The 57,671-nt window shown below is 36.5% G+C and carries 48 protein-coding genes, 1 tRNA gene and 2 riboswitches (1 of these 51 running past the window's edge); of the genes, 38 read left to right on the forward strand and 11 right to left on the reverse strand.

Annotated features, from left to right (window positions below):
- Positions 1 to 54: 54 nt before the first annotated feature.
- Positions 55 to 129, forward strand: a tRNA-Asn gene (locus AB8S09_RS10430).
- A gap of 99 nt (positions 130 to 228) precedes the next feature.
- Here the strand turns inward: AB8S09_RS10430 and AB8S09_RS10435 are convergent.
- Together AB8S09_RS10435 and AB8S09_RS10440 are read right to left on the reverse strand one after the other, a co-directional pair.
- Positions 229 to 1,095: a ComEC/Rec2 family competence protein gene (locus AB8S09_RS10435; RefSeq protein ID WP_294182949.1), complete on the reverse strand. Its 867-nt coding sequence runs from the start codon at positions 1,093 to 1,095 to the stop codon at positions 229 to 231.
- 24 nt (positions 1,096 to 1,119) lie between these two features.
- The gene (locus tag AB8S09_RS10440) at positions 1,120 to 1,842 is read right to left on the reverse strand and encodes a lysophospholipid acyltransferase family protein (RefSeq protein WP_294182951.1); all 723 of its coding nucleotides are present in this window, start codon (positions 1,840 to 1,842) and stop codon (positions 1,120 to 1,122) included.
- Positions 1,843 to 2,237: 395 nt separating this feature from the next.
- Here AB8S09_RS10440 and AB8S09_RS10445 point away from each other — a divergent pair, with 395 nt between their 5' ends.
- From AB8S09_RS10445 to AB8S09_RS10455, 3 genes are read left to right on the forward strand one after another with little or no spacing between them, the layout of a single operon-like run.
- Complete coding sequence (locus AB8S09_RS10445) at positions 2,238 to 3,608, forward strand: hydroxymethylglutaryl-CoA lyase-like TIM-barrel protein (protein WP_294182952.1); 1,371 nt, start codon at positions 2,238 to 2,240, stop codon at positions 3,606 to 3,608.
- Positions 3,609 to 3,643: 35 nt separating this feature from the next.
- Complete coding sequence (locus tag AB8S09_RS10450; protein ID WP_369869104.1) at positions 3,644 to 5,581, forward strand: aconitate hydratase; 1,938 nt, start codon at positions 3,644 to 3,646, stop codon at positions 5,579 to 5,581.
- Positions 5,582 to 5,605: 24 nt separating this feature from the next.
- Complete coding sequence (locus AB8S09_RS10455) at positions 5,606 to 6,610, forward strand: isocitrate/isopropylmalate dehydrogenase family protein (protein WP_294182956.1); 1,005 nt, start codon at positions 5,606 to 5,608, stop codon at positions 6,608 to 6,610.
- 81 nt (positions 6,611 to 6,691) lie between these two features.
- Here AB8S09_RS10455 and AB8S09_RS10460 read toward each other — a convergent pair whose 3' ends face one another.
- A complete protein-coding gene (locus tag AB8S09_RS10460) occupies positions 6,692 to 7,975 on the reverse strand; it encodes an O-acetylhomoserine aminocarboxypropyltransferase/cysteine synthase family protein (protein ID WP_294182958.1) in 1,284 nt (427 codons plus the stop codon).
- A gap of 116 nt (positions 7,976 to 8,091) precedes the next feature.
- Positions 8,092 to 8,213, reverse strand: a riboswitch (SAM riboswitch).
- A 120-nt stretch (positions 8,214 to 8,333) separates the two neighbouring features.
- A riboswitch (SAM riboswitch) is annotated at positions 8,334 to 8,439 on the forward strand.
- Between the two features lie 97 nt (positions 8,440 to 8,536).
- Here AB8S09_RS10460 and AB8S09_RS10465 point away from each other — a divergent pair.
- From AB8S09_RS10465 to argH, 7 genes are all read left to right on the forward strand, one after another.
- On the forward strand, positions 8,537 to 10,933 hold the full coding sequence (locus AB8S09_RS10465; RefSeq protein WP_294182960.1) for a homocysteine S-methyltransferase family protein: 2,397 nt from the start codon (positions 8,537 to 8,539) through the stop codon (positions 10,931 to 10,933).
- 125 nt (positions 10,934 to 11,058) lie between these two features.
- Positions 11,059 to 11,745 carry a beta/alpha barrel domain-containing protein gene (locus AB8S09_RS10470; RefSeq protein ID WP_294182962.1) on the forward strand — a complete coding sequence of 229 codons (687 nt, stop codon included), beginning with the start codon at positions 11,059 to 11,061 and terminating at the stop codon, positions 11,743 to 11,745.
- 193 nt (positions 11,746 to 11,938) lie between these two features.
- Positions 11,939 to 12,763 (forward strand): ABC transporter substrate-binding protein, encoded by an 825-nt coding sequence (locus AB8S09_RS10475; RefSeq protein WP_369869090.1) that lies wholly within the window; start codon positions 11,939 to 11,941, stop codon positions 12,761 to 12,763.
- A gap of 29 nt (positions 12,764 to 12,792) precedes the next feature.
- Positions 12,793 to 13,443 (forward strand): amino acid ABC transporter permease, encoded by a 651-nt coding sequence (locus tag AB8S09_RS10480; protein ID WP_369869091.1) that lies wholly within the window; start codon positions 12,793 to 12,795, stop codon positions 13,441 to 13,443.
- A 40-nt stretch (positions 13,444 to 13,483) separates the two neighbouring features.
- Positions 13,484 to 14,263, forward strand: a complete 780-nt coding sequence (locus tag AB8S09_RS10485) for an amino acid ABC transporter ATP-binding protein (RefSeq protein ID WP_369869092.1) — start codon at positions 13,484 to 13,486, stop codon at positions 14,261 to 14,263.
- A gap of 22 nt (positions 14,264 to 14,285) precedes the next feature.
- Positions 14,286 to 15,491, forward strand: a complete 1,206-nt coding sequence (locus tag AB8S09_RS10490) for an argininosuccinate synthase (protein WP_369869093.1) — start codon at positions 14,286 to 14,288, stop codon at positions 15,489 to 15,491.
- A gap of 2 nt (positions 15,492 to 15,493) precedes the next feature.
- Positions 15,494 to 16,813, forward strand: a complete 1,320-nt coding sequence (gene argH, locus AB8S09_RS10495; RefSeq protein ID WP_294182975.1) for an argininosuccinate lyase — start codon at positions 15,494 to 15,496, stop codon at positions 16,811 to 16,813.
- Positions 16,814 to 16,875: 62 nt separating this feature from the next.
- Here the strand turns inward: argH and AB8S09_RS10500 are convergent, their stop codons facing one another.
- Both AB8S09_RS10500 and AB8S09_RS10505 read right to left on the reverse strand, forming a co-directional pair.
- Positions 16,876 to 17,094 carry a DUF378 domain-containing protein gene (locus AB8S09_RS10500; RefSeq protein ID WP_294182977.1) on the reverse strand — a complete coding sequence of 73 codons (219 nt, stop codon included), beginning with the start codon at positions 17,092 to 17,094 and terminating at the stop codon, positions 16,876 to 16,878.
- A 229-nt stretch (positions 17,095 to 17,323) separates the two neighbouring features.
- Positions 17,324 to 17,821, reverse strand: a complete 498-nt coding sequence (locus tag AB8S09_RS10505) for an Lrp/AsnC ligand binding domain-containing protein (protein ID WP_294182979.1) — start codon at positions 17,819 to 17,821, stop codon at positions 17,324 to 17,326.
- Positions 17,822 to 18,103: 282 nt separating this feature from the next.
- On the opposite strand from AB8S09_RS10505, the gene AB8S09_RS10510 reads away from it, so the two are divergent.
- The 11 genes from AB8S09_RS10510 (at position 18,104) to AB8S09_RS10560 (ending at position 26,352) form a co-directional block, all read left to right on the forward strand.
- A complete protein-coding gene (locus AB8S09_RS10510) occupies positions 18,104 to 19,075 on the forward strand; it encodes an asparagine synthetase A (RefSeq protein ID WP_294182980.1) in 972 nt (323 codons plus the stop codon).
- 175 nt (positions 19,076 to 19,250) lie between these two features.
- On the forward strand, positions 19,251 to 19,640 hold the full coding sequence (locus AB8S09_RS10515) for a hypothetical protein (protein ID WP_294182982.1): 390 nt from the start codon (positions 19,251 to 19,253) through the stop codon (positions 19,638 to 19,640).
- Between the two features lie 214 nt (positions 19,641 to 19,854).
- Positions 19,855 to 21,021: a uroporphyrinogen decarboxylase/cobalamine-independent methonine synthase family protein gene (locus AB8S09_RS10520; RefSeq protein WP_294182983.1), complete on the forward strand. Its 1,167-nt coding sequence runs from the start codon at positions 19,855 to 19,857 to the stop codon at positions 21,019 to 21,021.
- A 15-nt stretch (positions 21,022 to 21,036) separates the two neighbouring features.
- Positions 21,037 to 21,192, forward strand: a complete 156-nt coding sequence (locus AB8S09_RS10525; RefSeq protein WP_294182985.1) for a hypothetical protein — start codon at positions 21,037 to 21,039, stop codon at positions 21,190 to 21,192.
- Positions 21,193 to 21,206: 14 nt separating this feature from the next.
- Positions 21,207 to 22,025 carry a methyltetrahydrofolate cobalamin methyltransferase gene (locus AB8S09_RS10530; RefSeq protein WP_294182986.1) on the forward strand — a complete coding sequence of 273 codons (819 nt, stop codon included), beginning with the start codon at positions 21,207 to 21,209 and terminating at the stop codon, positions 22,023 to 22,025.
- A gap of 58 nt (positions 22,026 to 22,083) precedes the next feature.
- Positions 22,084 to 22,719, forward strand: a complete 636-nt coding sequence (locus AB8S09_RS10535; RefSeq protein ID WP_294182988.1) for a cobalamin B12-binding domain-containing protein — start codon at positions 22,084 to 22,086, stop codon at positions 22,717 to 22,719.
- Positions 22,720 to 23,874, forward strand: coding sequence for a uroporphyrinogen decarboxylase family protein (locus AB8S09_RS10540; protein ID WP_294182991.1), 1,155 nt, complete (start codon positions 22,720 to 22,722; stop codon positions 23,872 to 23,874). It abuts the gene before it with no gap.
- 12 nt (positions 23,875 to 23,886) lie between these two features.
- Entirely contained in the window at positions 23,887 to 24,030 is a 144-nt protein-coding gene (locus AB8S09_RS10545) for a hypothetical protein (RefSeq protein WP_294182993.1), read from the forward strand.
- A 180-nt stretch (positions 24,031 to 24,210) separates the two neighbouring features.
- The gene (locus AB8S09_RS10550) at positions 24,211 to 24,888 is read left to right on the forward strand and encodes a cobalamin B12-binding domain-containing protein (RefSeq protein WP_369869094.1); all 678 of its coding nucleotides are present in this window, start codon (positions 24,211 to 24,213) and stop codon (positions 24,886 to 24,888) included.
- A gap of 6 nt (positions 24,889 to 24,894) precedes the next feature.
- Positions 24,895 to 25,605, forward strand: a complete 711-nt coding sequence (locus tag AB8S09_RS10555) for a GntR family transcriptional regulator (RefSeq protein ID WP_294182997.1) — start codon at positions 24,895 to 24,897, stop codon at positions 25,603 to 25,605.
- A gap of 36 nt (positions 25,606 to 25,641) precedes the next feature.
- Positions 25,642 to 26,352 carry a DUF1638 domain-containing protein gene (locus tag AB8S09_RS10560; protein ID WP_294182999.1) on the forward strand — a complete coding sequence of 237 codons (711 nt, stop codon included), beginning with the start codon at positions 25,642 to 25,644 and terminating at the stop codon, positions 26,350 to 26,352.
- Between the two features lie 180 nt (positions 26,353 to 26,532).
- Here the strand turns inward: AB8S09_RS10560 and AB8S09_RS10565 are convergent, their stop codons facing one another.
- Positions 26,533 to 29,574, reverse strand: a complete 3,042-nt coding sequence (locus AB8S09_RS10565) for a vitamin B12-dependent ribonucleotide reductase (protein ID WP_369869095.1) — start codon at positions 29,572 to 29,574, stop codon at positions 26,533 to 26,535.
- 266 nt (positions 29,575 to 29,840) lie between these two features.
- Here AB8S09_RS10565 and AB8S09_RS10570 point away from each other — a divergent pair, with 266 nt between their 5' ends.
- Complete coding sequence (locus AB8S09_RS10570; protein ID WP_294183003.1) at positions 29,841 to 30,356, forward strand: gamma carbonic anhydrase family protein; 516 nt, start codon at positions 29,841 to 29,843, stop codon at positions 30,354 to 30,356.
- A gap of 67 nt (positions 30,357 to 30,423) precedes the next feature.
- Positions 30,424 to 31,695: a M14 family metallopeptidase gene (locus tag AB8S09_RS10575; RefSeq protein ID WP_294183005.1), complete on the forward strand. Its 1,272-nt coding sequence runs from the start codon at positions 30,424 to 30,426 to the stop codon at positions 31,693 to 31,695.
- Positions 31,696 to 31,741: 46 nt separating this feature from the next.
- On the opposite strand, the gene AB8S09_RS10580 is transcribed toward AB8S09_RS10575, so the two are convergent.
- Entirely contained in the window at positions 31,742 to 32,164 is a 423-nt protein-coding gene (locus AB8S09_RS10580; RefSeq protein WP_294183007.1) for a YaaR family protein, read from the reverse strand.
- A 206-nt stretch (positions 32,165 to 32,370) separates the two neighbouring features.
- Here AB8S09_RS10580 and AB8S09_RS10585 point away from each other — a divergent pair, with 206 nt between their 5' ends.
- Complete coding sequence (locus tag AB8S09_RS10585) at positions 32,371 to 34,986, forward strand: calcium-translocating P-type ATPase, PMCA-type (RefSeq protein ID WP_294183009.1); 2,616 nt, start codon at positions 32,371 to 32,373, stop codon at positions 34,984 to 34,986.
- A gap of 69 nt (positions 34,987 to 35,055) precedes the next feature.
- On the opposite strand, the gene AB8S09_RS10590 is transcribed toward AB8S09_RS10585, so the two are convergent.
- Positions 35,056 to 36,027, reverse strand: coding sequence for a sigma-54 interaction domain-containing protein (locus tag AB8S09_RS10590; protein ID WP_294183011.1), 972 nt, complete (start codon positions 36,025 to 36,027; stop codon positions 35,056 to 35,058).
- A gap of 438 nt (positions 36,028 to 36,465) precedes the next feature.
- Here AB8S09_RS10590 and AB8S09_RS10595 point away from each other — a divergent pair, with 438 nt between their 5' ends.
- Positions 36,466 to 37,563, forward strand: coding sequence for a hypothetical protein (locus tag AB8S09_RS10595; protein ID WP_369869096.1), 1,098 nt, complete (start codon positions 36,466 to 36,468; stop codon positions 37,561 to 37,563).
- Positions 37,564 to 37,724: 161 nt separating this feature from the next.
- On the opposite strand, the gene AB8S09_RS10600 is transcribed toward AB8S09_RS10595, so the two are convergent.
- From AB8S09_RS10600 to AB8S09_RS10610, 3 genes are all read right to left on the reverse strand, one after another.
- Positions 37,725 to 38,579, reverse strand: coding sequence for a CvfB family protein (locus tag AB8S09_RS10600; protein ID WP_294183014.1), 855 nt, complete (start codon positions 38,577 to 38,579; stop codon positions 37,725 to 37,727).
- A 72-nt stretch (positions 38,580 to 38,651) separates the two neighbouring features.
- On the reverse strand, positions 38,652 to 39,764 hold the full coding sequence (locus tag AB8S09_RS10605) for a Ger(x)C family spore germination protein (protein ID WP_294183015.1): 1,113 nt from the start codon (positions 39,762 to 39,764) through the stop codon (positions 38,652 to 38,654).
- Positions 39,761 to 41,161, reverse strand: a complete 1,401-nt coding sequence (locus AB8S09_RS10610) for a spore germination protein (protein ID WP_294183016.1) — start codon at positions 41,159 to 41,161, stop codon at positions 39,761 to 39,763. Before AB8S09_RS10610 ends, AB8S09_RS10605 begins: the two co-directional genes overlap by 4 nt.
- 100 nt (positions 41,162 to 41,261) lie before the next feature.
- On the opposite strand from AB8S09_RS10610, the gene AB8S09_RS10615 reads away from it, so the two are divergent.
- From AB8S09_RS10615 to AB8S09_RS10675, 12 genes are all read left to right on the forward strand, one after another.
- A complete protein-coding gene (locus AB8S09_RS10615) occupies positions 41,262 to 42,347 on the forward strand; it encodes an endospore germination permease (protein WP_369869097.1) in 1,086 nt (361 codons plus the stop codon).
- Positions 42,348 to 42,351: 4 nt separating this feature from the next.
- Positions 42,352 to 44,022, forward strand: coding sequence for a spore germination protein (locus AB8S09_RS10620; protein ID WP_294183022.1), 1,671 nt, complete (start codon positions 42,352 to 42,354; stop codon positions 44,020 to 44,022).
- Between the two features lie 15 nt (positions 44,023 to 44,037).
- Complete coding sequence (locus AB8S09_RS10625) at positions 44,038 to 45,144, forward strand: GerAB/ArcD/ProY family transporter (protein WP_369869098.1); 1,107 nt, start codon at positions 44,038 to 44,040, stop codon at positions 45,142 to 45,144.
- On the forward strand, positions 45,128 to 46,393 hold the full coding sequence (locus tag AB8S09_RS10630) for a Ger(x)C family spore germination protein (RefSeq protein WP_294183027.1): 1,266 nt from the start codon (positions 45,128 to 45,130) through the stop codon (positions 46,391 to 46,393). The genes AB8S09_RS10625 and AB8S09_RS10630 overlap by 17 nt, the downstream gene beginning before the upstream one ends.
- Positions 46,390 to 46,557, forward strand: coding sequence for a hypothetical protein (locus AB8S09_RS10635; RefSeq protein ID WP_294183029.1), 168 nt, complete (start codon positions 46,390 to 46,392; stop codon positions 46,555 to 46,557). The genes AB8S09_RS10630 and AB8S09_RS10635 overlap by 4 nt, the downstream gene beginning before the upstream one ends.
- Before the next feature lie 84 nt (positions 46,558 to 46,641).
- Positions 46,642 to 48,564, forward strand: a complete 1,923-nt coding sequence (locus tag AB8S09_RS10640; protein WP_294183031.1) for an NAD(+) synthase — start codon at positions 46,642 to 46,644, stop codon at positions 48,562 to 48,564.
- 87 nt (positions 48,565 to 48,651) lie between these two features.
- Positions 48,652 to 49,077: an NfeD family protein gene (locus tag AB8S09_RS10645; protein ID WP_294183033.1), complete on the forward strand. Its 426-nt coding sequence runs from the start codon at positions 48,652 to 48,654 to the stop codon at positions 49,075 to 49,077.
- A gap of 3 nt (positions 49,078 to 49,080) precedes the next feature.
- Positions 49,081 to 50,016 (forward strand): SPFH domain-containing protein, encoded by a 936-nt coding sequence (locus AB8S09_RS10650; RefSeq protein ID WP_294183035.1) that lies wholly within the window; start codon positions 49,081 to 49,083, stop codon positions 50,014 to 50,016.
- Between the two features lie 83 nt (positions 50,017 to 50,099).
- Complete coding sequence (addB, locus tag AB8S09_RS10655; protein WP_369869099.1) at positions 50,100 to 53,579, forward strand: helicase-exonuclease AddAB subunit AddB; 3,480 nt, start codon at positions 50,100 to 50,102, stop codon at positions 53,577 to 53,579.
- A 3-nt stretch (positions 53,580 to 53,582) separates the two neighbouring features.
- The gene (gene surE, locus AB8S09_RS10660) at positions 53,583 to 54,290 is read left to right on the forward strand and encodes a 5'/3'-nucleotidase SurE (protein WP_294183040.1); all 708 of its coding nucleotides are present in this window, start codon (positions 53,583 to 53,585) and stop codon (positions 54,288 to 54,290) included.
- A gap of 423 nt (positions 54,291 to 54,713) precedes the next feature.
- Complete coding sequence (gene fdhF, locus AB8S09_RS10670; RefSeq protein ID WP_294183042.1) at positions 54,714 to 56,849, forward strand: formate dehydrogenase subunit alpha; 2,136 nt, start codon at positions 54,714 to 54,716, stop codon at positions 56,847 to 56,849.
- Positions 56,850 to 56,879: 30 nt separating this feature from the next.
- Positions 56,880 to 57,671 carry the 5' portion of a molybdopterin molybdotransferase MoeA gene (locus AB8S09_RS10675; protein WP_294183044.1) on the forward strand. 408 nt of this gene lie beyond the right edge of the window, so only the first 792 of its 1,200 coding nucleotides appear in the window; it begins with the start codon at positions 56,880 to 56,882; the stop codon falls past the right edge of the window.

The raw sequence follows: 57,671 nt of genomic DNA on the forward strand, positions 1-57,671 counted from the left end.
GGGAGGCCCTGTGGGAGAGCAGGTCGCTGCCGGATATATTTATATTTGATTTGTTCCGTGGTAGCTCAATGGTTGAGCATTCGGCTGTTAACCGAAGGGTTGGAGGTTCGAGCCCTCTCCACGGAGCCATTTTATTTTTTGAATTTATATTATATCAGGGAAGTTTTTCAGGCTTTTATGCAAGCCTGATTTTTTGTGCTATGGAATAAGAATAAGAACTATTACAGATTATTTTTTGTTGATTTTGCTGCCGTCACTTGTTAGCAGTACAGTTCCGTCTACGTCCGTTCTATAAATTTGTATATTTTTCTTTTTTAGTTTATTTACTGTATTTCTTGTTGGATGTCCGTATTTATTATTCCTTCCACAACTTATTACAGCTATCTTGGGATCAACTTTGTCTAAAAACTCTGTTGAAGTGGAAGACGAACTTCCATGGTGTCCAATTTTTAATACATCTGCTGAAAGATCATAATTTTTAGCTATTATTTCATCTTCACTTTTATTTTCGGCATCACCTGTGAATAGGAATTTAGTATTTCCATAGGTGATTTTCAAAACTATAGAATAGTTATTGGTATCTTCATATGCAGTATTGTTTGGAGCTAATATTTCAGCTCTGGTGTTTTTACCTAAATTTAAATCTGTGACTTGTGGAATTGGAACATTTATTTTCATATTTTTATGTTTCAATGCAGTTATCATATTCTCAAAAGTTATAGTATTGGCCGTCTTTTTAGGAGCATAAAATTTATATATGTCAAATTTTTTTATTATTGAACTCATTCCTCCTATGTGATCTTCGTCTGGATGAGTTGCAATTACATAGTCCAATTTTTTTATATCATATTTTTTCAGATAAGATATTAAATTATCTTTAGCTTCATTTGGACCTGCATCTATTAAAAGATTTTTGCCATTTACCTGAATGAGTTCGCTGTCACCCTGTCCTACATCTATGTAATGAATTATGATATGGGAAGATCTGACTTTTGAATTCAGTACATTGACAGCATTTTTAGTACAGCCGGAGAATATGAAGATTGCTATTAGGAGTATGCTTATTATATTTAGGTATTTTTTTATAAATTTCACATTGTAACAGCTCCTTTAACAGTATTAATATGGCAGTATTTTTTCGGATATCTTTTGCCTTATTATGTTGGATAGATTTGAAAGCTCTTCCTTTGAAAGATTATCGGTATATATCGGTTCACATATAGTTATTTTCACATCAGCTGGTTTTAATACACTGTGTTTGTTACCCTCCCTCAATTTGTAGCTGCCGTCTATGGCAATAGGGACTATAGGCACTTTGGATTTTAGAGCCAGTTTTAAACTTCCCTTCTTGAAATTACCCACTTTAGGCCCTTTACTTCTGGTTCCCTCGGGAAATATCACCATATTTTGGCCGCTTTTTAAAATTTGTATGCCTTTGTTTATTGATTTTACAGCTTCACGTATATTTTGCCTGTCGATAAAAACACAATTTATCTGTTCCATCCAATAAGTGAGCAGTCCTATCTTGGTAATTTCCTTTTTAGCTATAAATCCCACTGTTCTGTCAAGGACAGATATAATTATAGGTATGTCGAAAAATCCCTGGTGGTTGGAAACGAAGAGGCAGGGAACTTTCGGAAGATTCTCTTTACCTATTAATTTAATTCTGGCATTCATTAGATTTAGAATGAAATTTGCCCATTTTTTTACAGAAATATATATGTAATTTTCTGCTTTTTCTTTATTACCGGTACTTTTTATTTTTTCCAATTTTATTTTTTTGGCTATTGTACCTATCATGTATAGAATAAAAATAAAGTACAAGAAAATAGTTTTTAGCATAATTTGATTCCTCCTTGTAGAATCACTCGATGATTTCGCAAATATTACCTATATATTATATCATATCCAATTATCATATATATTGAATGAATAATTTAACTTTTGCTGGAGATATTCATTAAGCCAATTCATAAGATAAAAATCCTATTTATATAGTAATTGCATATAATAATAGACTTAATTCAATTATAATAAATAAAAAATATTTATTTGATAATATAAAATAAAAGTGTTACAATAATAATTAATTTGTTATTATATGAATTAAATAAGCTATGATTATTAAATGGATCTTTAAATTATATAGGGCTGTAGAAGATACATATGAAATAAATAGACAATAATGATTCAAAAATCCATTTAAAATTATAGATCCAATATTTTAAGCCAGGGGGATGATTTTCTTGAAAAAGAGTTCTGTCAATTACAGATTGGATAATGTAAGCAGTCCTAATCTCTATAAGGACATATTTCCTTATGATGAAATACCGAAAATAGCTTTTGATAATGTACATGTTCCTATGGATATTCCAGAAAAAATGTATATTACAGATACGACTTTTAGGGACGGACAGCAATCTATGCCACCCTATACAAGCGAGCAGATAATAAGAATTTTTGATTATCTTCATCAATTGGATAATAATTCTGGTATAATTAAACAGACAGAGTTTTTTTTATATACAGAAAAAGACAGAAAGGCAGCTGAGACATGTATTGAAAGAGGTTATAAATTTCCTGAAGTGACTTCATGGATAAGAGCCAATAAGGAAGATTTTAAACTTGTGAAGCAGATGGGGATTAAAGAAACTGGAATGCTTATGTCCTGTTCAGATTACCATATATTTAAAAAACTCAAGATGACGAGGCAGGAGGCTATGGATATGTATTTGGACATAGCTCGGGAAGTCTTGAACAGCGGAATTTATCTGAGATGTCATTTGGAGGACATTACCAGGGCTGATTTTTATGGATTTGTAGTCCCGCTTGTGACCAAGCTGATGGAACTGTCTCGAGAGGCGAACATCCCTGTAAAAGTAAGAGCTTGTGATACTTTGGGACTGGGAGTGCCCTATGGCGGAGTAGCTGTTCCGAGGAGTGTTCAGAAGATTATTTACGGACTTAGGACTATCTGTGGAGTTCCCTCTGATTTAATAGAATGGCATGGACATAATGATTTTTACAGTGTAGTAGATAATTCCGCGACGGCTTGGTTGTATGGAGCTTCTTCTGTAAATACTTCTTTGCTGGGAATAGGTGAAAGAACTGGCAACTGTCCACTGGAGGCAATGGTGTTTGAATATGCACAGCTGAAGGGCAACACGGGCAATATGGATTTACATGTCATAACGGAATTGGCCGAATACTTTAGCAAAGAGATGAAGTACGATATACCTACAAGGACACCTTTTGTTGGAAGGGAATTTAATGAAACCAGGGCAGGAATACATGCGGACGGAATGTTAAAAGACGAAGAGATCTACAATGCTTTTGACACAGATAAAATTTTGGGAAAGCCAATTGTGGTAGCGGTGAACCAGTATTCAGGGCATGCTGGAATTGCAGCTTGGATTAATACTTACTACAAATTAAAGGACAGCGATAAAGTTGACAAAAAAGACAAGAGGGTCAATAAAATAAAATTGTGGGTAGATGAACAATATAAATCAGGAAGAACTACAATGATAGGTAACAATGAACTTGAACTTCTAGTTAAAAAATTAATGCCAGAAATTGTAGAAAAAAAAGAAGAGAGAGCTAGTTGATTAAACAATATATTTATAGAAATGAGGGATGCAATGTGGGATTGAACGCAGCAAAAAAAATAATAAAGAATCATCTGGTTAAAGGTGAAATGGTTCCTGGCAGGGAAATTGCAATAAAAATAGATAGAACTCTTACCCAGGATTCTACAGGCACTATGGCCTACCTTCAGTTTGAAGCACTTGGAATAGATAGAGTGAAGACAAAAAAGTCCGTGGCTTTTATAGATCATAATATGCTTCAATCGGGTCCGGAAAATGCGGACGACCACTTGTACATTCAAACTATGGCGAAGAAACACGGCATATATTTTTCCAGACCGGGAAATGGGATATGTCATCAAGTTAATTTGGAGAGATTTGGAGTGCCGGGAGATACCCTTCTGGGTTCTGACAGCCATACTCCTACGGCAGGTGGTATAGGAATGCTTGCCATCGGTGCAGGTGGGCTTGATGTGGCAGTAGCCATGGGCGGTGGAGAGTATTACTTGAATATGCCCAAGATAGTAAAGGTAAATCTAGAGGGCAAATTGAGAGAATGGGTTACAGCAAAAGATATAATTCTAGAAATGCTAAAGAGACTTACTGTTAAAGGCGGGATCGGAAAGATATTCGAGTATGTGGGAGAAGGTGCAAAGACGCTGTCCGTCCCTGAGAGAGCAACTATAACAAATATGGGGGCAGAACTCGGTGCTACCACTTCGATATTTCCCAGCGACGACGTAGTCTATAAATTTTTAAAGGCACAGGGAAGGGAAAAAGATTTTTCCTGCGTTGAGCCGGATGAAGATGCGGGCTACGATGAGGAAATGAAGATAGATTTATCTTCCCTGGAGCCTATGGCTGCATGTCCGCATAGCCCTGATAAAGTGGCTGCTGTTTCTGAACTGGAAAGTATAAAAGTGAATCAGGTGTGTATAGGAAGTTGTACCAATTCATCTTATGTCGATATGATGAAAGTTGCAAATATTCTAAAGGGAAGAACTGTAGATGAAAATGTCTCACTTACAATATCACCTGGTTCAAGGCAGGTTCTGAATATGTTGTCTAAAAATGGAGCTTTAGGTTATATGATAGGTGCAGGTGCGAGAGTATTGGAGAGTGCCTGCGGACCCTGTATAGGAATGGGGCAGTCACCTGCTACTGATGCTGTATCTCTTAGAACTTTCAATAGAAATTTTGAAGGAAGATCCGGCACTAAATCTGCAAAGGTATATTTGGTAAGCCCGGAAGTTGCAGCTGTTTCCGCATTAACAGGCCATATCACGGATCCAAGGTGTTTTGGAAAGCCTTATGAAATTGACATGCCCAAAGAATTTTTAATAGATGACAATATGGTGGTCAAACCAAGTGAGAATGGAGATAATGTAAAAATAATGAGGGGACCTAATATAAAGCCATTTCCAAAGGCAAAGCCTCTGACTGACGTGATAAGCGGAAAAGTTCTCACGAAGGTAGGAAACAATATAACTACAGATCATATAATGCCCTCTAATGCAAAGTTATTACCTTACAGATCCAATATACCGTATTTATCCAATTACTGTCTGACACCCTGCGATAAAGATTTCCCTTCAAAAGCGAGAAAAAATTCAGGAGGCTTTATATTGGCGGGAGAAAATTATGGACAGGGATCCAGCAGGGAACATGCCGCACTGGCTCCACTTTATCTGGGAGTAAAGGCGGTATTTGCCAAGTCTTTTGCTAGAATTCACAGACAAAATCTCATAAATAATGGAATAATTCCCCTGGCTTTTAAAAAACCTGAAGACTATGAAGATATAGATGTGATGGATGAACTTGAGATGGTAGATATGTTTGAACAAATTGACAGTGATGTGATTGTAGTAAAGAATAAGACTAAAAATAAAGAGTATAATATGTCGTTTAATGTTACCCAAAGGCAGAGAAATATGATAAAATATGGTGGACTGTTGAATTTAATGAAAGAGCAGCATTTGAAGTTGAACATATAGATAATTAAGGGGGTAATTTATTTCATGAAGAACAGACATAAGATAACTCTTATTCCCGGCGACGGTATAGGGCCGGAGGTTAGTAAGGCGGCGACAAAAGTTATAGCTGCCAGCGGCGTTGATGTAGATTGGGAAGTAGTTGAAGCCGGGGCGGCGTTTATAGATAAGTACGGCACTCCCATTCCTGAGAAGGTTATTGACAGTATAGAAAAAAACAAGGTAGCACTGAAAGGACCTGTGACCACACCGGTGGGCAAGGGATTTAGGAGTGTTAATGTGACTTTGAGAAAAAGGCTGAATTTATATGCCAATATAAGGCCCATAAAGACTTATAAAGGTGTAGAATCCAAGTACAATGATGTGAATTTGGTCATATTCAGGGAAAATACAGAGGATCTTTATGCGGGAATAGAATTTATGGTGAATGATGAAACGGCGGAAGGCGTGAAAATAATATCCAAGAATGCCAGCAGAAGAATAGTAAAGGCAGCTTTTGAATATGCAGTTAATAATGGCAGAAAAAAAGTAACTGCTGTTCATAAGGCCAATATAATGAAATTGTCAGATGGGCTCTTTTTGAGAACAGCTGAGGAAGTGGCCCGTGATTACAAAAATATAGAATTTGACAATGTAATAGTGGATGCCATGAGTATGAAATTGGTACTGCATCCTGAAAAATATGATGTGCTTGTGATGCCTAATTTGTACGGCGACATATTGTCAGATCTGGCATCTGGGCTTGTTGGAGGACTTGGATTGGTTCCCGGAGCTAATATAGGAAAAAATCAAGCTATATTTGAGCCTGCACATGGATCGGCCCCTGACATTGCGGGACAGAATAAGGCAGACCCTACAGCTATTATACTGTCTTCGGTTATGATGCTAAATTATTTACATGAAAAGGAAGCTGCAGACAGAATTGAAAGGGCAGTGGAAAAGACGCTTGAAGAAGGAAAACATAAAACTCCTGACCTTGGAGGGAATTCGACTACTGACGAGTTTACAGATGAAATAATTTCAAATTTGTAAAATAAAAAACTATCTCCACATCAAATTGTAGGGATAGCCTTTTATAATTAAATTATATAAAAAGATTAGGAAGTTGTCTAATTAAGCTTTTGCAAGGGCTTGGTCCAAATCATATATTATGTCATCTATACTCTCTACGCCAATCGAAAGTCTTATGAGATCAGGAGTTACTCCTGCAGCTTTCTGTTGTTCTGCGTTTAGTTCTGCATGAGTTGTACTTGCCGGGTGAATTACCAGTGACTTCGCATCTGCCACATTTGCAAGTAAAGAGAATAACTTGACACTATTTATAAATTTCTTTCCAGCTTCAAATCCACCTTTTATTCCGAAAGTAAATATAGAACCTGCTCCCTTTGGAAAATATTTTTTAGCCAGTTCCCTATATGGACTTCCTTCCAGTTCAGGATAGTTTATCCATGAAACCTTTGGATGTTTGCTTAGAAATTTAACTACCTTTCTTGTATTTTCAACATGTCTTTCAACTCTTAGTGAAAGTGATTCAAGTCCGTTGAGGAAATAAAATGCACTTTGAGGGCTCAATGTGGCACCGGTATTTCTCAAAAGCTGCACTCTTGCTTTTGTAGCAAATGCGGTAGGACCTTGATCTGCATATACAAGTCCTCCGTAACTTTCGTCAGGTGTAGTGAAGTCAGGGAATTTTCCGCTTGCCCTCCAGTCGAATTTTCCGCCATCAACTATGACACCGCCTATGGTAGTTCCATGTCCACCTATGAACTTGGTTGCAGAATGAACAATTACGTCTGCACCCCAGTCTATTGGTTTAACAAGATAAGGAGTCCCAAAAGTATTATCTACAATAAGTGGTATTTTATTTTCGTGTGCTATTTTTGCCACTGCTTCTATATCCAATACATTTATTCTTGGATTTCCTATGGTTTCAGCATAGACGGCTTTTGTATTATCTTTGATTGCTTTTCTTATGTTTTCAGGATCGTCGGGATCTACAAATGTCACGTCAATTCCCAACTTTTTCAAAGTGACAGAGAACAGTTCGTATGTTCCACCATAGAGAGTGCTGGCAGAAACTATATTGTCCCCTGTATTTGCCACGTTCAATATGGCATATAATATTGCCGCCAAGCCTGATGCTGTAGCAAGGCCTGCACTTCCGCCTTCAAGAGCGGCTATTCTTTTTTCAAATACATCTTCTGTTGGATTCATTATTCTTGCATATACATTTCCGGGTTTTTTCAGCTGAAAGAAATCTGCAGCCTCGTCAGCGTCTTTAAATACAAAGGATGTTGTCTGGTAGATTGGGACCGCCCTTGCTCCTGTTGTTGGATCAGGCACTTGTCCTGCATGTACTTGTAGAGTTTCAAAACCTAATTTTCTCTTTTCACTCATATTTATTTCCTCCTCATATTTTGATGTATCAAACATTTTTGGACGAAACTTCTATTTAAATTGGCAAAATAAAAAATCTTCCTGCCGATGAGATACAAGAAGATTTTTCTTCATGCTCCTCATCTTTCAGACTACATGCTTTTGCATATGTCTGCTGGAATTAGCACCGTTGAATGGAAATGATCATTCAGGTTGCCGGGCATCATAGGGCCAGTCCCTCAGCCGCTCTGGATAAGAAGTTTCGTATTTGATTAAGAAAATCATAACAGAAGATTATATAACTTGTCAAGAGAAAAATGAAAAAAATAAAAAATTTATACATTTGACAATTTTGGTTTTAAGTATTAATATTAAAATATTCTTATCAAGAGAGATTGAGGGACAGGCCCTGTGAAATCCGACAACCGGCAGTTACGTATCGGTGTCAATTCCTGCAGAATAGAATTAATTCTGAAAGATAAGAAAGATTGCTTTTTATAGATGAAATTGTAAGCTGCTTTCCTTGTCTTGGGAAAAGCGGCTTTTTATATGCAAAATTGTATTTGAAAAGGGGTGGAGTAAATGAAATTTAAAAATCTACTGAGTAAATTTGACAAAAAGTTCATGTTATTTGATGGGGCTATGGGAACTATGCTTCAAAAATCAGGGCTTCAACCTGGAAAACTTCCGGAAATCTTAAATGTGACCGATGCGGAAGTTATAAAACAGATACATAGAAAGTATCTGGATGCAGGGGCGGATATAATAATATCCAATACTTTTGGAGCCAATGAACTTAAATATAATTCTTCAGATTATACTATAGAGGATATTATTACAGCCGGGGTGAAAATTGCAAAAGAAGAGGCCGGGAGAAAAGGAAAATTGGTCGCATTGGATCTAGGTCCAATAGGCCAGGTTATGGAACCAACTGGAAATTTAAGCTTCAAGGCAGCGTATAAACTGTTTAAAAATCAGGTTGTTATAGGTGAAAGAACAGGAGCGGATTTGATCCTAATAGAAACCATGTCTGATCTGTATGAAGCTAAGGCAGCTGTTCTTGCAGCTAAGGAAAATTCATCTCTTCCGGTATTTTGTACAATGACTTTTCAGAAGGATGGCAGAACTCTTATGGGTACTGATCCTAAAACCATGGTAGTTGCACTTGAGGGTTTGGGGGTAGATGTCCTCGGAGTAAATTGTTCTCTTGGACCAGCTGAACTTCAGGGAATTGTGGATGAAATATTAAAGTATTCATCCATCCCTGTTTTAGTTCAGCCAAATGCAGGACTTCCGAGATACGACGGCAGAAATACGGTTTATGATATAACCCCTGAAGAATTTTCAAATAATATAGTAATCATGGCTAAGAAAGGAGTCAGGATTTTTGGGGGCTGCTGCGGTACAGATCCTGAATTCATAGAATCTATTGTAAATGCCCTTAAATTTATGAAACCTCTTGATATAAGAGAAAAGGGCTATACTGCAGTCTGTTCTCCTACTAAAACTGTTTTTATAGGGAAAGGGATAAAGATTATCGGGGAGAAAATAAATCCCACGGGACAGGAAGATTATAAGAAAGAACTGATAGAGGGAAAAGTAAATTATATAAAAAAGCAATCTGTTGTCCAGGATAATCAAGGAGCTGATATATTGGGGTTAAATGTAGGATTGCCTGAAATAGATGAACCTTCTACGATGAAAAAAGCTGTAAAGGCAGTTCAAGAGGTGGTTCAGCTGCCTGTTGACATAGATAGTCCCAACCCAAGGGCCCTAGAAGCTGGAGCCAGGATATACAACGGAAAACCCATAATAAATTCTGTCAACGGGAAGAAAAAAGTTATGGAGACTGTATTTCCGATAGTCAAAAAATATGGAGGATGTGTAATAGCTCTTACTATAGACGAAAATGGAATACCAAATAATGCAGAGGACAGGGTTTCAATTGCAGGTAAGATAATAAAAACTGCAGCTTCCTATGGTATAAGTAAAAGAGATATAATAGTTGACTGTCTGACACTTACTGCATCGGCACAGCAGAAGGAAGTCATGGAGACAATAAAAGCTGTAAAACTTGTAAAGGAAAAATTTGGGGTTAAAACTGTTCTGGGAGTGAGCAACATATCCTATGGACTTCCGAGAAGATGTGTATTAAATAGGACTTTTCTTGCTCTGGCGCTTAATGCAGGTCTTGATCTTCCGATAATGAACACACAGGATCAGGGAATGAAAGATATTATAGCGGGATTCCAGGTCTTAACTGGGATAGACAAAGAGGGAGAAAATTATATAGGTGAATATGGATCTAAATCTAATTCTCCAAAGGTAAAATGCAGTGAGACCGATAAAAAATTGAATGATGCAATTATTGAGGGTATGGGAGAAGAAGCTGCAAGGATTACATCCAGTCTTTTAAAAGTTGAGAAGCCTGAAAATATAGTGAATTCATATATAATACCGGCTCTGGATGAAGTTGGAAAAATGTATGAGTCGCAGGATGTGTTTTTACCCCAGCTTATACAGTCTGCAGAGACTGTGAAAAAATCATTTGAAATAATAAAGAAAAAAATATTGAAAGATGGAAAGAAAAGTATAAAAAAAGACAGTATAGTACTGGCTACTGTAAAGGGCGACATACATGATATTGGAAAAAATATAGTAAAGGTACTTTTGGAAAACTACGGATTTGATGTAATAGATTTGGGCAGGGATGTGGATATAGAAAAGGTAGTTGGTACTGTGAAGGATAGGGATATAAAACTTGTAGGGCTCAGTGCACTTATGACCACCACTGTGCCGAATATGAAAAAGACTATAGATGCTTTGAGAGAAAATCAGCTTAAATGTAAAGTTGTAGTAGGCGGGGCAGTGCTGAACCAAAATTATGCAGATATGATAGGTGCGGACTACTATGCAAAAGATGCCAGGGAAGCTGTTAAAATAGCTCAAAAAATTTTCCCGGTATCCACCACAGTTTAAAATGTTGAAATAAAAATAAAAATCGGCTATTAAATTTTAAATTCATGAAATTTTTATGGAATATTATTTGTAGTTAATGTAAAATATATTTGAAAAAAAATATATATTGGTTTGGGGAGATAAAGATGAATGAAAAAGCTAATGGAAAAATTGCAAAGTACGTACCAGAAATAAGAGGGACACTTAGGGATCACATGATAAATCTCCCTCTTATCATAAGAGAATCCAGCGGAATAAAAGTTTTTGGGAAAAGAATAAAATCTCTTGCTTTTACTACGGACATAGCGATTATAAAGAACATAAACGCAGATGCAATTTTGGCGGTATATCCCTTCACACCTCAGTCTGTTATAACAGAAGCTCTCGTTGCAGCTTCTGACATGCCAATATTTTGCGGAGTAGGAGGAGGACTTACTACCGGAAAGCGTGTTATAAATCTGGCACTTAATGCTGAATTTAACGGTGCAATGGGGGTAGTTGTAAATAGTCCTACGCCTAATGAAATTGTAAGAGCTGTGAGAGATGCAATTGACATTCCAATTATAGTTACAGTAACTTCTGAAAGAGACGATATTGAAAAGAGAATAGAAGCGGGTACCTCAATATTAAATGTAGCTGCAGGCAAAAATAGTATAGATTTGGTGAAAAAGATAAGAAAAAATCATCCTGAATTCCCTATAATAGCCACAGGAGGGAAAAATGAAGAAAACATTAGAAAAACTATAGAGGCAGGTGCAAATGCCATTTCGTACACACCCCCGTCTACTGCCGAACTTTTTAAAGGAACCATGGAGCGGTATAGAAATGCTTAAATTTAATAAGTAATGTAAGCTGACTGGAAATATAGATTAAATATTATATTTTCAGTTTTTTTGTTTCAATCAAGTTAAAAAATAAAAAAAATCACAAAAAAGGTATTGCATAATTATAATAATATATGTATAATTATTTATATATTTAATCTAAGGAATTAAAGTTTTTATTATTTGAAAAGAGGAGATAGAAATGAAAAAATTCAAGAAGATAATAACAATAGGACTGTCGGTGATATGTACGGCAGTATTGTTGGCAGGCTGCGGCGGCAGCGGTAATACGTCACAAAATGGACAAGGTTCTCAGGATACATTGGAGAAAGTGAAAAAATCAGGTGTTCTGAAGGTGGGTCTGGAAGATTCTTTTCCGCCTATGGAGTTTAGGGACAGTCAAAATAAACTTCAGGGTTTTGATATAGACATGGCAAATGCAATAGCTAAAAAAATGGGAGTAAAAGCTCAGTTTATCAGTACTGAATTCAATGGGATAGTTTTAGCGCTTAAATCTGGAAAGTTTGATACCATAATATCTGGAATGAGTATAACGGATGACAGAAAAAAACAGATAGATTTTTCTAAACCCTATGTGGAAAATTATCAAATTATAGTTACTAAGTCTGGAAATAGTTCCGTTAAGAGTTCAAAGGATTTGGACGGTAAAAGGGTAGGAGTGGGACTTGGTACTACCAGTGAACAGGTAGTTAAGAAATTTAAGAATATAAAAGAAGTGAAAAAATACGATAAAACTACTGAGGAACTTCAGGATCTTTTGATAGGAAGATTGGATGCAGTAGTAGTGGATGAACCTGTTGGAAAATACTATATATCCAAATCAAATAAAAAAAGTCAATATAATGTTTTGAGTGAAAAATTAAGTAAGGAACCCATGGGAATAGGGTTTAAAAAAGGTGATAAAAAATTAGAGGCAGAAGTACAAAAGACATTTGATGAATTGAAAAAAGACGGAACTATGTCCAAAATTTCTACAAAATGGTTTGGAGAAGATATATACAAATAATATTTTAAGAAAGGAAATGGATTGAACCAGTGAATATAGAATTTATAAAAGATATACTCCCTGTTTTGCTAAAGGGCAGTGTAATGACTATGGAACTTACAGTAATCACCTTGATTTTGGGAACGCTTCTTGGCATACTTTTAGCACTTTTGAAATTGTCTAAAAATATCGTGCTTAAATCACTGTCAGGTTTTTATACATGGGTATTCAGAGGTACACCTCTATTATTGCAGTTGTTTTTCTTCTATTATGGTTTGCCTTTTGTTGGAATAGAACTTACTCCTTTTTCAGCAGCAATATTAGGACTTTCACTTAATTGTGGAGCTTATATGGCAGAGATAATAAGAGGAGGGATTCAATCTGTAAACAAGGGACAGTTTGAGGCAGCAAAGGCACTTGGATTCAGTTATGGAGAAACCATGAGGAAGATAATACTTCCCCAGACATGGAAGCTCATAATACCACCTGTTGGGAATGAATTTATATCTATATTGAAGGACACTTCCCTGGTGTCCACTATAGCAATGGTTGAGCTCATGAGATCAGCACAGCAGATATATGCCAGCAGTTTTGATCCGATATCGGTATTTCTTACAGCAGCGGTGCTGTATCTTATAATGACTACTGTATTTACTACCGTATTTGGAATATTTGAAAGGAAATTGGCCGTTTACAGTTAACTGTAGATTTATTTGAATTTATTTTGGAGGTGTAATCTAAATGGAAAATACAGCTGTAAATAATTGTACAGATTTAGATAAAAATAAATATATGATAGAAGCTACTCATTTAACCAAGAGCTTTAATGATTTGGTAGTTTTTAAAGATCTTAATGTAAAAGTTAAAAAGGGTGAAGTTTTAGTTGTGATAGGACCTTCAGGTTCAGGAAAAAGTACACTGCTCAGATGCTTGAACCATCTGGAAACTTTGGACAGTGGAACTGTAGTCGTAGAAGGAGAAAAATTGAACCCGAAGGATAAGAAAATGGTGAGAAGGATAGCTACGAAGATGGGAATGGTTTTTCAGAGCTTTAACCTGTTTCCACACATGACAGCTATTCAAAATGTCATGGAAGCTCCAATGGTAGTTAAAAAGGAGAAAAAATCGAGAGCAAGGGAAGATGCTAGAAAACTTTTAGATAAGGTCGGTTTAAAAGACAAGGAAAATTTTTATCCTTCAAAGCTTTCAGGAGGTCAGCAGCAGAGGGTGGCCATTGCAAGGGCACTTGCGATGAATCCGGATATAATGCTTTTTGACGAACCAACATCTGCCCTGGATCCGGAACTCGTGGGAGAGGTTTTGAATGTAATGAAAGATCTAGTTAAAGACGGGATGACCATGATAGTTGTGACTCATGAGATGGGTTTTGCAAAAGAAGTGGCTGATAGGGTCATATTTATGGATAATGGTAAAATAGTGGAGCAGGGAACTCCGGAACAGATATTTTCACATCCCAAAGAAGACAGGACTAAAGCTTTTTTGTATAAAGTTATCAAGTAATATATAAATGGAGGTTGAGTTTATGAAAGACAAAGTGGTATTGGCGTACTCGGGAGGATTGGATACATCGGTTATCATTCCCTGGTTGAAAGAGAATTATGATCTGGAGGTTATTGCAGCCTGCATAGATGTGGGACAAGATGATGACATGGATAAGGTGAGGGAAAAAGCCCTCAAAACAGGTGCTTCTAAAGTGTATATTGAAGATATGAAGGAAGAATTTATAAAAAATTATCTTTTTAAGGCGGTTAAGGCCAATTTGTTGTATGAGAATTCATATATGCTTGGTACTTCTCTTGCAAGGCCTCTCATGGCGAAAAAATTAGTCGAGATAGCACATAAAGAAGGTGCCAAATATATATCCCATGGATGTACCGGAAAGGGAAACGACCAAGTGCGTTTTGAAGTTGGAGTGGCAAGTTTCGATCCGGCAATAAAGATAATAGCTCCCTGGAGGCTGTGGAATATAAAATCAAGGGAAGATGCCATAGATTATGCAAATGCCAGGGGAGTAGAGATAACTGCGACAAAAGAAAAAATATATTCAAATGATAAAAATATATGGCATGTAAGTCATGAAGGCGGAGACCTGGAAGATCCACGAAATGAACATAAGAGAAGCATGTATTTTATGACCGTCCCACCTGAAAAGGCAAAGGATGAGAATACCTATATAGAGCTCTATTTTGAAAAGGGAGAACCTAAAAAATTAAACGGGCAGGAACTGGATCCTGTTACAATGATGGAAGAGCTGAATAAAATAGGCGGTGAAAATGGAATAGGAATAGTGGACATGGTGGAAAACAGGCTTGTAGGAATGAAATCAAGGGGAGTATATGAAACTCCTGGCGGAACCATACTTTATACCGCTCATACTGCCCTTGAAAGGCTGACTATAGATAAAGACACTTTTCATTATAAACAATTGGTATCCCAGAAATACGGCGAACTTGTATATGACGGTCTGTGGTTTGGAAGCCTTAGGAAGGCATTGGATGCTTTCGTCGAAGCTACCCAGGAGAATGTGACTGGAACGGTAAAATTGAGGCTGTATAAGGGAAATATAATGACAGCGTCGATAAATGCCAAATACCCTTTATTTAATGAGAGCATATCTTCTTTTGGTGCCAGCGATCTGTACGATCAGAAGGATGCAGATGGTTTTATCAAATTATTCAGTCTTCCCTATAAAATTAAGTCCCTGGTAGATAAGGAGAAAAAGAATTGACTATGAAACTTTGGGGTGGAAGATTTAAAAAATCCGAAAGCAAGCTTATGGAGGATTTCAATAGCTCGTTGAGATTTGACAGGCGTCTTTATAGAGAAGACATAGAGGGAAGCATGGCCCATGTTAAAATGCTTTCTAGGTGCAATATTTTATCCCGGGAAGACGGGAAAAAAATATTGGAAGGACTGAAGTCAATACTTGGGGATATAGAAAGTGGAAAGCTGAAAGTAGAGGGAAACTACGAGGATATACACAGCTTTGTAGAGATAAATCTAATAAAGAAAATAGGTCAGGCTGGAAAAAAATTACATACCGCCAGAAGTAGAAATGATCAGGTGGCAGTAGATTTTAAATTGTATGTTAAAAGAGAAGCTGGTGAAGTGATTAAAAATATAGAGACACTTCAAAATACAATAAAGAACCTGGGGGAGCGAAATAATGTGATAATGCCCGGGTATACTCACCTTCAAAGGGCCCAGGTAGTTACTTTCAAGCATTATATAATGGCGTATTATTACATGCTTTCAAGGGATAAAAAAAGAATTTTGAATGCCGTTGAAATTATGGATGAAAGTCCGCTTGGATGCTGTGCATTGGCAGGTACGACTTATGATATAGATAGAAATTTTACTGCTGAGGAACTTGGATTTAGAAAACCAGTTGATAATTTTCTGGACGGTGTAAGTGACAGGGATTATGTCCTTGAAATGTTATCGGATTTTTCCATATTGATCATGCATTTGAGCCGTCTTAGTGAAGAGCTTGTATTGTGGAGCAGTAAAGAATTTGATTTTGTACAGATAGATGATGAATTTTCCACAGGAAGCAGCATAATGCCTCAGAAAAAGAATCCCGACGCTGCAGAACTCATAAGAGGCAAAACTGGGAGAGTATACGGTTCACTTGTGTCACTGCTTACCACTATGAAAGGTATTCCTCTTGCCTATGATAAGGATATGCAGGAAGACAAAGAGCAGTTTTTTAATTCCTTAGATACCGTATTAAGCTGTTTGAAGGTAATGAACGGTATACTCTCCACATTAAAAGTTAAGAAAGACAATACCTTTAATGCTGTTAAGAAGGGTTTTTTAAACGCTACAGAAGCAGCAGACTATTTAGTAGGCAAAGGTATGGCTTTTAGGGATGCACATAAGGTTATTGGTGAAATTGTACTGTACTGTGAAGATAAAAATAAATCCATTGAAGATCTGTCACTGGAGGAGCTGAAAAATTTCAGTAACTTGTTTTCAGAAGATGTTTATGAATTCATAGACTATGAAAATACATTGAACAGAGGAATTAAAAAAAATCTCAAGCGATAGATTGAAGGAAGAAATGTCTAAAGTGGAAAGCTGATTTTAAGAAGCTTTCCACTTTTTAATTGTTAAATTTCTTTTGTATGCCTGTTATTTTCTGTTTCTTTGCCGAAAAACGACAGTGCATATAATCCTCCAAGACCTACCAGAGCATACAGCACTCTTGTAAAGGGTGACATTGTACCAAATAGTGATGCTATAAGATCATATCTGAAAAATCCAATTAGCCCCCAATTGAGAGCACCTATTACCACTAATACCAGTGCAATAATGTCTAATGTCCTCATGTTTACATCTCCTTTTTATTTTATCCGAACGCTGCCATTGCTAATATTCCCAATTTCTCAAAGTGGGGGATAAGCACTGCTGCGCGCCTGGATAAGATTTTCTAAGGTTCAGGTGGAGAAAAGTATTCCTTATAAGCAAACCCCACCTGGATCTAAAAATTACTTTATATAAATTATTATTTACAAATTATATAAAATTTATGAGGAAAAATAAAAACAAGGAAAAATATTAATTTTTACTATTTGAGGTATTATTTATTATATCTATATTTATGCTTCTTTCTACAGGTTGATATAAAGATATTATGGTATCAGTCCTCTGTATTCCATCTATGGATTGAATTTTATTCATGAGCAGATCTTGCAGATCCGATATATTTTTGCATATTATTTTTATAAAAATGGAATAAACTCCGGTGGTATAGTGAATTTCAACAATTTCCTTTATGTCTATCAATTTATCGAGAACGTCTTTGAAATTTCTGGCTTTATCCAGATAGATTCCGATAAAGCCGCATACATCATATCCTATTTTGGAATTATCGATTATAAGTTTTGTCCCTTTTATTATATTCATATCCTGCATTTTTTTCATTCTAACATGGATAGTTCCGCCGCTCACGTGACATTCTCTTGCAATTTCCAAAAAAGGAGTCCTGGAATCCTTTAAAAGGATGTCGAGAATTTGAAGGTCCAAATCATCTAATCCAGAAACTTTTAAACTCATTTAAATCCCCTCCTTGTTTATAGTTAAGTTATTGTTACTTAAATCCCCACTTAATATTATACCAGAAATTTTGTTAAATTAATAATTTGAAACGTTATCATCAATTAATAATTTATAAATTATTAATTGATGATGTATACAAATAATAAGTTAATAAAAAAATACAAATTTTATTATTAATATTGCAATATATTCAAAAAAGTATTATGATATTATCAATAAATAACATAAAAAAGTAAATAAGTAATAAATTCATATAACTTATTAAAGGGGGACGCATTTATGAAGACATATGTATTAAAAGATGAAAGAAAAAGGGAATTGAAAATTTTGGACAAGACATTGCAAAAAGTAGGAAGAAAAGAACTGCCCCATATACTGCATATACAGCAAGTTATGTTGAGAGCAGTTGATGAATACATGAGCAAGAAAGGCGTAACCAGGATTATGCCTATTATGATAGCACCGATTACGGATCCGTTGAATCATGATGTGGAAGAATGTGAATTGGAGTATGAAGGACAAAAGTTCGATATAACAAGATCAATGATATTCCACAAACAAATAATTTTATCCAGTCCTTATCTTGATAAAATATATATAGTATCGCCTAATGTAAGATTCGAACAGGAAGAAAAGGAAGACAAGAGACATTTATTTGAATTCACACAAATTGATTTCGAATTTAAAGGTGCCACTATGGATGACATATTTAAATTTCAGGAGGGACTTGTCAAATATGTATTTAATTATATAAAAAAAGAATGTGCAGATGAGTTTAAAGCTCTTGGAATCGGAACATCACATTTGGATGTAACTGTGCCCTTTAAAAAGTATACAACACAGGAACTTCAGGCAAAATATGGCGATGATTTTGAAGAAACAGCATCGGCCAAAGCAACTCAGCCTTTCTGGATTATAAACCATAAAAGAGAATTTTATGATGCTGAAGATCTAGAAAAGCCTGGAAATTATAGAAATTATGATTTGATATGGCCCTACGGGTATATAGAAGGTTTGAGCGGTGGAGAAAGAGAGTATAAATATGACAGGATACTCACCCGAATGAAAGAAGCCCATATGGATGGAAATGCCTTTAGAAACTATATTCAGCTCGCAAAGGAAGGGAAAATTCCCAAGACTGCAGGAGCTGGTTTCGGAGTGGAAAGAATGACCAGATTTGTATGCCAGCAGAAGGAAATTGATGATGTAACTGTATTTACAAGAAAACCCGGGAAAACTTATTTGTTTTAACATAATCGGCGAGAAGTTGCCTACCTATAGGTGGTGTGATGGATCGCCTTTTATTTTGATTTATGTTATAAGCTGTTTACGGGCAATTGTACATTTTTTATCATTAAAGGGTATTGATATAATATGTAAAATATAAGATAATATAAAGGACAGACAAATTTAAGGGGGTAATGAAATGCCTTTGTGGTTAAATGTACTATTGCAGATAATATTTATCGCAATAATATTTTTAGTAGTATATAATTTTTTAAAATCCCATGTATTATGTAAACTTAATCCTAATAAGTGGCTGATTCTTGCTCTATCCATAGCATCCTTTATTTTACCGCCTGCTGTGGCAGCTTCTTTCAGATATAATATGAATGGGACGGTATGGCAGTATATATTTGCTGCTGCATTTTTAATTTTTTTCCTGTGGTTTTTGGATCTAAACAGCGGTGCTATATATAGTAAAAGCAAAAAAAATAAAAAAGATATAAAAATAAGACCTAAGGCTAAGCCCAACAGGGTAAACCGCAGTAAGGACAGTAACAACAATAACGGCAATAAAAAAAATAAAAAATAGTTTTACATATTTTAAGGTCGTATCATGAATTACTCTGAATTAGGGTAAAATTTGATATGGCCTATAATTATATTATTCTGAAGATTTGAAATGTTTTATTGAAATCGTTGACAAAACATAAAAATCCACCTATAATTAAAATAACATATAAATAACCTGTATATACATGATTTACTATAATCTCAGTATATATAAATATAGGGGGAAATTTAATATGGGGAAATATAATAAAATGCTACAGCAGGAAAGACAGGAAATTTTCAATAGTTTATATGAGGGAAAAGTTCCAAAAAGAATACCTATTGCAGCATGTGTTACAGTAGAATTTGCCATCAAATATTATGGAATTGATATTTTGAAAGCACAGTGGAATCCAGAGTTACTAGAGGGTGCATTTAGGAAAGTTGCAGACGACTTTTACTCAGATGTTTTTCCAATACGTGATCTCATAAGATTTCCAGTATTTTATAGGTTGTTGGGTGCCAAGAATTTTGTAATGGGTTCCAATGGATTTCTGCAGCATCCGGAAATATCAGCTATGCATTCTGATGAATATGGAGCTTTTATTAAATCTCCCATGGATTTTATTTTGGAAACCATTCTTCCGAGGATCTATTCGGCACTTGACACGGATCCGGTTAATCGTTCCTTAATATTGGCGAAGGCTTATAAAGCTTATTGTGATACGGTGGGTTTTTTGAATGGTGTAGTTATTCCAAATCTTGAAAAAGAATATGGAAAATATCAGGCTCCTCCGCAATCTTCTGCCATGACCGCAGCTCCTATGGATTTTATTGCAGATCAGCTTCGGGGATTTAAAGAAATCAGCCTGGATATACGAAGAAAACCTAAAGAGCTTATTGAAGCTTGTGAAGCAGTTTATGACACTATGCTGGAGCGAGGTATACCAGCACAACCGTCAATCTATAACTATACTTTTATTCCATTGCATATGCCGCCTTATATGAGAAACAGGGATTATGAAAAAATTTATTATCCGACTTTTAAACGTATGGTGGATGGCATTGCTGCTGCTGGTGGGAAATCTTATCTTTTTCTCGAGCAGGATTGGTCAAGATTTCTTGATTCACTTTATGATTTGCCAGAGAATACGATTTTACGTTTTGAATATGGAGATCCGAAGGAAATAAAGGGGAAGTTGGGTAAACAACATATTATTACAGGCCTTTATCCTTTAGGACTATTGAAAACCGGTACAAAACAACAGTGTATTGACAAAGCAAAGGAACTCATAGATATTCTTGCACCGGGAGGAAAATATTTCTTTGATCTTGATAAGAATATCATTACTGTGGATAGTGTAAACGTCGATAATTTACTTGCTGTTTTGGAGACATATCGTACCTATGGTATATATTGAGGGGGAGAAAAAGAAATGGAAAGTAAATATTTTCAAAGCTGGGAAACATATAAAAAGACATGTGATGAAAGGGCACAACCAGTTCGAAAAAATGAGGGAATCTATATGAAGCCAGTTTTTGAAAGATATGATGTGGAAATTAAAAATTTTATTATTACATTGTTACTTTGAAATGGGGGGTTAAAGTGATTATTATTGGAGAAAAGATCAATGGAACAATTCCGAGTGTAAAAAAGGCAATAGAAAACAAAGATGAAGAATTTATTAGAAACAGGGCAATTCAGCAGGCAGAAGACGGAGCAGATTATATTGACGTGTGTGCAGGTACTTCCCCGGAAGTAGAACTTGAAACATTGAAATGGCTCATGGATGTTGTACAAGATGTTGTAAATAAGCCTCTGTCTATAGATAGCCCGAATCCCAGGACCATTAAATCGGTTTTTAAGTATGCCAAAAAACCTGGAATAATAAATTCTGTATCGAAAGAAGGTGATAAATGCAGTGTCCTATATCCTATGATCAAGGGAACGGATTGGCAGATAATTGCACTTACCTGTGACAATAACGGTATTCCTTCCGATGTGAAAACCAAAGTGAACATAGCCAGGGATTTGGTGGAAGAAGCACAAAAATATGATATAAAACCTGATAGAATCCACATAGATCCGCTTGTTATGGCACTTTCCACACAAAACACTTCTCTGCTTAATTTTATTGAAGCCATGAAATCTATAAAGTCCATGTATCCTACTGTGAAAATCACTTCGGGATTGAGCAATATTTCTTTTGGAATGCCGCTTAGAAAATATGTAAATCAAAATTTTCTGACTATTGCCACTTTTATGGGTATGGATTCTGCAATTATGGATCCCTGCAACAGGGGGATAATGACAGCACTTTATGCAGCTGAGGCACTTATGGGAAATGATAAATACTGTAGAAAGTTTTCAAATGCCTATAGGAAGAATAAAATTGGGCCTGTAAGGGACAGGCAAAAACTCTAAAATATTTTTTGATATGTTAATGCACTAACACAAATTACAAATTATAGGGGGATTAGATATGGATTATAAATTATTGACACAGTCAGTAGGGGATTTGGATGAAGACAAAGTTTATGAAATGGTAAAGGAATTTGTGAGTTCAAATCCAAAGGAAGAGGAAGCTCAGAAAGTTGTAAATGCGTGCCAGAATGGCATGGGAATAGTAGGCGATCTGTTTGACAAGGGTGAGTATTTCGTAGGGGATCTGATTTTTGCAGGAGAACTTTTGAACAATGCCATTGATATTTTGAAACCTGTCATAGGCTCTGGAAATTCCAAGAAAGTTGGCACTATTGTTTTGGGTACGGTAAAGGGAGATCTGCATGACATAGGTAAGAATATATTCAAGAGCATGGTGGAGGCTGCAGGGTTTGAAGTGTATGACATAGGCATAGATCAATCTGCCTCGGCTTTTATAGGCAAGATAAGGGAAGTACATCCCCAGATTGTTGGAATGAGCGGAGTTCTTACCCTTGCCATTGATTCCATGAAACAGATAATAGACGAATTTAAGAAAGAAAATATAAGGGACAAGATAAAGATAGTCATAGGCGGAAATGCTGTCACAAAGGAAGCTTGTGAGTATGTAGGTGCTGATTCCTATAATACAAATGCTGCGGAAGGTGTAAAAACTTGTTTAAGGTGGGTGAGTTAAATGGCGGACATTAAAAAATTGCAGGAAGAAAGAACTCAATTGTTCAAAGATCTGTTTGATGGAAAGATTCCAAAGAGAGTGCCTATAAGTGTGAATTTTCCTCTTGAGTTTTCCATACAGTATGCAGGTAAGGACTTAGCTAAGGCACAGTGGGACACTTCCATGCTAGGTGAGATATTTGAAAAAATATGTAAGAATTTTATTTCAGACGTACTCCCTGTACAGGCTCTTAGATTTCCAGTATATTATAAAATGTTAGGGGCAAGAAATTTTATAATGAGTTCCAGTGGATTTTTGCAGCATCCGGAAGTGAGCGGCCTTGAAGCCGGGGAATACGACGAATTTATTAAATCGCCCTATAATTGCATTATGGAAAAAGTACTGCCCAGAATCTATACCGAACTAAATACAGATCCCGTTCAGAGATCTCTTGTAATGGCGAAAGCTTTTAAGGCATTTTATGATGAATTAAACAATGTGACTGTAATCTATGAAAAACTGATTGAAAAATATGGTTATTCTTCTTTTGGAAATACCAATGGCTTTATTGAAGCTCCCTTTGATTTCATGTCAGATCAGTTGAGAGGATTTAAGGGCATGACAGGCGACATAAGAAGACGTCCTGACAAGGTGGCGGCAGCCTGCGAAGCTGTAACCCCAATATTGGTAAAGGGCGGGATACCTGCATCTCCTTCAAAATATGCTGGTACCTTTATTCCCCTGCACATGGCACCGTATATCCGCACTAAGGATTTTGAAAAATTGTACTGGCCGAGTTTTAAAAGGGAAGTTGAAGAGCTTGCTGCAGCAGGACAGCCTTCTCTGCTGTTTGTTGAAAATGACTGGACACGTTATGTGGATTATCTCTATGAACTTCCTGAAAATACTAGAATGTGGTTTGAATACGGAGATCCTAAGTTTATGAAGGAAAAACTGGGGAAAAAGCATATTCTTACAGGTTTTTATCCGATTTCTATGTTGAAGACGGGAACAAAACAGGAGTGCATAGACAAAGCCAAGGAACTTGTAGATATCCTTGCACCAGGTGGAAAGTATATGTTTGGATTTGACAAAGCCATTATAACCGCAGATAGCATTAAAATTGAAAATCTGCAGGCGGTTCTGGAATATGTAGCTAAAAATGCTGATTATTAGGAGGAATATAATATGAAGACAGAGTATTATAAAACATGGGAACAGTATAAGGCAGGACATTCTGGGATTAATGAAAATGTTGAAAGTGAAATGGCCCCTAAAATGCAAAAGTATGAGGAAATGATGTTTATATTTGTTCTTAATTTATTGATGTAGCAACGTTATTTTAAAGCTGCGGCTCTCTTTTGTCAAAAACTGAGATTGCAGCTTTAAAATTATTAATTTGTATGTATTAGAATTGTTTTTGAAAAACCGGGGCCGTATATTATAGAGATAACTTAGTATTGACAAAAATATTTTCCACTTTTAATATTGTAATTAGAATGAAAAGGATTGATGGTGGATGAAATGGATAACCTCGCGGAATTAAAAAAGTTGATTGTGAAATATGTGGAACAGCTGGATGAAGAAAAGGTGGTAAATTTGGCCAATGAAGCTTTGAATAGGGGAATAGATCCTGTAACCCTGCTTGAAACTGTCAATGATGGCATGGAAAAAGTAGGGAAATTATATGAAAGTAAAGACTATTATATAGCGGATCTTATATTTTCTGGACTTATTTTTAGAAAAATTTTAGAATTGGACAAAATGAAAGAATATTTTCTCCAAAATAAGCATAAGGGATTGGGAAAAGTGGTTTTAGGGACGGTAGAAGGTGATATCCATGATATTGGCAAGGATATTTTTAAAGGTATGCTTGAAGCCAATGGATTTGAAGTAATCGATTTAGGTGTGGATGTTTCAAAGGAAAAGTTTATAGAGGCAGTTAGAAAAAACAAACCTGATATTTTAGCTATGAGTGCTGCACTTACCAATACCATAGATACAATGCGGAATATAGTAAAGGCTTTTTCAAAAGCCGGCATAAGGGATAAAGTTAAGATCATTGTAGGCGCCAATCATATGAATTCCGATATAAGCAGGTATATTGGTGCAGATGGTTTTTCCAAAAAGGCTTCTACTGGTACTAAAATATGTTTAAGATGGATGAAGGAAAAAACAGGTAGGGAGTAACGGATAATGAAAAATCCAATATATGCTGAAATTGTACAGAATATACGGAATAAAATTAGCAGCGGCCAGCTGAAACCAGGAGATGATCTACCTTCTGAGACATCTTTGTGCAGTGAATATAATACCAGTAGAATGACGGTGAGGAAGGGACTTTCCATTTTATCAAATGAAGGCTATATATATTCTATCCCAGGTAAAGGCTATTTCGTAAAAAAACCAAATTATAATAAATATATCTTTGTCTATGACGAAATGAACAATTTAATCAACAATGTGGATAAAACAAAGCTTTTGTCTGTGGATATAATATTACCCGACGAAAAATTGGCAGGCAGTTTGCGGATCAGCGAAAATAAGAAGGTTGTCATGATCAGAAGATTGTTTTATACTGAAGGAGAACCTATGGCTTATGATGTCAAATATCTTTTATACAAAAAAGGAACTCCTATTGTGGAAAATGAAATTGAAAATGCAACTTTCCCGGAGATGATATCCAATAGGACTTCACTTTATGATTTAAACAACGAACTTATCATATATGCAAAAACTCCTGAGGAAGAGACCAAAAAACTGCTTCATATATATGGTGAAGTTGCATTGCTTGTAGTGGAACAAAAATTATATGATTCGGGTAATAAACCAATCGGACTTGGAATAACCTATTTTAGGGGAGATTATATTAAACTGCATGGAGTGAGCAAATCAAGTAATTGTTAAGCCTTTAAATGTTTGGGGAAGGGGTTGAAAATTAAAATGAATACCTTGATCGTAGCTTGTCGAACTATTGAAGATGAATTGAATAAAGCAATAGATGAAACAGGATGTAACTATCCGGTATTGTGGATAAAGTCTGGACTCCACCTACAACCTGATTCTCTGAGAGAATGTTTGCAGTGTGAGCTGAATCACATATCTAATGTGGATCAGGTTATTCTGGCCTTTGGATATTGTGGAAATTCTATAATTGGGCTTAAACCGCCGAATTATCGCATGATATTTCCAAGAGCAGATGATTGTATTACATTGCTTTTGGGGTCTTGCAAAAGGCGTGATGAACTGGCCGGTGACAGCGGAACTTATTTTTTGACCAAGGGCTGGCTGGAATCGGAAAGCAATATATGGAGTGAATATCAAAATGCTGTGAAACGTTATGGTAAAAAGAAAACGGAGAGAATTTATAGTATAGTTTTTAAGCATTATAAAAAATTGGGGGTTATAAAGACTGGAGCTTATAAACTTGAGGATTATTTGGAAAAGGCAAAAAAAATAGCAGGAGAATTGAAATTACAATATGAAGTTTTGCCGGGAACTCTTGAGTATATCAGGGAACTTTTGACGGGTCCGTGGAATTCTGACAAATTTGTGATCATAGATCCAGGTGAAACGGTTACAATGAAACATATCTACGGTACACATGGACATCCTTTAGATAATAGCCAGTGTATAATTAAAAATGGACTATGAACGGCAGTTTTTATTTCTGCTGTTTATAGTCCATAATAAGGTAATTTCACCTCTCCTTGTTCGGTGGAGTAAGTGATTTGCACCAAATCAAAGATTTGGGCTCTGAATTAAGGTAACTCCACCTCTCTTTGTTCGGCGGAGTAAGTGATTCGCACCAAATCAAAGATTTGAGCTCTCTACTTAACTGCATCCTGTAGTGGAACCGCAGTCCAGGCATACCATGCAGGTTCCGTTTCTAACCATTCTGGTACTGGAGCAAGTAGGACAGACCGCACCGTATACTCTTTCACCGTCTATTTTTTTTGTCTTTATTTCAGTATTGTTGATTTTCCCGGAATTTAATTCAGCGGAAGAGTTTCCTAGAATCAAGCTGTTCTTGTCGTAATTCTCAGGTTTGATCTGACATCTGGAAAAATCTCCAAGTTCTATATCTATTATTTTACTTATAAGATCCGATATGGAAGATACGTATTTTATATAGGGATGTTTTTGAACGAATCCGTAGGGTTCGTATTTTTGACCACGCAGCATCCTCGATATATCCTGCGGTGGAACATGGTATTGGAGCATTACCGATATTGCCTTTGACAGGGAATTTAAGAGCCCCATTATTATAGTTCCCTCTCTGTCCGTAGTTATATATATTTCAGATATATCGCCATTTGCGGATCTGTTTACTGTAGTGTATATTTTCACGTCATCTATTTGTGCCGGATGAGTTGTTCCTCTGCGGATTCCCACGGGTTTATCCCTTTTTGAATACTTTACCCCTTTTTGCAAATTCCTGGCCTTGCTTAAAAGCTGTTTATAGGTTAAGTCATCAAGCTTTACATCAGCTGAAGCGGATAAGTTTGTATTTAGAGGCTGGGCTGCTTTAGAGGAATCCCTGTACAGTGCTATTCCTTTAATCCCGAGTTTCCATGAGGATAAAACCACGTCTTTGAAATCCTGTATGGAAGCGTCTTTGGGTAAGTTTACAGTTTTTGATACTGAACCGGATATGAGCGGGGTTATGGAAGCTACCATTTTTACATGCCCCATGGGATCAATGTATCTTTCACCGCTGCCGCATTTATTTGAAGTGTCGAATATGGCAAGATGTTCATCTTTTAAATGCGGGGCTCCTTCCATTTTGCCGTCGAGTATTTTCTCATAGGTAAAGCCGTCTTTGGTTATGGTTTCTTTTTCAAGTACGTAGGACAATATATCCTCTATTTCTTCCTTGGTGTAGCCTAGTTTTTTTAATGCCATGGTTATTACGGGGTTTATGATTGTCATGAATCCGCCGCCGGATAATTTTTTATAGACAATATGGCTGAAGAACGGCTCTATTGAGGTTGCACCGCAGTCCATAGCAAAGGATATGGTGCCTGTAGGTGCTATAACTGTAACCTGGGCGTTTCTATAGCCAAATTTGTCGCCGCTTTTAAGGGCATTTACCCAGCATTTTGTCAATGTAGTTCCCAAATACGATAAATTTTGGCTTTTTAAAATTTCATGGTTTACTTTTAAAGGAGTATAGTTTAATCCTTCAAATTCATTTGAAAAACTGTATCCCATGGTTTTTGAGAGTTTTTCCAAATTTACAGAAGCTGCCCTGGCATGATTTCTCATCACTCTCATCATATAAGGCTTATTTATTTGAAACTTTTCAAAGGGGCCTATTTCTTTTGCCATTAAAGAGGATACATAATAGGATTGGCCTGTAAGTATTCCAACTAATGAAGCTGCAAGTGTCCTGGCTTCGTTTGAATCATAAGGATATCCCATGACCATGAATAGGGACGCTATATTTGATATGCCTAAGCCTGTAGTTCTGAAAAAATGTGTTTTTCTTGCTATATCTGCCGTAGGAAATTGTCCCCAGTGTATGGAAGCTTCCAGTATCAGCTGAACTAAGCTGATTATATGTAGATATCCCTCCATATCAAAAGTATTTTTGCCTGGATTATAAAATTTATATATATTTATGGATGCCAGATTGCATGAAGTATTGTCTAAAAAGGCATATTCTCCGCAGGGATTTGTAGAATTTATCATATTATACGGTGCATTTACTTTTCCGTCTTCCCCTGCAGGGCATGTATGCCATGCATTGAAGGTATCGCTGAACTGGGGCGCCGGATCCGCACATTTCCAAGCACAGCTGTTGAAAGTGTCCCAGATTTCCTTTACCTTTGCTGTCTTCGTAATCTTAGGATCAACCCGACCTCTGAGCTTTATCGTCTCATCTGGATTAACCTTTAGTCTGTCTACTTTACTCATGAAGCTATTTGAAAATCTTACAGAATTGTTGCTGTTTTGACCTGATACAGTTTCATAGGCTTCGCCGTCTAAATCTGTATCGTATCCCATTTTACCAAGTGCCTTTACTTTATTTTCTTCTTTTGATTTCCAGGTTATAAAGTTCATTATTTCAGGATGGTCTACATCCAGGCATACCATTTTGGCAGCTCTTCTCGTTGTGCCTCCAGACTTGATTGCTCCGGCATTTCTGTCCAATGCCTTTAAAAAACTCATAAGACCTGAGGAAGAGCCTCCTCCAGATAATTTTTCACCTTTTGCTCTTATGGGGGAAAAATTAGTACCTGTTCCCGAACCTCCCTTGAATAGTTTTGTTTCTGTTACAAATTGATCTGATATAGAATGAGAACCCAGCAGTTTGTCTTCAATAGATAGTATAAAACAAGCAGAAGCTTGAGTTCTAGTATAGCTGTCATTACATTCCATCACTTTATTTAAATTGTCGTCGAAATAGTAGTTGCCCTGCTTTGTACCACTTATGCCGTAGGATAACTTTAGCCCCGTATTGAACCACTGCGGAGAGTTTGGGGCATACATCTGCTTTAAAAATGCATAGACACATTCATCGTAAAAAATAGAACTTTCCTCTTCTGTCTTTATAAGCCCTTCATCCTTTAAGGATTCACGCCAAAAGTTTACCATTCTGTCTGCTACTGATTTCATGCTGTTTTCATAGCCCAGTTTTCCGGGAATACCGGCTTTTCTGAAATATTTAGAAGCTATTATGTCGCAGGCATTCTGGGAATACTGTTCTGGAAATTCCAGATCCTTCATATCCACCAGAACTTTGTGGGTTTTATGATCTTTTAAAAATACATCCGTTTTTTTCCACTTGAATAGATCATATACGGTTTTATTGCTGTTTTTTTCAAGGGATTTTGTATAATATCTTTTAAATAAATCCTTTATGCTGTTCAATTGCAACTTACCTCCAATTTATGGTAAAAAATATATTGTACATGTTGTGTGTATTTATAAAGCAACTACTATATATAGTATTAATCGATATATATTAATACTATATATAGTGCTTATTTATTATATTATATATCCTGTAAAAGTTCAATTTAATTTGTATGTCATTTTTTATCGTGTTTTTTAAATAAACTGTATTTTATAAGTTTATTTTAATATTCACTACAAAATAGTTTATAATTGATACTGAAAGGAGATTGAATTATAGTATGATAAGAAGATTTAAAAATTATGTACCAGAAATAAATAAAAATTGTTTTATAGCTGACAGTGCAGAAATTATAGGAAAAGTTAAAATCTACGAAAAAGCCAATATATGGTTTGGAGCTGTATTGAGGGGGGACGTAAATTACATATATGTGGGAAAGGGAAGCAATGTACAGGATAATTGTACCCTTCATACCAGCAGCGGAATGAATCCGGTAGAAATAGAAGAATATGTAACCGTAGGGCATAATGCTATAATACATGGCGCCAAAGTCGGAAGGTATTCTTTAATTGGAATGGGTTCTATAATATTGGATAATGCTGAAATTGGCGAATATACCATTATAGGGGCAGGCAGCCTTGTAACTAAAAATAAAAAGATACCTTCTGGAGTTATGTGTATGGGATCACCTGCGAGAGTTGTAAGAGAACTTACAGAGGAGGAAAAAGAATCTCTCAGGAATTCGGCAAAGGGGTATATTACAAAATCTGAAATTTACAAACACTTTGGCTGTTAAAATATATATCACCTATTTTATAAGTTAAGTATAAAATATAGTGTTAATAATATTTGGAGATTGTAAAATGCCTATTTTTAAATTAGGTTCATCTGGTAATCAGGTAATGCAGATTCAGGCGGTTTTAAGTAAAATAGGTTATTATCACGGTCCTGTAGATGGAATATTTGGTGTGCAGACTGAAGAGGCGGTTGAAAATTTTCAAAGGAACAATGGATTGATATCGGATGGTATAATAGGGCCGGATACTTATAGGGTGCTCCAAAGCTTCATGTTGGGTTATGATGAATATGTCATAAGATCAGGTGATACACTGTACAGCATAGCTGAGAAGTATGGGACTCAAGTTTATAAAATAATAACGGCCAATCCTTCCGTAGAGCCTTTGGGTCTAATTCCGGGGAATACAATTAAAGTACCTTACAACATAGACGTGGTGGATACAAATATAAATTATACCTACAGCGTACTTGAGACGGATCTTGCGGGCCTTGAGGCCAGGTATCCATTTATAACTGTAGGAAGTGCCGGTGAGAGTGTACTTGGAAGGCAGCTTTATTATGTGAAACTCGGGTCAGGAAGCAATCAGGTATCTTATAATGGCTCGCACCATGCTTTGGAATGGATAACTACACCTCTTTTGATGAAATTTATGGAAAATTTCGCTAAAGCCTATTCGGAAGGTAGAAGTATAAGGGGTTATAATATAGGAGAAATATGGAGGAGAAGCAGTATCTATATAGTTCCCATGGTAAATCCTGATGGAGTGGAGCTGGTGCTGAATGGGTTAACCAGGAATAATCCCTATTATTATCAGCTCATAGATTGGAATAGAGGAAGTACTGATTTTTCAAGGAACTGGGAAGCAAACAACAGGGGTGTTGATATAAATCACAATTATAATGCAAACTGGCAGCTTTCAAAAGAAGCTGAACTTTCTTACGGTGTATATGGCCCGGGACCCACCAGGTATTCAGGTCCCTATGCTGAATCAGAACCTGAAACCAGAGCCATGGTCAATTTTACGAATAGCCATGATTTCAGAATGGTATTGGCCTATCACAGCCAGGGAAAGGTTATTTATTGGCAGTATGATGCCCTGACTCCTCCCGAGTCCAGAAGAATAGCTGAAATATTCTCTCAAGTAAGCGGGTATGAACTGGCGCAAACCACTGGCATAACATCTTATTCAGGGTATAAAGACTGGTTTATACAGGATCATGGAAAGCCCGGATTCACCATAGAAGTGGGTAGAGGGGTCAATCCCCTTCCTATAAGTCAGTTTGATGAAATATACAATGATAATGAAGAACTTCTTATTTTGGCTTCAGTTATATAGAAATTTTATATTATTGGAAAGTTAGAAGAGGCATATATTTTAAGCTCTATTTATAGATGTCTACTAGAAGACCGCTTATATCGTCTATGGTAGCAGCTATGTTTAGATTTTCCTTTTGGTCATTTAGGAGTGCCTTGGTGAGCTCTTCCAATTTTTTATCTATGGTATCCACGGTTATGAAATATTGTGTCTGCCAAAAGCTTATGTCTTTTTTTATGTTGTACATGTGTTTTAAGACAGATTCCAGATATTCTTTTATCATTTTTTTGTATAATTTTACATCCGAATAGCATTTCGTTACGGCTAACCTGTTTCCCCTTTTTTTTATTTTATTAAACATTCCTTTGAGCTGTTCTTCTGATTTTTTTTCCATTTGAGAATTGAAACTTTGGGAAAAATCTTTTTTTATCTTTATGTTTTTATTATTTGAAGAAGGAGAAGAGGTTCCTCCAATTCTGGGAATTTCCATAAGATGCCTCCTGTTTTTATTTAAGAAAATTTTCAACTTTTGATTCAAAAAAAGCCGTTCATATAGTATAATCTTATCATAACTCTCAACCAATATATAGTTAATTGTGATATATTGTAGAATTTTTATTAAATAGTTATAATAAACTATTTAATGTGTATAAGATTACGGTATTTTCAAAAAATAAAAGTTGGGTAGGTGATTTTATGTGGTTTGAAAAAAGCTTGGATGAAATAATCAAAGAATTCAATACCGACATAGTAAATGGGTTGAGTTCGGAGGAAGCTCTAGCTAGAAAGAATAAGTACGGACCCAATAAATTAGCTGAAAAGAAAAAGAAGTCAATTTTAAAACTTTTATTTGAACAGATAAATGATGTATTGATATATATATTGCTGGCTGCAGCTGTAATTTCCGCTTTACTTGGAGAGGTAAGCGATGCAGTTATTATAATGGTTGTAATTGTGCTAAATGCAATAATAGGACTGGTTCAGGAATCAAAAGCTGAGAAGGCGCTGGAATCATTGAAAAAACTTTCCTTTCCAAAAGCACTTGTGAAAAGAGACGGCCGCATTGTAGAGATATCATCTGAAGATGTAGTAATAGGGGATATAGTGGTTTTGGAAGCAGGTAAATATGTCCCATGTGACTTGAGACTGATTGAAACTGCAAATTTGAAAATAGAGGAATCGGCCTTAACCGGTGAATCCGTACCTTCGGAGAAATATGCAGAGAATGTATTAAAAGGTGAAGATATAGCCCTTGGCGACCAGCAGAATATGGCTTTTATGTCCACCATGGTAACTTATGGAAGAGGAACGGGAGTTGCTGTAGCTGCAAGTATGGATACTGAAATAGGGAAAATAGCAAAAATGCTTGACAACGATGAAAAAAACTTGACACCGCTTCAGGTGAAGCTTGCACAGCTTGGTAAAATACTTGGTTTTGGAGTACTTGTAATATGTGTACTTATGTTCATTGTAGCGGTAATTCAAAAAAGGGATTTATTTGAGATGTTCTTGACGGCTATAAGTTTGGCGGTAGCCGCTGTTCCGGAAGGATTACCTGCCATGGTCACAATAGTTCTTGCTGTGGGAGTTCAGAGAATGATAAAGAAGAATGCCATAATAAGAAAATTACCTGCCATAGAAACCCTGGGCTCTGTGAATATAATATGCTCCGATAAGACGGGAACTCTGACCCAGAATAAGATGACCGTGACTAAATTTTATGCTGATGGTACCTTGGATAATATTTCAGGGCTGAATATGAAAAACAAAGTGCATTTTGCCCTTGTGGAATACATGATACTGTGCAGTGATGCCACTTATTCTGCAGATTCTAAAACCGGAGATCCAACTGAAATAGCGCTGCTTGAACTGGGAGCTAAATTTGATTTATATAAGAAAGATGAAGACAGACTTCATGTCCGGGTAAATGAGATACCGTTTGATTCAGATAGAAAGCTCATGACAACTTTGAATAGGTTTGACAATAAATACAATGTGATTACAAAAGGTGCTGTGGATAATTTGATTGAGATCTGCAGCAGCATATATCTAAATGGCGGTATAGTCCCCTTTAGTGAAGAACTTAAGTTAAAAGTGATGAATGCCTCTGATTCCATGTCAAAGGATGCACTCAGGGTGCTTGCAGCGGCTTTTAAAAAGGTGGATTCAATTGAAATCGAGATTGATTCCATGGAAAAGAATTTGACTTTTGTTGGCCTTGTGGGGATGATAGATCCTCCCAGAGAAAATGTACGGGATTCCATAGAGGAATGCAAGAAGTCCGGTATAAGAACGGTCATGATCACGGGAGATCATAAAAATACAGCTTTTGCCATAGCAAAGGAGCTTGGAATAGCCAAGGATTTCTCTCAGGTCATGTTGGGGTATGAATTTGACAAACTGCCTGAAAAGGAAGCTGGGAATAGAATCGATAACTTGAGGGTATTTGCCAGAGTGTCCCCGGAACACAAAGTAAAAATTGTAAAAACGTTAAAAAAGAAGGGAAATATAGTTTCCATGACTGGGGACGGCGTAAATGATGCACCTTCCTTAAAAACTGCCGATATAGGTGTAGCCATGGGAATTACAGGAACTGACGTGGCTAAGGATGCTTCTGACATGATACTGACCGATGATAATTTTTCAACTATTGTGGAGGCGGTAAAAGAAGGAAGAAATATATATAACAATATAAGAAAATCTATAACATTCCTTCTTTCCTGCAATATAGGGGAAATAATAGCCCTCTTTATCGGCATAGTGCTTGGGTGGCCTTCTGTACTGAGACCTATCCATCTTTTGTGGGTGAATTTGATAACGGACAGTCTTCCGGCACTGGCTCTCGGAGTGGATCCTGATGATCCGGATATAATGAAGGAAAAGCCGCGTGATGCAAGAGAAGGGTTGTTTTCAGGAAAAAATGGTGTATTTCTGATAGGCAATGGTATTTTGATAGGTGTGCTTACATTAAGTGCATTTTATGTGGGAACTAGGATATATCCAAATTCCGTTATGCATGCACAGACTATGTCATTTGTAGTTCTCAGTGTGTCCCAGCTGTTTTACACTTTAAGTATGAGGCACAGTGAAAAATCCATATTCCAGATTGGAATTTTCACCAACAGATATCTAATTGGAGCCATAATACTTGGAATAGTGCTTCAAAATGTGGTCATTACAGTCCCATTTTTGGCATCTGTATTCAAGGTATTTAGACTTACGCTGAATGACTGGATGTTTGTAATTTTATTGTCTATTGTACCTCTAGTTGTAAATGAAATTGTCAAAATGCTCTGGAAGCAGAATACTTGAAATTAACTGTGTTTGAAAAAGCTGTATACAATTCTACTTGGAATTACATACAGCTTTTTTAAGATCCTGTCAGTGTTGGCTATTTATGATGGGAAATAATTTTTTTAATTTCCTGTAAAGTGTCATTCTTGGAATTCCCAAGTTTTTTGCTGTTTTTGATTTATTAAAATTATTTTTTATAAGCATGTCCATTATTAATTTGCTTTCGGCTTCATGCATGGAGCTTTTTAGAAGTTCATTTTTATCATGATGGGTTTTCAACAGGAATTCAGGTAAATCGTCCATAGTTACAACTTTACCTTTGGAGGTTATCATTATTCTTCCCAATATATTTATTAATTCTCTTATATTACCGGGCCAGTTGTAGTCTGATAATGCTTTTAATATGCCGTCGGGAAAATATTTTTTTATAGAGTATTTCCTGTAAAACCTATCCTGTAAAGATTTTACTAAAACTGGTATATCATCTTTACGTTCCCTAAGAGGGGGAATTTCTAGGCTTAAAAAATTTAGCCTGTAATATAAATCTCTCCTAAATGTTCCCTGGAGTATCTTTTCCTTTAAATCATAATTGGTGGCGGCTATAACCCTTACATCTATGTTTGTTATTTTATTGCTGCCTATGCGTTCTATTTCATTTTCCTGTAGAACCTTTAGGAGTTTTGCTTGAAGAATTAATGGCATATCGCCTATTTCATCGAGAAATATAGTTCCACCATCTGCCAGTTCGAATTTTCCAAGCCTGCCTTCTTTGGAAGCCCCGGTGAAAGCTCCGCTTTCATACCCGAATAATTCGGATTCTGCAAGATTTTCCGGTATTGCGGCACAATTTAACCTGACAAATGGTTTGAATTTTCTTTTGCTTTTGTTGTGAATAGCATGGGCGAACATTTCTTTGCCGACGCCGCTCTCGCCGCTTATGAGTACAGTAAAATCCGTATCTGCAAATTTTCCAGCCATTTTTTTACATCTTTTTCCTTTAACCGAATTTACCAAAATATCATCGAATGTATATTTTGCACTGAATGATTTATTGTTCATATTTGTAATATCACCTTTCGTGGAATTATAAGTGTATCAATATGTTACAAAGAATTGTAACATATTGATACACTTGATTTCAATGTGAAAAATTATGGAAATATGAAAAAATTTGCTGTAGTCAGATAAGAATAATTAATTGATGAATATGCAATTATCATAGTTTAATATTATAAATTGATATGAATTAATAGTTGGAAAATTACAATTTTATAAAACGATTTTATAAAAATATATTTTTATATATAAAAGAAATCCTCCGGCATTTTATTGTGTGGAAATATTTAATAAATATTATATGAATTATAAAATTCAATATCCCATCAGAATAAATTATAAATTTTATAATTTATTCTGCACTTTTTATTGGCATGATAAATGCTTAGTGTAAAAAGCTACCGAAATAATTTTCCGTAATTAAAAAAAGGAGTGAGATTGATGGAACTTTCATCTGTTGAATGTTTTCTGATAGTAATGGCATTTTTACTAGTAGGAGAAGTTATATCGGAGAAAACAAAAGCTTATGTTCCTTCGGTATTTATCTCTGCTGTTCTGTTTTTGATAGGGTTTTGGACATTTGCACCAAAGGATATAGTTGTGAGGGCATCTTTTGGCAAAGAGTTCATACAGATTGCCATGGGCCTTCTTCTTGTACATCTGGGGACCCTTATGAGTTTGAAGAAATTGATAGCCCAGTGGAAGGCGGTAGTAGTTGCAGTCTGCGGCATATGTGGAATCATAGCTTTAACCATGAGTGTGGGGCTGTTGTTGTTTGACTGGCATACGGTTATCGCCGCAACACCGCCTCTTACAGGAGGAATAGTAGCGGCACTGCTTATGTCCGAGGGTTTGAAAGCACAGGGCCTTACTACTTTGGCCGTTCTTCCTATAGCTATGTTTGTAACTCACAGCTTTTTTGGCTATCCCATTACTTCTTGGTGTTTGAAAAGGGAAGGAAGAAGAATTGTGAAGGATTTTAGGGAAAATGGTCCCGATCCCAAAGTAATTAAAGAGGGAAGCATGTTTAAGGAGGAAAACAACAGGAAAAAACTTATACCTGCGCTTCCTAAGGCTTATCAGAGCTCTCCAATGATACTGTTTAAAGTGATATTGGTGTCCATGCTTGCGGGGTGGCTGTCTAAATTAACTGGAGGAGCTGTAAATCAGTATGTAATATGCCTCATACTTGGAGTTGTTTTTTGTGAACTTGGATTTTTGGAAGAGCAGTCCCTTGTCAAGGCAGGGGTATTCAACTGGCTTATATTGGGACTTTTGGCGTATGTATTCTCTCAACTGTCCAGTGTTACGCCGTCACAGCTTCTGGGAATAATAGGTCCTATAATTGTGCTTATAATATTGGGAATTCTCGGCATGTTTATAATGTCAATGCTTGTGGGAAAGCACTTTGGATTTTCAAAGGAGATGGCTTTTGCCTGTGCACTTACGGCACTTTTTGGATTTCCGGCAGATTATGTTATAACAACAGAGGTCTGTAAATCCGTAGGTACTACGGAAGAGGAAAAAATTATCTGGTAGATATATTGCTCCCGAGGATGCTGGTCGGTGGATTTATGACTGTATCCATTGCTTCTGTAATCATAGCCAGCATATTCCTTAAGTTGTTATAAATTATTTGTTGGCAGAAAAGCCGTATGCAATCAATTAAAATTGCATACGGCTTTTCTGCGATTCGACGTTCATCTTATGAGTTTGGTACCATTTTTATCCTGGTAAATTAGATTCCTTCTCATAAGCCCTCCAAGAGCATTTTTAAAATAATTTTTGCTTTCATGGAAAACTTTTTTTATGTCATCGGGGGAACTCTTGTCATTATAGGGCATAAACCCATTATGACATTTTAAATAATCGAGTATTGTATCTTCCAGGGACAGCCTTTCATATTTTGGAGTTTTCCTGGGGGTAAGTCCTAATTTGCCATCTTCATAGATTTTTTTTACTCTTAAATTCAGTTCGTCACCAATTTTGAGCTTTGTAAAATATTCATTGCTTAGTATGACTCCCGTGTATTTTTTGTCCACTACTACCATAGCGCTGTTGTTTGTCTGAAATCCGTAGACAATACCTTTTACTTCTGCTCCTATGTGGTACTTTTCGTCTTTATCTTCAACTTCCAGAAGATATCTGCCTATATCTGTGGTTGCGGCTATTCTGCTCGTTTTATCAAGGTAGATGTAAAAAGGATAATATTTTCCAACCTCAAGTGTATATTTTTGCTCAGATATTGGAGCCAGTATATCTCTTTCCAGGCCTATATCCACGAAATATCCAAAGTCTACCCTTGATACCACTTTTAACAGTGCAATTTCACCGACTACCGCGGCAGGGGATTTGAGAGTCGCAATTACCCTGTCCTTTGAATCCCTGTATATGAAGGCATTTACCTCATCTCCTATAGAAAGTTCATTTTCCAAGGCGTTTTTGTTTGGAAGAAGTATGTCGTCACTGGTTTTGCCCGTTTTGGCGTCCAGATAATATCCGAATCCTGTTTTCCGGACAATCTTTAAAAGATTGAATTTCCCTATAAGTATCATATGTGTTTCACTCCTAACTTTTTAAAAGCCCAAAGCTTATTATATACTATTGCAAAAATTTACACCAGAAGATTAACCGCCGAAATTTGTTTTAGTAGAAGATCCCTCCACTGTAACGTGAACCTCTAATTTAAGCTGGCTTTTTTTGAATATATCGTCTGGATTTTCTCTGGGATACCTTCTTTGAAAGTCTTCTGCTATATTGAATATATCCAAATTTTTTTCCCTGTATTTTTTAAATATATCTTCACAGGCAAAAGCTATATTATTTTCTGCATTTGATTCCAGCAATTTTATAGAGTCCTGATTTAAATTCATTTTATTCTGTGCCTCGGATATACTTGCCTTTGTGTTTATTATTTTTTTTACTACCAGTTTTTCGCCGTCATAGTGCATCTTTGTTCTCGTAGAATTTTTTAATATTTCCAGGCTTACATATTTAGATGGAACATTTGGATTTGTGACTTCCATAGAACCTGCCTTTATATTGTCCAGTATAAAATTATAACCCAGTGCATTTTCCCTTCTCAGTGTATCTACCATTTTATAATTGACCATTATGGCACCGTCTCCGATCTCCAGCCTGTTTTCCAGCTGTTCCTGTTTTATCTGGACGATCGGGATGACGGATGTCTTGGCTCTGGTATGCATTTCATTTAGAAAATCGTTAAAACTGGTCATAACTTCTCTGGAGGAGGAAGGTATGTTTCTTATTAAGTCATGTATGAAGATTCCAAGGTATTCCTGGCCTTTTAATTTCATATTCAAGAAATTGTCAGGACATCCCTTTAAAACAGCTATATTTGCCCTGAGGACAAATTCCTGGTCTCTTTCAAAAATATCCAGAAAGTCCTTTATACCGTATTCTGCAGCTTTTTGTGTAAATATGATCCCCATAGTCTGGGTATAATTCAGTTTATAATTTGAGGATAGATTTATGTCCCTTATAGTTTCAAACATAGTTTTCTTTGAGCTCCTAAAGAGAATTCTCTGGTCGCTGTTGGAAGAACTTGTAACAGTTTTTTGTGGCCTGAAGGCTTCCACGTAGAGTATAGGGTTACCCTGATTATCCACATCTATTATACAGGCTGTTGCGAATATAACTTTGTCTATGTCATTATAGTTAAAACATCCGCCGAGAAAAGATGTACATATTATTAGAAGGCAGCAAAGAAATTTTTTCATACTTTATCATCCTTGTTGAAATTATTGTTTGATATATTGGTGAGTTTTCCTCTAAAAATAATATCCCTGTATCTCAAATTCTTTTTGGTCAGTATGGGTGTGATATACGGATAGCCGCAGCTGTCCAGTGATGCTATGGCAGATACCATGACGAACATTCCCATTAAAAATCCGAGCATTCCTATTAGAGAACATAGAAACAATATTATAGAGCTCCACAGTAAAATGGGACCGTATAGTTTGGGTGTCAAGAAGGAGGATATGGCAGATATGGCCACTATTATCACTGTACTTTGAGAAGTAAGGCCAGCACTTACCGCTGCCTGGCCAAGTATTAGGGCTCCCACTATGCTCATAGACTGTCCAATAGGCTGTGGAAGCCGTATGCCAGCTTCTCTTAAAAGCTGGAAGAAAAACGACATCAGGTAGATTTCCAATATAGTGGGAATAGGTACATCTGCCCTGGATGAAGAAAGCCTGAAGACAAATATAAGCGGTATTAGCGAAAAATGGTAGGTGGTCAGGGCTATATAAAGTCCGGGTAAAAATACTGAGATTCCGAAAGAAATTATTCTGATTATCCTTACTATACTCGTATAATAGGTATTTAGGTAATAGTCGTCCGCCATCTGGAAATTTTCTATAAAAAAATAGGGTGCACTCAGTGCAAAGGGGGTGCCGTCTACGAGAATGACCACCCTTCCCTGAAGTATTTTAGATGCTGCGGTATCGGCCTTTTCAGTATATCCTACGGTATCAAAAATGGTTCTTGAATTTTTTAACTGTTCTTCTATATAATTTGTGTCCAGGAGAAAATCTATATTCATTTTTGAAAATTTACTGTTGATGTATTTAAGCACCTTTTGTGAAACCAGATCCTGAAGATACAGGAAGGCTACGGTCGTATTGGAAATATTACCCACAATCTTGTAATCTATTTTAAGCTGGGGGCTTTTTATTCTCCGCCTTATAAGGGATATATTATCCATCAGGGCTTCTGTAAAACCTTCTCTCGGACCCTTTATCACTGTTTCGGTTAGAGGTGTGTTTATACTCCTCTTGCTAAATCCCTTAGCTTCACAGTACAGGGCATTGTTATAAAAATCAGATATGATTATGACGTCGCCAGATAATATGTGAAGCAGCATATCATCCCTGGAATTTACATCACCCAGTGAATTGCTGTAAAGTACTTCGTCTTTTATCATTTCCGCATCGGTTATCAGTTTGCTGCTTTTTATAAGCGGTGCTATTATATATTCACTTATAAATTTTGAATCGCACATATTATCTATAAATAATAGGTATATGGTTCCCCTGCTGCATTTTATCTCACGGTGTTTCAAATCCGAATTACCCTTTAGTTTCTCATTTATATAATTTAAATAATCATTCATACTTTCATCACCAGATATATTATCTGTATTTTCTTGAATAACATTCATGGTTTAGCAGATAATATTTGTATGTAAAATTTAGTGTGAATGGAGATTATTTATGGGCAAATTCAATTTTAAACATATATTTTTCATAGTATCTGCCCTCTCGATATCGAGTTTGAAAACCTACCCGCAAATTTTTATGAATATGTCCGGTAGGGACAGCTGGGTGGCAATTATAATAACTTGTGTGATAATGCTGGTTTATTTTGATTACCTGATAAATATATGTTTGAAAAATAATTGTTATAGTTTGCATGAAATATTTACTACTTCCTTTGGAAATTTATTTGGAAGTGTGCTTTTAATTTTGTTTTCCATGGCAATCTTTTTATCTCTTCTTGAAAGTGCCTCTGTAGAGGCAAATGTAGTACATACCAATTTTTTTATAGAAAGTCCCGTATGGTATATATTGCTTTTTATAGTGATACCGGGTTTTTATACCGTAAAAAGAGGCAGATATTCTGTAATGGCAGTTATCATGGTGTGTATAGCCATTTCTGTGTTCAATGGGATAAATCTGGCCCTTTTAACGTCCAGGTTCAAGAATTACTGCAGGCTGTTTCCAATATTCGAGCATGGAATAAATGCAAATTTTTTTTTATCAATTTTGAAATCAATTGGCATGTATTCTTCTATTGTCATAGCACTGCCTTATTTGAGCCAGCTGGAAGTTAAAAAGGGACTCAGAATTTATTCATTTATGGGTAATTTGTTTGTGGCACAGATGATAATTGTTGCCATAATAGGAATACTTGCCACTTTTAATGTGGAAAGGGCGAACACGATTGTCTATCCCAAATTGGTTCAGACCCAGCTCATATCATATTTTGGATTTATAGCAAGCGGCGAATTCTATGTGATATTTCAGGTAATATCGGGTTGGTTCTCAAAATATATAACTTCATTTTTTGCCCTGGTGCTTATACTTAGGGAGTTTAAAATTGACAAAACTATAAATTCCAATATATTTTTGATTGTATTTACTGCTGCAATATACATAATATCCTATTTCATTTCCAGAAATTTGTTTTCGCTCTTTAAATTTCTGAATGTGTATGTATACTTATGTGTAATTTTGCTATTTTTACTTCCGCTGGTTACTTTTACTGTATTCAATATAAAATCTGAAAGAAGGCAGTGACAATATGGGCAATGTATTTAAGAATTTAATTTCTCTCATTACATACAGGCGTGAAAAAGAAATACAGAATTTTTATATACCTGAAGAAAATGAGAATTCAGATAATAATTACAGTTATGATTCTTTTAATATAAAAAATGATTTCAAGATCCCGACAGATATTGATTCCAATATAAAATTTATAGAGCAGGAGTTTCATTATCCTGTCAACAGGGATATCATAGTGAGAAAAATCAAGATTTCGGGAAAATATGACGCATTTATAGCTTATTTGAATGGTGCTGTAGACAATAATATTGTAAATAATTTTATATTGAGGCCTCTTCTGAATTATAGAATCACTGCAGGTGAGGATCGATCCCCTAAAAAAGAGGAGGTGGATTTCATCTTAAACAATGTGGTTGAAATCAATTATATGAAGACCGTGGATAAACCCAAAGATGTCATATACCAGATAATTGTAGGCAATACGGTGGTTTATATAGACGGATGCTGTTACTACGGCATCTATGGCACTAAGGGCTTTGAAAAAAGAGAAGTGAACACACCACAGACGGAGGGTTCTGTGAAGGGATCCTATGAAGCTTTTACTGAAAATTTGTCTACTAATGTAGCCCTGATAAGAAAACTTATAAGGAACAAGGATCTGATCACGGAAAAACTCCGTGTAGGGGACAGCAACAATAATGAATGTGCCATCATGTATATAGAAGGCATAGTGAATCCTGCAATAGTTCAGGAGATAAAGAGGAGGATCAGCAGTGTAAAGACGGATTTTATATCCGGGACAGGAATGCTTGGAGAGTATATCAGTGATAATACATGGTCTTTGATTCCAACTGTACTTTCTACAGAGAGAACTGACAGGACATGCTACTATATTATGGAAGGCAGGGTGGCACTTATTTCCAATGGCACACCTTATGTACTCATTGTGCCAATTACATTTTTTACACTGTTCCACACTTCGGAAGATTACATTTTAAAATGGCAGTATAGTTTCCTGCTGAGGGTTGTCAGGATCTTTGGAATACTTGTATCCCTGCTGCTCCCGGGAATGTATGTGGCACTTATAAACTACCATCAGGAGATGATTCCCTCCTCCCTCCTTATTTCGATTGCAAGATCTAGGGAAGAAGTGCCTTTTCCCACCATTGTAGAAGTCATATTCATGGAAATTTCATTTGAACTCATAAGGGAAGCTGGTGTAAGAATACCGGGAATTCTGGGAAATACCATAGGTATAGTGGGGGCTCTTATAATAGGCCAGGCAGCTGTTCAAGCAAGTATAATAAGCCCTATTTTAATTATAGTCATTTCCTTTACCGTACTTGGAAATTATTCCATACCAGATTTCAGTTTGACCTATGCTACCAGAATAATTAGGTTGTCCTTCATCTTGTTCGGATATGTGCTGGGGTTTCTGGGTGTATGTCTGGGGATAGTGGCAAGTATAACCATAATGTGCAATTTGAGATCCTTCGGAGTTCCTTTTTTCTCCAATTTTCCACCTAAGACAAGGAAGAGCAGGGATACTGTTTTAAATTATCCTATTTGGAAACAGGAATTCAGACCTGACGAATTGAATACCATGGATCCGAGGAAACAGCCCAAAAATCCTAGAGGATGGATAAATCAGGATGCCAGTGTTAAAAAGAGGAATAAAAACATTTAAAGTAGGTGGAGATTTATGAATGAAGGTAATATAGGACTGTTTCAGGCTGTATGCCTTGTCGTTTTAGCTATTATAAATAAAATATTTTACTCAAGTGCTGCGACAATAGTGCAGAGGGTTGGAACTGCAGCCTGGTATTCCACGGTAGGATCCTGTGTTATCAGTATAATGTTTTTCTATATTATATACAGACTTATGCTCAGGTTTCCCGGCATGAATTTAATTCAGATATTCGATGCAGTTCTTGGAAGGTTTTTTGGAAAAATTCTAAGTATGGTACTCTGCATATACTGTGTTTTTTATTCCGGATCCAATTTGCGGGAATTTGTGGATATGATTAAGATATACAATTTACCTAAAACCCCACCGGCTTTTATAATGGGAAGTATTTTGCTGGTTTCGATCCTGGTCGCATATTTTGGATTCAAAGGGCTCGGACAGTTGTGCGGCATTTGTCTTGTCCCCGTCTTACTGGGCCTTGCTGTTGTGTTTTCCATGGCCTATCCCGTGTATAATTTCAATTATTTAAAACCATATCTGGGATATGGCATTCCCAGGACTTTATGGTCTGAATTTCTGAGAAGCTCCTCCTACGACGAATTTATTATTTTATTTGTTATAACGGATGCACTTAAGGATCTGAAAGAGATAAAAAAGGCAGGCATTATGAGTATAGTATTTTCTGGAGTTATATTCATGTTCTGTTTTCTGTTCTACCTTGCTTCTTTTGGTTATGCTTTTGGAGAAGAAAATATATCCGGTATTTTTGAGCTTTCAAGAACAATTTATTTTAACAGGTTTATTCAAAGGGTTGAGACAATATTTCTGATGACCTGGGTTATACCCTCCATGGTAACTACATCAATAGCTTTTTATATATGTGTAAGTATCTACTGCAAAATATTCAATATAAAGAATCACAGACCTCTTTTAGTTCCATTTGCCTTTTTGGTTTTTATCGCGGCAATTATTCCCCAGAACATAATGGAACTGGTATCTGTAAATTTAGTGTTTATCCGTGAATACAGCATGGTTGTCAATTATTTTATACCTATTTTTGTACTTGTCATAGCTGTCCTCTTGAAGAAAAAAGGTGGGAACCAAAATGTACAGAAGAATTAGTTTAATTTTACTTCTTTTAATGCTGGCTACTTTGTTTTCAGGCTGTTATGATGCGGTGGAGATTGACGATCAGGTCTATCCTGTGATATTAGGGGTGGATGTGGGAACCAACAATAAATTTAAAATAACCATACAGTATCCTGTGTATGGTGCGGGAAACAGAAACACAGAAGGTACCCAGCGCACACAGGCCAATGTGGCGGTGGTGGAATCTCCAAGCATAATTGAATCCGTGGAAATGTTTGAACAGGAAATATCCCGTGAAGTCACACTGAAACATTTGAAAGTCATTGTATTTTCAGAAAAGATTGCAATGAAGGGAATAGGAAGCTATATTCTGGGAATACAGAGATTTAGGGACATGAGAAGTACCGTTGCAATTACTGTGGTGAAAGACAAAGCTGAAGATTTTATCAGGGAAAATCTATCTATTGTAGGAGAGAGTCTGCCTAAGATGGTGGAATTGTTTTTTTCTCAACCACTGCATAATTCCTATTCCGTCCAGGAAAAATTTTTTAATTTCTACCGGAGTGTGCTTTCAAATTATGAGCAGCCTGTTGCAGCTTACGGTGGTGTAAATAATTATCAAAATGTAAGAGACGAAGACAGTTCCAAAGATATTTCGCCTATTACGGGGAAGGGATATTTACCCGGGGAGATTCCGAGGAAGGGATCGGCAAAGAGAGAGCTTTCCGGCACAGCTGTATTTAATGGAGATAAGATGGTGGGGCGTCTGGACAGTTATGAAACCAGGTATTTTCTTCTTGTAGAAGGTGAATTCAAGGGTGCCACTGTAACTATAAATGACAGGCATAAGCCTGACACTGTTATCGTATGCTATATCAAATTGTCCGGAAAGCCTAAGGTGAAGGCCCATTTTAGTGATGGAAAACCTGTAATTGACGTAAATTTGAAAGTGGATGCGGATATAATTTCCATTCATAATAAGACTCCCTATGAAAAGGTGTATATGATACAGGATTTAAATAGCCAGATAAATGATTTTTTATTGAAGGGTATAAATAAGACTATTGAAAAAACCCAGAAGGTCTATAAATCTGATATCTTTGGATTTGGATATCATGTGGCCGATAATTTTAAAACTATTCAGGAATGGGAAAATTATAACTGGCTAAGTCATTATGAAGATGCGAAGATCAACGTGAATTTGGATGTGAAAGTCAGGAGAATGGGAGCGGGATTTTATACATCGGATATATGGAATTCCAAGGGAAAGGTAGAAAAATGAAATATATACTGTGTTTTTTGATAATATGTTCTGGTTATTATACATTTAGCTATGGTGTTTCAGTATGGGTGGAGGAAAACAATAGGCTGGCGGCTTTTGGAGTATGGCTGCTGGATGCAGCGTCAACTTTAATTTCCATTATGATGATTGTAAATAACGGCTAAAATAATTTTCAATTTGACTTAGATTACTTATAATGTATATATAGTATGAGAAAATTGAAAAATTTTACGAGGAGGTAAAATGTAATGGATTTTATACGGGTGTCATCGGCTTGCCCGCTGACGGACATAGGTAATTTAGAGTTTAATTTAAAAAATATAGAGGAATGTATAGACAAAGCTATGGCTGAAAAGTCAAAACTTATTGTGTTTCCCGAACTTTCCATAACTTCATATACCTGTGCAGATCTCTTTGAACAGCAGCTCCTTTTGGAGAAAATACCCGAAGCTCTGAAAAAACTTTGTGAGTATTCCAGGGGAAAGGATATTCTCATAGCAGTGGGAGCTCCTGTCGTACATGACGACTGTTTGTATAATTGTGCATGCATAGTGTTTAAGGGAAGTATTTTAGGAATTGTTCCCAAAAGCTATATTCCAAATTATGAAGAATTTTATGAAAAAAGATGGTTTACTGAAGGAACAGGTGTTGTAGATGAAAATATTGACTTCTGTTTTCAAAAAGACATACCCTTTGGTGTGAATTTGATATTTACCTGTGAAAATTTCAAGTTTGGATTTGAAATATGTGAAGATCTCTGGGCGGTAATACCTCCAAGCAGTTATCTCTGCCTTATGGGGGCGAATATTATTGGAAATCTGTCTGCTTCCAATGAAATTGTCAGCAAATCTTCTTATAGAAGGAACCTCATACGTTCACAAAGTGCCAGGGGCATGTGTTCTTATGTATATTCATCTTCGGGAGTGTTTGAATCCTCCACGGATTTGGTTTTCAGCGGAGATTTGTGTATTTCAGAAAATGGAATTATGTTGAATTCAAATGAGAGATTTAAAAGAGAAAATGAAGTTATAACTTCAATTCTGGATGTAGATAAATTGAAAAACCAGCGTCTGAAAAATGTGAGCTTTAGAGATAATGTAAAAGGGTTTTCGCACAGACCGGTAAATGTGGAATTCCAGTTTGAAAGCACGGATTATGGCAAATTTGACAGAAAGGTAGATAGACATCCATTTGTACCTGACAATGAAGGTGAGTGTGAAATAAGGTGCAGGGAAATATTTAACATACAAACTGCGGGCTTAGGGAAGAGAATAAGCCATACTAATCTGAAAAAAGCTGTAGTAGGTATATCCGGCGGATTGGATTCCACACTTGCACTTCTGGTAGTGGTTAAGACCTTTGATATTCTTAAAATACCCAGAAAAAATATAATAACAATCACTATGCCCGGATTTGGAACTACGGATAGGACATATAATAATGCTGTCAGCCTATGCAAGAATTTAAATACGGAATTTAGAGAAATAAATATAGTAAAAGCATGTATACAGCATTTTAAGGATATTTCCCATGATGAAAACATACATGATGTAACTTACGAGAATGTACAGGCCAGAGAGAGGACTCAGATTATGATGGATATAGCAAACAAGGAAGGCGGGCTTGTGATTGGCACAGGGGATCTTTCAGAACTTGCCCTTGGGTGGTGTACATATAATGGAGATCATATGTCAATGTACGGGGTGAATTGTTCCATACCTAAAACATTGGTGAGATATCTGGTAAAATATGTAGCTGACAGGGAAGCTTCCCAAAGTGTATCCCGGATTTTGATAGATGTACTGGATACTCCCGTGAGCCCTGAACTTTTACCTAAAGACAAGGAAGGTAAAATATCCCAGAAAACAGAGGATATAGTGGGACCCTATGAACTCCACGATTTCTTTTTATACTATTTCGTGAGGCTGAATTATTCTCCACAGAAGATATTGTTTTTGGCTAAACAGGCCTATGAAGGTTGTTACAGCAGTCAGATTATTGAAAAATGGCTCAATGTATTTATAAAGAGGTTTTTTACCCAGCAGTTTAAACGCTCTGCAATTCCGGACGGTCCCAAGGTGGGTACAGTTAGTCTGTCTCCTAGAGGGGACTGGAGAATGCCTTCGGATGCCAGTTATAAACTGTGGGCCCGTTCTGCAAGTGAAAATTAAAGGTTAAAGATGTTATCTGAACTTTTGCTTTGTTAATTGGATATAATAGTGTATTATTATATTATAAAATAGTAAAAGGAGGACCGTATGTTTGAGCTTGTTTTATGGATTTTAGTTGGACTAATAGCTCTGATAATAGATATGGTTACAAGTGCATTCTTGTTTATATGGTTTACTGTTGGGGCTATTGCGGCCATTATAGCTGGAATGTTCGGCTGCGCATTTGTAGTTCAGTTCATAGTGTTTACAATTGTCAGTATCATACTCATAATTGTATGTTATCCTGTTGTGAAAAAGAAGATAAAGCAATCTGTGAAGCCCACGCCGCTCAGAGAAAAAACTTATATTGGCAGAGAAATTGTGGTAGATGAGGAAATGGAGAAGAACAACGGAGTTAAAGTCGATGGAGTTTACTGGAATATAAAAGACGGTGGATATGTACTTAAAAAAGGAGACAAAATAAAGATAGTGGGAATGGAAGGAAATAAATTGATTGTAAAGAAGGAGATGTAAATTATGGGCAAAATTCTTATTTTGATTATTCTTATAGCTATACTGGCTGCTGTAATATACTCTATTAAAATTGTGAATACAGGTTATGTAACTATTGTGGAAAGGCTTGGACAATTTCATAGGGTGCTGCAGCCCGGGTGGCATTTTATAATTCCCTTTGCTGATTTTGTGCGTAGAAAAGTTTCTACCAAGCAGCAGATACTTGACATTGAGCCCCAAAGTGTCATTACCCAGGACAATGTAAAAATTTCTATAGATAATGTCATATTTTATAAAGTGTTAAATCCCAGAGATGCCATATACAATATAGAAGATTACAGATCAGGTATAATTTTTTCGACTATTACAAACATGAGAAATATTGTGGGCAATATGACTTTAGATGAAGTCCTTTCAGGGAGGGATAAAATAAACAACGAGCTTTTGAGAGTTGTGGACGATATTACGGACGCTTACGGAATAAAGATATTATCTGTGGAGATTAAAAATATCATCCCACCTGCCGAAATCCAGCAGGCCATGGAAAAACAGATGAAAGCCGAAAGGGACAAAAGGGCGGTTATACTTCAGGCAGAAGGACAGAAACAAAGCGATATAGCCAGGGCTGAAGGAGAAAAACAAGCCAAGATACTGCAGGCAGAAGCTGAAAAAGAGGCAAATATAAGAAGGGCGGAGGGACTTAGACAATCCCAGATGCTGGAAGCGGAAGGTAAGGCGAAGGCGATAGAGTCTGTGGCAGCGGCCAATTCCAAGGCCATTGGTCTTATCAACAGATCCATAATAGATTCGGGTACGGATGAGAGAGTGATAGCTTTAAAACAAGTTGAAGCTCTTAAGGAAATGGCTAAGAATCCGGCAAATAAGCTTATACTTCCAAGTGAGGCAGTTTCTTCTCTTGGAAATATGGCAGCAATAGCAGATATGATTCAGAAGAAATAGCTTGGACAATTGATGGGGATTTTCAGTGCATTCTGAAAATCCTCTATAAAGTTCCAAACTTTTTAGGAGGTGACATGTTTCCTATGAGTATTAGATTTATATATGGAAGAGCAGGCAGCGGAAAGAGCCACTACTGTTTAAACAGTGTGAAAAATAAAATATACGGTGGGGATGAGAGAAACCTTGTAATTATAGTTCCGGAGCAATTTTCCTTTCAGGCTGAGAAAAATTTGGTGGAAACAGTAGGGGAAAGGGGAATGTTGAAGGCCCAGGTACTCAGTTTCAGAAGAATGGCGGAAAGGGTACTTGCCGAAGTGGGGGGAGGAACTAGAAAAAATATAAATGATGCAGGCAGAAGTGTGCTTTTATATAAGATAATAGAAGAAAATAAAGATAAATTGAAGGTGTTTGGCAGGGCTGCTAAAAAGAAGGGTTTTATAAATCTTATATCCGATGCCATAATTGAACTGAAAAGATACAAGATATCTCCTGGGATTTTAAAAGACAGTGCAGATAATATTGAAGGCGTGAGCCTGAAAAATAAATTGGAGGATATTTCAGTAATTTTTTCTGAATTTGAAAATACGCTTCATAAGAAGTATTTGGATTCCGAAGATACATTGAATATTCTCAGTGAAAAAATTGACAGGTCCAGGATGTTTGATGATGCAGAGGTGTGGGTGGATGAATTTTTCAATTTTACCCCCCAGGAGTATGAGGTACTTAAAAAGATCATGAACAAGGCCTATAGGGTAAATATAACCTTGTGTATGGAAGGGAGAGAAGGATACGGCACTTCTGAAAGCATGGACTTATTTTTCCCCACAAGGATTACGGAAAAAAAACTTTTGCAGATAGCTGAGGACAATAATATACACTATGATAAGCCTGTTGTTTTGAATTGCAGTCCCTGTTATAGGTTCAAAAAGAGTCCTGAGCTCCAGCATCTTCAAGGCTTTTTGTTTTCATATCCACGTAAGCCGTATTGCAGACCTGTTAAAGATATAGGAATATACAGGGCGCTTAACCAATATGCTGAAATAGAGCATGTTGCCAGAGATATAGTAAAGGCATGCAGGGATAAAGATCTTAGATTCAGGGATATTGCCGTTGTAACGGGAGATCTGGATGGGTATGAAAGCTTGATAAAAGCCGTATTCAATGAGTATGACATACCTTATTTTATAGACAAGAAAAGGGAAATCGTCAATAATCCTGTTATAGTTCTGATAATTTCCGCAGTGGAAATATTGTCTAAGAACTGGTCCTATGAATCTGTGTTCAGATATCTGAAAACTGGAATTTTGAATATTGAATTTGATGAAATAGATATGCTTGAAAACTATGTTCTTGCCAATGGGATAAGAGGGAAAAGATGGACACAGCCTGAACCCTGGGATTTTAAAATGAGCCGCGGCATTTCAAAAGAGGATATACCTGAGGATGAAACAGAATATCTAAATAGGATAAATTCCATAAGAGACAAGGTAAGGGAACCTATATTAAAACTTTCAGCTGCCATAAAGGGAAGAAAGAAAGGGACACAGATATGTCAGGGACTTTATGATTTTTTATGTGATCTGGGAGTTCCTGAGAAGATAAAGGGACTTATAGAAGAATTCAGAAGCAGCTCCAAATTGGATAAGGCCAATGAATACAGCCAAATATGGGATATAGTGATGGATGTACTTGATCAGATAGTCGAGTCCAGGGGAGATGAGACTTTTGGAATGAAAGCTTTTAATGAAATGCTTGTAAATAGTTTTTTACAGTACAAGATAGGGGTAATTCCACCTTCTTTGGATCAAGTACTGGTAAGCAGTGTAACCAGGCTAAGAAGTCATGATATAAGGGCACTTTATATTGTAGGAGTGAATGACGGTATTTTCCCGGCAGCTATAGTTTCTGACGGCATTTTTACGGATGATGACAGAGATGTTCTCAGAGAAAAGGGACTGGAATTAAAGGAAAATACCAGAACCAGAGCTTTGGAGGAACAATTCCTGGTATACGTCACGTTGACTGTAGAGGATAAGTATTTGAAATTGAGCTATTCAATGAGTGACAGTGAAGGAAAAGCTAAAAGGCCATCCATTGTAATATCCATGATAAAAAAACTTTTTCCGGGATTGCAGGAAAAAAGTGATGTAATGGATACAGCAGGGGATGGGGAAAGTATGGAATCTATAAGTACACCTAAAGCCACTTTTAATGAACTGATCCTAAATATGAGAAGGAATATAGGCAATACCGATTCAATAAATCCTATCTGGATGGATGTATACAGTTGGTATAAAGGAGACTCCCGCTGGAGTGAGAAGTTAAAAAGTGTTCTAAGTGGATTTTCCTATAACAATAAAATGGAAATTGCAGATACTGGCAAAGTGAGGAAACTTTATGGAAGACATCTGACGGTAAGTGTTTCAAGATTGGAAAAGTATGCTCAATGTCCCTTTGCATATTTTGTACAATATGGTCTGAATGTCAGGGAAAGAAAAATGTATGATTTTAGTCCGCCGGATTTGGGCAGCTTTATGCATAAGATGATTGAGAAGTTTTCAATTGCTTTAAAGGAAAAAGAACTGACGTGGAAAGACATAGATGAAAAATGGTGCAGAGAAAATATAGAGTGCATAATAGATGGGACCTTGGAAAATATGCCGGGTTCAATATTGAATAGTTCTAGGAAATATAAGCACCTTACAGATAGGATAAAAAGAATTCTTACAAGATCTCTGTGGCTTATAACAGAACATATGAAAAAAGGCGAATTTGAGCCCAGGGCATATGAACTGTCCTTTGGATATGGGGGGGATTTTCCTCCTATTTCAATTGAGCTTCATTCCGGTGAAAAAGTTAATCTTGTGGGAAGGGCTGATAGAGTGGATGCCATGGAAAAAAATGGTGAAACTTATCTTAGAATAATAGATTACAAGTCCGGTACCAAGGAATTCAAACTGTCTGATATATATTATGGCTTTCAAATGCAGCTTTTGATATATTTAGACGCCATACTTACGGAATTGGATGAAAAAATGGATGTGGATGCTGTTCCTGCGGGCATATTGTATTTTAAATTGGATGATCCTATAATAAGATCGTCGGGTAATATATCTGATGATGAGATAAAAGAGAGAATAGTTAAAAGTCTAAAGATGAACGGACTGCTTCTGAGTGATCCGGATATTATAAAGAAAATGGATAAAGATATAAAAAGCTCTTCGGATATTATACCTGCTTCCGTAAAAAAAAATGGCAGCCTTTCAAAGGCTAAATCATCTCTGGCTACAGTAGAGCAATTTCAACTTCTCAGGAAATATGTGAGAAATACTATAGGAAAATTGTGTGATGAGATGCTGGAGGGAAACATAGATATCGCTCCCTGTAAGAATAAAAATAGGAGTGCCTGCAGCTATTGTATTTATTCTGCAATATGTCAGTTTGACATTTCCATGGATGGCAATAGATACAAAGTGATAAGGGATAAAAGCAATGAAGAGGTATGGAAGGACATTGAAAATGAAGTTCGTAAATCAAGTGATCATGGTGTTATAGGAGGATAAAAAATGAGATTATTACTCACCAATGACGATGGAATAAATGCAGAGGGTCTGCATATTCTGGCAAAATATTTTGAAAAGGAAAATGAAGTTACGATTGCCGCACCTAACGTGCAAAGAAGTGGAAGCGGACATTCAATAACGGCTGAAGAATCTTTGACTGCAGAGGAAGCTAGAATTCCAGGTATTGATTCGAAGGCATACAGCATAAATGGGACTCCTGCAGATTGTGTCAGGATGGGACTGAATAAAATATGCAGTAAGAAAGTAGACATGGTTATTTCCGGAATAAATGACGGGTTTAATCTGGGAGTGGATATATTGTACTCCGGGACGGTTTCTGCAGCTATTGAGGCATCTATTTGCAAGGTGCCCTCCATGGCAGTATCCCTGGATACCAAGTATGACAACTATGACTATAATATAGCTGCAAAGTATGCCATTGAAGTATTTTCTGCAATTGAGGATGAGTATAAAAGGAATGACGTGGTCTTGAATTTAAATGTTCCCCTTTTGCCGATAGAAAGGATAAAGGGAATAAAGGTATGCAATATGGGAGGCAAATATAACAGACATTCCCCGGATTCAGAGGATTATAGTCCTACGGATGTATGTTATATAAAAAAGGGTTATGCAACTTTGACCCCACTGCATTACGATTTGACAAATTATGATATAATTAAACAGACTGCGGAATTATTTTCCAAAAAATAGTTAAATGTTAATTGACATGATAAATTGATTAGTGTATAATTACGTTAATAATTAAAATACAATATAAATTCTGAAGTATGCGTGTGCTTTAGTTTTGAACCTACATTAGAGAAACGGAAGTTCGATATTTAGGTGAGTACATGTATCCTAGCAATTTGGCTGTAGGAGGATGGAGTCATCTGTGAGAGCATCCACCTGTGGAAGCATAGGTGTCAAAATAAAGTTAACGGTATTTTGGATAATGTAATCTATGAAGGTTATAAATTATAAGAGAGATTCAAGTGATCTCTCTTTTTTATATTTCAAATTGTTAAAAAAAAAGTAATCTTGACTTTAAATTCTGAATATTTTAAAATGAATATATACATTTGAAGTTTATTCACATCAGAGATGGTTTTTGTGTAAAATTTGAGGGGGTTGGATATGGATAAGAAAATTTTGACAGTATGTCCTTATTGTGGTGCGGGGTGCAGCCTTTATTTATATGTAAGGAACAACAGAATAATTAAGGCAGAACCAGCTAACGGCAGGACAAATGAGGGATCATTGTGCTTGAAAGGTTATTTTGGCTGGGATTTTTTAAATGATCCTAAAATTTTAACAGCACGTCTAAAAAAGCCCATGATAAGAAAAAATGGTGAGTTAAAAGAAGTATCGTGGAATGAAGCTATTGATTTTACAGCTTCAAGGTTATCGGATATAAAGGAAAGATATGGACCTGACTCAATAATGGCCACAGGTTGTGCCAGGGGGTCCGGAAATGAAGCAAATTATATTATGCAAAAGTTCATGAGGGCGGCAGTGGGGACAAATAATGTAGATCACTGTGCTAGAGTTTGACATGCTCCTTCTGTGGCCGGTCTGGCTTATGTTTTGGGAAATGGCGCCATGTCAAATGGGATACATGAGATAGACGACACCGATCTGTTGCTTATTTTTGGTTATAATGGGGCATCTTCACATCCTATAATTGCAAAGAGAATAGTAAATGCAAAACAGAAAGGTGCAAAGATCATAGTAGTGGATCCGCGCATAACTGAATCAGGAAGGATAGCGGATCTCTGGCTGCCCATAAAAAATGGGACCAATATGGCCCTTGTAAATGCCTTTGCAAATGTTCTTATAAATAAAAATCTGTATGATAAAGAATATGTGAGAGATCATACAGATGGTTTTGAAAAATATAGCGAAATAGTGAGAAAATATACTCCTGAATATGTGGAGAAAATCACTCATGTAAATGCCGGGGATATAGTGAAGGCAATGGAAATGTATTCTGGTGCCGAAAATGCCATGATACTCTATGGAATGGGAGTATGTCAGTTTGCACAAGCTGTGGATGTGGTCAAAGGCCTGGCTTCTCTGGCACTTCTGACTGGAAATTTTGGAAGGGCCAATGTAGGTATAGGTCCGGTCAGGGGTCAGAATAATGTGCAGGGTGCCTGTGACATGGGAGTACTTCCAAATGTCTATCCAGGTTATCAGAGTGTGACTGACAGCAAGGTAAGAAAGAAATTTGAAAAGGCCTGGAAAGTTAAACTTTCAGATAAGATAGGATGCCACCTGACCGAGGTTCCGCGTAAGACGCTTAAAGAGAATAAATTAAAAGCCTATTATATAATGGGAGAGGATCCAATCCAAAGTGATCCCGATTCGGGGGAAATGAGAAAGACCCTGGAGAAACTGGAGTTTGTCGTAGTTCAAGATATTTTTATGAATAAAACTTCCCTTTATGCAGATGTAATTTTACCTGCTACTTCCTGGGGAGAGCATGAAGGTGTGTTTACCTGTGCTGACAGAGGATTTCAAAAATTCAGGAAGGTAGTGGAACCTAAAGGTGATGTAAAACCAGACTGGAAGATAATTTCAGAAATATCCTGTTCCATGGGTTATCCCATGCATTATAAAAATACAGAGGAAATATGGGATGAACTCAGAAATTTGTGCCCTAATTTTAAGGGAGTAACTTATGACAGACTGGAAAAACTAGGGGGAATTCAATGGCCCTGTCCTTCAGAGGATCATCCAGGTACATCCTACCTTTACAGAGATAATAAGTTTAATACTCCGACGGGAAGGGGAAACTTGTTTGCTGCAGAATGGAGATCCCCTATGGAATCCGTAGATAGAGAATATCCGCTGGTTCTCTCCACTGTAAGGGAAGCAGGACATTATTCAGTGAGAACCATGACAGGTAACTGCAGGGCACTTCAGCAGCTGGCAGATGAACCTGGGTATGTGCAGATTAACCCTAGAGATGCAGGCAAATATAAAATAAAAGATGAACAGGTTATAAGAATAAGCTCGAGAAGGGGATCTGTTTTAGCAAGAGCCATGGTAACGGAAAGGGCAAACAGGGGAGCGGTTTATATGACATATCAGTGGTGGATTGGTGCATGTAATGAACTTACCTGCAATAACCTTGATCCGGTGTCGAAAACTCCGGAATTAAAATACTGTGCAGTTAAAATAGAAGCACTGGATGACCAGAAAAAAGCGGAAGAATATATAAAGAGAAAATACAGCGAAATAAAGAAAAAGATGAAAGCAAAAGTATAGAGGAACTTGAAAAGTTGGGAGGAATATATTTTGATAGAACTGCAGAAAGCTTTGGATACAGTATTGGATAACACGTCACTGCTTGGATTTGAAGGTGTTTCATTGACCAGGGCTTTAAACAGGGTGCTGGCGGAGAACATAACTTCTAGAGATAATTTACCTCCATTTGATAAGTCGGCGATGGACGGATATGCTCTAAATAGTGCTGAAACTAAAGAGGGAGTATCAAAATTTAAAATCACTGGATCTATAAAAGCCGGAGATTTTCCTAAAAATGGAATAAAAGCTGGAGAGACCGTGAAAATAATGACTGGAGCTGCCCTCCCCGAAGGTGCTGATGCAGTTATTCAAATTGAAAAAGTGAAAACTTGTGAGGATGAACTTGAAGTCTGTGGAAAAGTTAATAGAGGTAAAAATATACTGAGAGAAGGGGAAGAGATAAGAAAAGGCGATTCCGTCTTTGGAAAAGGAACATTTTTGAGGCCTTCAGAAATAGGAATGTTGGCTTCCCTGGGATACAGCAGTATAGAGTGCTATAGAAAGCCTAAGATTATAGTTATAACTACCGGTGATGAACTTGTAGGTGTGGATGATGAAATAACAGGAGGCAAAGTTAGAAATTGCAATGAGTATGCCCTTGCGGCCTTGGGAAATAATTTGAATGCAGATGTAAAGTCCTATGGGGTAGTTGAGGATAACAGGGAAAAAATTTTGAATTCGGTAAAGAATGCTTTTCAGGAAGGGGACATAGTTATAACTTCGGGAGGTGTGTCTGTAGGAGATTATGACTTTATAGAGTATGTTCTCCACGATATAGGTGCT

Source organism: Clostridium lapidicellarium (assembly GCF_041224415.1).
GTDB lineage: Bacteria > Bacillota > Clostridia > Clostridiales > Clostridiaceae > Clostridium_B > Clostridium_B lapidicellarium.

Excerpts from the sequence above, each read along its gene's own strand:
- AB8S09_RS10585 (WP_294183009.1), top strand. The coding sequence starts at position 32,371 with ATGTGGTTTGAAAAAAGCTTGGATGAAATAATCAAAGAATTCAATACC.
- AB8S09_RS10645 (WP_294183033.1), top strand. The coding sequence starts at position 48,652 with ATGTTTGAGCTTGTTTTATGGATTTTAGTTGGACTAATAGCTCTGATA.
- AB8S09_RS10635 (WP_294183029.1), top strand. The coding sequence starts at position 46,390 with ATGAAATATATACTGTGTTTTTTGATAATATGTTCTGGTTATTATACA.
- AB8S09_RS10580 (WP_294183007.1), bottom strand. The coding sequence starts at position 32,164 with ATGGAAATTCCCAGAATTGGAGGAACCTCTTCTCCTTCTTCAAATAAT.
- AB8S09_RS10505 (WP_294182979.1), bottom strand. The coding sequence starts at position 17,821 with ATGAGTTTAAAAGTTTCTGGATTAGATGATTTGGACCTTCAAATTCTC.
- AB8S09_RS10475 (WP_369869090.1), top strand. The coding sequence starts at position 11,939 with ATGAAAAAATTCAAGAAGATAATAACAATAGGACTGTCGGTGATATGT.
- surE (WP_294183040.1), top strand. The coding sequence starts at position 53,583 with ATGAGATTATTACTCACCAATGACGATGGAATAAATGCAGAGGGTCTG.
- AB8S09_RS10570 (WP_294183003.1), top strand. The coding sequence starts at position 29,841 with ATGATAAGAAGATTTAAAAATTATGTACCAGAAATAAATAAAAATTGT.
- AB8S09_RS10610 (WP_294183016.1), bottom strand. The coding sequence starts at position 41,161 with ATGAATGATTATTTAAATTATATAAATGAGAAACTAAAGGGTAATTCG.
- AB8S09_RS10545 (WP_294182993.1), top strand. The coding sequence starts at position 23,887 with ATGAAGACAGAGTATTATAAAACATGGGAACAGTATAAGGCAGGACAT.
- argH (WP_294182975.1), top strand. The coding sequence starts at position 15,494 with ATGAAACTTTGGGGTGGAAGATTTAAAAAATCCGAAAGCAAGCTTATG.
- AB8S09_RS10470 (WP_294182962.1), top strand. The coding sequence starts at position 11,059 with ATGAATGAAAAAGCTAATGGAAAAATTGCAAAGTACGTACCAGAAATA.
- AB8S09_RS10595 (WP_369869096.1), top strand. The coding sequence starts at position 36,466 with ATGGAACTTTCATCTGTTGAATGTTTTCTGATAGTAATGGCATTTTTA.
- AB8S09_RS10575 (WP_294183005.1), top strand. The coding sequence starts at position 30,424 with ATGCCTATTTTTAAATTAGGTTCATCTGGTAATCAGGTAATGCAGATT.
- AB8S09_RS10525 (WP_294182985.1), top strand. The coding sequence starts at position 21,037 with ATGGAAAGTAAATATTTTCAAAGCTGGGAAACATATAAAAAGACATGT.
- AB8S09_RS10650 (WP_294183035.1), top strand. The coding sequence starts at position 49,081 with ATGGGCAAAATTCTTATTTTGATTATTCTTATAGCTATACTGGCTGCT.
- AB8S09_RS10550 (WP_369869094.1), top strand. The coding sequence starts at position 24,211 with ATGGTGGATGAAATGGATAACCTCGCGGAATTAAAAAAGTTGATTGTG.
- AB8S09_RS10515 (WP_294182982.1), top strand. The coding sequence starts at position 19,251 with ATGCCTTTGTGGTTAAATGTACTATTGCAGATAATATTTATCGCAATA.
- AB8S09_RS10605 (WP_294183015.1), bottom strand. The coding sequence starts at position 39,764 with ATGAAAAAATTTCTTTGCTGCCTTCTAATAATATGTACATCTTTTCTC.
- AB8S09_RS10540 (WP_294182991.1), top strand. The coding sequence starts at position 22,720 with ATGGCGGACATTAAAAAATTGCAGGAAGAAAGAACTCAATTGTTCAAA.
- AB8S09_RS10600 (WP_294183014.1), bottom strand. The coding sequence starts at position 38,579 with ATGATACTTATAGGGAAATTCAATCTTTTAAAGATTGTCCGGAAAACA.
- AB8S09_RS10560 (WP_294182999.1), top strand. The coding sequence starts at position 25,642 with ATGAATACCTTGATCGTAGCTTGTCGAACTATTGAAGATGAATTGAAT.
- AB8S09_RS10590 (WP_294183011.1), bottom strand. The coding sequence starts at position 36,027 with ATGAACAATAAATCATTCAGTGCAAAATATACATTCGATGATATTTTG.
- AB8S09_RS10460 (WP_294182958.1), bottom strand. The coding sequence starts at position 7,975 with ATGAGTGAAAAGAGAAAATTAGGTTTTGAAACTCTACAAGTACATGCA.
- AB8S09_RS10520 (WP_294182983.1), top strand. The coding sequence starts at position 19,855 with ATGGGGAAATATAATAAAATGCTACAGCAGGAAAGACAGGAAATTTTC.
- addB (WP_369869099.1), top strand. The coding sequence starts at position 50,100 with ATGAGTATTAGATTTATATATGGAAGAGCAGGCAGCGGAAAGAGCCAC.
- AB8S09_RS10555 (WP_294182997.1), top strand. The coding sequence starts at position 24,895 with ATGAAAAATCCAATATATGCTGAAATTGTACAGAATATACGGAATAAA.
- AB8S09_RS10630 (WP_294183027.1), top strand. The coding sequence starts at position 45,128 with ATGTACAGAAGAATTAGTTTAATTTTACTTCTTTTAATGCTGGCTACT.
- AB8S09_RS10510 (WP_294182980.1), top strand. The coding sequence starts at position 18,104 with ATGAAGACATATGTATTAAAAGATGAAAGAAAAAGGGAATTGAAAATT.
- AB8S09_RS10615 (WP_369869097.1), top strand. The coding sequence starts at position 41,262 with ATGGGCAAATTCAATTTTAAACATATATTTTTCATAGTATCTGCCCTC.
- AB8S09_RS10640 (WP_294183031.1), top strand. The coding sequence starts at position 46,642 with ATGGATTTTATACGGGTGTCATCGGCTTGCCCGCTGACGGACATAGGT.
- AB8S09_RS10455 (WP_294182956.1), top strand. The coding sequence starts at position 5,606 with ATGAAGAACAGACATAAGATAACTCTTATTCCCGGCGACGGTATAGGG.
- AB8S09_RS10445 (WP_294182952.1), top strand. The coding sequence starts at position 2,238 with ATGATTTTCTTGAAAAAGAGTTCTGTCAATTACAGATTGGATAATGTA.
- AB8S09_RS10465 (WP_294182960.1), top strand. The coding sequence starts at position 8,537 with ATGAAATTTAAAAATCTACTGAGTAAATTTGACAAAAAGTTCATGTTA.
- AB8S09_RS10620 (WP_294183022.1), top strand. The coding sequence starts at position 42,352 with ATGGGCAATGTATTTAAGAATTTAATTTCTCTCATTACATACAGGCGT.
- AB8S09_RS10490 (WP_369869093.1), top strand. The coding sequence starts at position 14,286 with ATGAAAGACAAAGTGGTATTGGCGTACTCGGGAGGATTGGATACATCG.
- AB8S09_RS10625 (WP_369869098.1), top strand. The coding sequence starts at position 44,038 with ATGAATGAAGGTAATATAGGACTGTTTCAGGCTGTATGCCTTGTCGTT.
- AB8S09_RS10535 (WP_294182988.1), top strand. The coding sequence starts at position 22,084 with ATGGATTATAAATTATTGACACAGTCAGTAGGGGATTTGGATGAAGAC.
- AB8S09_RS10440 (WP_294182951.1), bottom strand. The coding sequence starts at position 1,842 with ATGCTAAAAACTATTTTCTTGTACTTTATTTTTATTCTATACATGATA.
- AB8S09_RS10485 (WP_369869092.1), top strand. The coding sequence starts at position 13,484 with ATGGAAAATACAGCTGTAAATAATTGTACAGATTTAGATAAAAATAAA.
- AB8S09_RS10500 (WP_294182977.1), bottom strand. The coding sequence starts at position 17,094 with ATGAGGACATTAGACATTATTGCACTGGTATTAGTGGTAATAGGTGCT.